Genomic DNA, 56,326 nt, shown 5'->3' with positions numbered 1-56,326 from the left:
TTTCCAGCCGTGAGGTTCCTGCATCGTAGAGGGCCTGGATGAGGGCTACGGGGATGCCGCACAGTCCGAAGCCTCCCACGGCGAGGGAAGCGCCGTCGTGGATGTCATGGACGGCCGCAGCCGGTGAGGCAACTACTTTGTTGATCATGGCGGGGTTCCTTTCGAGAAGGGTCACAAGCCCAGGTCGCGGGCAATGAGCATCAATTGCACTTCGGTGGTGCCTTCCCCTATCTCCAAGATCTTTGAATCCCTGTAGTGGCGGGCAACGGTGAACTCGTTGATGAACCCGTAACCGCCAAACACCTGTGTGGCGTCCCTGGCGTTGTCCATGGCTGCCTCACTTGCGACCATCTTAGCGATGGCCGCCTCCGTCTTGAAGGATTTGCCTGCGAGCATGCGCGAGGCGGCGTCGTAATAGGCCAGCCGGGCCAGGTGCGCACGGCTTTGCATGCGCGCAATTTTGAAGGAAATGCCTTGGTAGTGGCCAATGTTGTGGCCGAACGCGTGGCGTTCCTTGGCGTAGCGGACGGCTTCATCAACACAGCCCTGCGCGGCACCGGTGGCCAGCGCGGCGATGGCGATGCGGCCTTCATCCAGGATGGACAGGAAGTTCGCATACCCACGGCCGCGCTCACCGAGCAGGTTTTCCTCCGGCACCCGGGCGTTGGTGAACGTCAGCGGGTGGGTGTCTGAGGCGTTCCAGCCCACCTTGCCGTAGGGCTTTTCCACCGTGAAGCCTGGCGTTCCATTGGGAACGATGATGGTGGAAATCTCCTTCTTCACCGTCCCGTCGGCGCGTTCGGTGCTGCCGGTGACGGCTGTGACGGTTACGAATTTGGTGATGTCCGTCCCGGAGTTGGTGATGAACTGTTTGCTGCCGTCAATGACCCATTCGCCGTCCTGCAGTTTCGCCCGGGTGGAGGTGCGTCCGGCGTCCGATCCGGCGTCGGGCTCTGTCAGGCCGAAGCCCGCCAGTGCCGCACCGCTGGTCAGCTGTGGCAGCCATGCCTCCTTCTGCGCCTGGGTCCCGAAGCGGTGCACGGGCATGGCGCCCAGTGACACCCCTGCCTCGAGCGTGATGGCGACCGACTGGTCCACCCGCCCCAGCTGTTCCAAGGCCAGCGCCAGGGCGAAGTAGTCCCCGCCCATGCCGCCAAACTCTTCCGGGAACGGCAGTCCGAACAAGCCCAGCTCCCCCATGTGCGACACGATCTCATAGGGGAAGCTGTGCTCCGCGTCGTGCTGGGCTGAGACGGGGGCAACCACGTTGTCTGCGAAGTCGCGGACCATGTCGCTGAGCGCCTGGTACTCCTCGTTGAGTTCAAAATTGGGCACGTTGTTTCCCTTCAGGAATCCTTGGTTGATTTTTCATGGGAGGCATCGGGGAGCTCCGTGTCGGTGGACAGGTCCGGAACAATCGTGGCGACCACTTGATCGGCCTTGACCAGCGACCCCACAGCCACCCCCACGTGCACCGTCCCGGCGATGGCGGCCACCAGCTGATGCTCCATCTTCATGGCCTCCACGGCGAGCAGCACGGTGCCGGCCTGAACTTTGTCCCCGTTGCTGACATTGAGCATGGTCACGGTTCCCGGCATGGGGCTGCGCACCTGCGGATCAGCCGCCGCTTCATCACGTTCCAGCCCCTCCAGCATCCGCGCCGTCACGGCGTCGCGGCCCAGCAACTGCACCGACGCCGTCCACCCGCCACTTCCAAGCAGCACTTCAGACCCGTTGCGGGCAAACCGATACTGCCGCTTTTGCCCGTCCCATTCGAGTTCCACGCCGATCCCTGCATCTACCAGCCGGGCCGTATGTGCGCCACCATCGGGAAGCTCATCCCCACTGACATGCACGACGCCGGCCCCTTCCTCAGCTGACCCGTCCCGGCTGCCGCTGACCGTCACCACCGCCGTGCGTCCCACCCCGGCGAAGGCCAACCGCCACGGAGCAGCATCACCAAGCCGCCACCCGTCAGTGCGGCCCCACGGGCCGAGGCTCGCAAGCCGCTCCCCAAGCCCGACCTCCGGTGCCGATCCGCGTGTCAGGAGCGCGGCTGCTGCGTAATCGTCGGCGTCGAGGGTGCGGAAAGCCAGTTCGGGGAGTTTGCGTTCAATGAGGGTGGTGTCCAGACGCCCGGCTTGGACATCGGGGTCTGCGAGTAGAAGGCGCAGGTACTCGACGTTGGTGGGGACGCCGAGCACCACGTAGTCATGCAGGGCCGCGTCCAAGCGTTCCAGGGCCTGATCGCGGTCTGTTCCCCAGGCGATGACCTTGGCCAGCATGGGGTCGTAGTCGGCGGAGATTTCCAGCCCTTGCAGGAGGGAGCTATCCACGCGCACTCCCGGGCGCCCGGCAACTGACTCATCCAGCACTACGACGGTCCCGGCCGAGGGCAGGAACCCCTGGGCCGGGTTTTCGGCGTACACGCGGGCTTCGACGGCGTGGCCTTCGGCGCTGACCGCTTCCTGGCTGAACGTGATTGGTTCCCCGGCGGCGATGCGCAGCTGCCATTGCACTAAGTCCAGCGGCTCGCCATCAACCCTGGCCACCATTTCGGTGACGGGGTGCTCCACCTGCAGACGGGTGTTCATTTCCATGAAGAAGAACTCGTCTGGAGTGTCATTGGAGACGATGAACTCCACTGTCCCGGCCCCGGTGTAGTTCACACTGGCAGCGGCGGCACACGCTGCGGCGCCGATGCGCGCCCGGACAGCGGCACCGTCGGCCATGCCCGTCAGCAGCGGTGAGGGCGCCTCTTCGATGACTTTTTGGTGGCGGCGCTGCAGGGAGCATTCACGCTCACCCAGGTGGACCACGTTCCCGAAGTTGTCACCGAGGATCTGCACTTCAATATGCCGGGGATTGGCCACGAGGCGTTCAAGGAACAAGGTGTCGTCGCCAAAGGCGGCAGCAGCCACCCGGCGTGCGGTGGCCAGGGTTGCCGGCAGTTCTTGGATTGAATACACATTGTGCATGCCTTTTCCCCCGCCCCCGGCCGACGGCTTGATGAGCAACGGAAAGCCAATCCCCTGCGCAGCTGCGGTCAAGTCAGCGTCGCTCAGCCCGGCCTTGGAAATGCCGGGCACCAGCGGAACTCCTGCTGCGGCGACGTGGTTCTTGGAGCGGATCTTGTCCCCCATGACGTTCAACGCCTCGACCGAGGGGCCAATGAAGGTGATACCCGCATCCTTGAGTGCCTGCGCAAAGGCCTGGTTTTCCGACAGGAACCCATACCCTGGGTGCACTGCCTGGGCGCCGGATTCACGGCATGCGGCAACGATGGCTGCGATGTTCAGGTAGCTTTCGATTGCGGCTGCGGGGCCTATGCACAGCGCTTCGTCGGCCTCGCGCACGTGGCGGGCTCCGGCGTCGGGCTCGGAATACACGGCCACCGAGCGGATGCCCAGATCCTTCAGTGTGCGGATGATGCGGCAGGCTATTTCGCCGCGGTTGGCCACCAGAACGGTGTCGAAAAGAGGGCTCATGGGCTCACATCCTAAAGAGGCCGAAGGAGGTTTCCGGCAGCGGGGTTCTGGCGCACACATCCAGTGCCAGTCCGAGGACGGTGCGGGTGTCTGCGGGGTCGATGATGCCGTCATCCCAGAGGCGGGCGGTGGCGTAGTAGGGGCTGCCCTGCTTTTCAAACTGGGCGAGAACCGGTGCCTTGAAGGCGTCCTCCTCGGCTGCGGACCAGTCTTCGCCACGGCGTTCGTGCTGGTCGCGCTTGACCGTGGCCAGCACGGAGGAGGCCTGGCTGCCACCCATGACGGAGATGCGCGACGCCGGCCACGTCCACAGGAAGCGGGGACTGTAGGCGCGCCCGCACATGGAGTAGTTGCCGGCCCCGAAGGACCCGCCCACAATGACCGTCAGTTTCGGCACGCGCGCGGTGGCGACGGCCGTGACCATCTTGGCCCCGTGTTTGGCAATGCCGCCGTGCTCGTAGTCCTTGCCGACCATGAAGCCGTTGAGGTTCTGCAAAAAGATCAGCGGGATGCCGCGCTGGTCGCACAGTTCAATGAAGTGCGCACCCTTCAGTGCGGACTCGCTGAACAGCACGCCGTGGTTGGCCACAATGCCCACCGGGTGTCCGTGCAACGTGGCGAATCCGGTGACGAGCGTGGTGCCGTAGTTTTTCTTGAACTCATGGAATTTGCTGCCGTCAACGAGCCGGGCGATGATCTCGCGGCAGTCGTACGGGGTGTTCAGGTCCGTGGGCACGGCGCCGTAAAGCTCGTCGGGATCCACAGCGGGTGCCTCGCTGGCCCCCACGGCCCACGCGGGGGTTGGGTTGGGCGGGAGCGTGTCCACGATGTCCCGGATGATCGCCAGCGCGTGGTCGTCATTTTCCGCCAGATGATCCACCACACCCGAGATGCTGGCGTGGACGTCTCCACCGCCCAGCTCCTCCGCCGTGACAATCTCTCCGATGGCGGCCTTTACCAGCGGTGGCCCACCCAGGAAAATGGTGCCCTGGTTGCGCACGATTACTGTTTCATCACTCATGGCCGGCACATATGCCCCACCGGCCGTGCAGGAGCCCATGACAGCGGCGATCTGCGGAATCTTTGCCGCGGACATCTTGGCTTGGTTGAAGAAGATCCTGCCGAAGTGGTCCTTGCCGGGGAACACTTCGTCCTGCATGGGCAGGAACGCACCGCCGGAATCCACCAGATAGATGCAGGGCAAGTGGTTTTCCAACGCGATTTCCTGCGCCCGCAGGTGCTTTTTCACGGTCATCGGGTAGTACGTTCCGCCCTTGACGGTGGCATCGTTGCACAGCACCATCACGTGGCGGCCTTGGACAAGGCCAACGCCGGCAATGACACCGGCGCCGGGTGAGGCGCCGCTGTACATTTCATAGGCTGCCAGCGGCGCAATTTCAAGGAAGGGGCTGCCCTCATCGAGCAGCCGGTCGATGCGTTCGCGCGGGAGCACCTTGCCGCGCGCAACGTGGCGTTCACGGGACTTTTCCGGCCCGCCCAGTGCCGTGGTTCGCAACGTCTGGCGCAGTTGTGCAGCCAAGGCGCGCTGTTGGGCATCGTTGCGGGCAAAGGCCTCCCCGGCCGGTTCCACGTGGCTCTGCAAAGTCTCCATTGACCCCTCGTTGACGTCATCGCCGCTACACTGAACAATATTAACTAAGTTAATGCTCACTAACTGGTTTTCAGGTTAGTCCGTCCGCACTGTGATGTCCAGCAAATGAATTCAGGTCCCATGCTTCAAGAAACCCCCCGCACCCAGGCCAAGGCCAAGCGCCGCTCAGCGCTGCTCGCCTCCGCCGCAACACTGTTTGCCCGACGCGGCTTCAACGGTGTTTCCATTGAGGATCTGGGGGCTGCGGCGGGGGTCAGCGGGCCGGCCGTCTATAGGCATTTCAACGGCAAGCAAGCGCTGCTCGGAGCCTTGTTAGTGGGGGTCAGCGAGGATCTGCTGGCAGGCGGGCGAGCCGTTGTACAGGCCGCGCCCGACGCCGGTTCCTCCTTGCGCGCGCTGGTCGCCTTCCATGTTGACTTCGCCATGGCACAGCCGGACGTCATCCGTGTGCAGGACAGGGACTTTGACAGTTTGGGCGAGGAGGACAGTACTGCCGTCCGTTCCCTGCAGCGCGCCTATGTGGAACTTTGGGTGGAGGTACTAGGAGAGTTGCTTCCACAGCGTGAGGCCGCGCTGCGCCGGCTGCAGGCCCACGCCGTCTTTGGGCTGATCAACTCAACGCCGCACAGCGTGCCCATCCCCAGCCGGAAGGCTGCCGCGGCTAGGTCCATGCTGGAAGCGATGGCGTGGGCGGCACTGACGGAGGCCTGATCTCCTGATTGATAGCAAAAGGGAAGCGCCGGACTCCGGCGCTTCCCTTTCATGGGCGCTGTCCCCGGCCGGTGTCACGAAGGACGCGGTTACAGAGCGCTTCAATAAATTTCGCAAAGATGCCTCAGTGGGCTGTTGCACCTCCGTGATGGCTTGCCGCGTCCCGGTGCAAGGCCGGCTGCAGGGCAAGAACTCCGACGATCAAGGCCACAGCTCCGGCGATCCATGACGTCCAGGTCGCCCCGGTGTGCATGGTGTAGCCCGCAATCCACGGCGAGATGAACAAGAGTGCCCCAAAGAGCGGCAGAAGCCATTCGGCCACCGGCTGCCCGGGGGTCATCAGATTCCAAACACCTGAGAGGATCAGCAATACACCAACGCCGATCATCATGACCATGGAACTTGCCTGCTGCGTTGTCCAGATTGTTGCCAAGGCGACGTACAGACCTGCGAGCACGGCTACAGAGTCCTGCCAGCGATTCCACCTCTTCATTGTTACCAACCTCCTTACAAGTTGGCTCCCAAAGTGGGGGTCACTTAAAATATACGTCCGCGTCGGCGCCTTGAGCAGAATATTCAGGTTGCATTCAGGCCGCGTTTCAGCTCAGCACCAAGGCCATGGCCGGATCCGCCATGATGGCCCCCACGTCCGCCAGGAAGCGGGAGCCTTGGGCGCCGTCCACGAGTCTGTGGTCAAAGGACAAACTGAGCGTCATGACCTGCCGCAGCGCCACTTGCCCCTGATATTCCCATGGCGTCCTGCGAACGGCCCCGAGCGCAAGGATGCCCGCCTCACCGGTGTTCAGCAGGGGCGTGCCGGCGTCGATGCCGAACACTCCAATGTTGGTGATGGAAAACGTGCCTCCCGCCAAATCCGCAGGTGGGGTCTTCCCAGCCCGTGCCGTTTCCGCCAACTGCCCCAGCGCCTGCGCCAATCCGCGCAGTCCCAATGCCTGGGTGTCCTTGATGTTGGGCACCACGAGCCCACGCGGCGTGGCTGCGGCAATGCCCAGGTTCAAGTATTTGAACGTCACCACCTCCTGCGCCTTCTCGTCCCAGTGTGAGTTCAGCGCCGGGTACCGGGCGACCGCCAACGTGACGGCCTTGGCTGCCAGCGTCAAAGGCGTCACCTTGATACCGGCGAACTCTTTCTGCGAGCGCAGCTTCTGCAAAAAGTCCATGCCCGCTGTCACGTCGATGGTCAGGAATTCGCTGACATGCGGGGCCGTGAACGCACTTTCCACCATGGCCTTCGCCATGAACTTCTGCACACCCTTGATGGGGGTGCGCACTTCCCGTACCGTCTCCTGAGCTTCTGCCCTGCCCGACGCCGGGGCCGCCACAGTGCCCTCCCCGGAATCTGTATGTTCTCTGGCAACTGCATGGTCCCCGGCAAAGGTGAGGACGTCGGCCCGTGTGATCAGACCCCGTTCCCCTGTTCCGGCTACCTCTTCCAACCCAACACCCATGTCACGGGCGAGCTTGCGCACCGGCGGAGTGGACCGCGGCCGGTCCACCTGTACGTGAACGTCAGCCTTCTTGGGTTCCTGTGCAGGAGCGGACAGCGTCCGAGCCCGGCGCACGGGCCGGGCGGAAGTTTCCGGGTCGGCTCCGTAACCAACAAGTGTCGGCACGCGCTTCGGCTCCGCCTCGGACACCGGTTCTGCGCTGGCGGAGTCCGAGATGGGGGCCCGGGAGCGGCTTCGGGCGTCCGCGTAGCGGGCGGGGTCCCCATCTCGGACAGAGCCAGCGACTCCAGCCGAGTCCGAGTCTGGCTCCGCGGCGACGTCGAACTCGATGATGACTTCGCCGACTTCCACCACTGTGCCTGGTTCGTGCATGATGGCGCTGACGGTGCCGGTGTACGGGGAGGGAAGTTCCACCACGGCTTTGGCGGTTTCCACCTCTGCGATCACCTGGTTGAGTTTCACCGGGTCGCCCACGGCCACGTGCCAGCTGACAATCTCTGACTCTGTGAGGCCTTCGCCAAGATCCGGGAGCCGGAATTGAACCTGCATGGTCAGTCCTCCATTCCTGTCTGTGAGTTGGGCCTGCCCAGGGCGCGGTCAACACCGTCAAGAATCCTGTCGAGGTCCGGCAGGTGGTGTTTTTCGAGCTTTGACGGCGGGTAGGGCACGTCGAAGCCCGTGACGCGCACGGGAGCGGCCTCAAGATAGTTGAAGCAGCGTTCGGTGATGGTGGCAGCGATCTCGGCACCCAGCCCCAGGGTTTGGGAGGCTTCGTGGGCAATGACGAGACGGCCGGTGCGCCGCACGGACTCCATCAGTGGGCCATAGTCGATCGGTGAGAGCGAGCGCAGGTCGATGACATCGATCGAGGTGCCTTCCGCGGCTGCCGCGCTGGCGGCATCGAGGGCCGTTTTCAACATGGCCCCGTAGGCCACCAGCGTGACATCGGCGCCTGCGGCCGCCACCCGTGCCGAGTCCAGGGCCGGGGCTGCGGCCAGGTCCGCATCCAAGTCCACGTCCCCCTTGGCGTGGTAGCGCCGTTTGGGTTCAAAGTAGAGGACGGGGTCGTCGCACGCGATGGCCTGTCGCAGCATGGTGTAGGCATCCTGGGGGTTGGAGGGGCTGACAACGCGCAGTCCGGAGGTGTGGATGAAATACGCTTCCGGGGATTCCGAGTGGTGTTCCGGTGAGCCTATGCCTCCGCCAAACGGCACGCGGATGGTCAACGGCATGCGCACCTTGCCCTGGGTGCGGACATGCATTTTTGCCACCTGGGACACGATCTGGTCAAAGCCTGGATAGATGAACCCGTCGAATTGGATCTCGCACACGGGCCTGAAACCGCGGTAGGCCAGGCCCACGGCCGTGCCAATGATGCCTGATTCGGCCAACGGCGTGTCGATGACCCGGTGTGAGCCGAAGTCCTTCATGAGACCATCCGTCACCCGGAACACCCCGCCCAGGGTGCCGATGTCCTCCCCCAGCAGAAGAACCTTGGGGTCGTCCTCCAAGGCGCGGCGCAGTCCGGCGTTGATGGCCTGTGTCAGTGTCAACTTGCTCATGACCGACTCCCTTCCCTGGTGCCTGCATCCGTTGACCCGTTGCCTGCGCCCGGGCCTTGCCCCGCCGAGGAAAAGCCTGCCAGATACCGTTCGTAGTGGTCGCGCTGACGTTCAAGGACTGCATGACGATCCACATAGACATTGTCGAAAATGGTCATCGGTTCCGGATCTGGCAGGCTGATGCAGGATTGGCGTAACTCGGCGGCCACAGCGTCAGCTCCGGCCGCGATCTCAGCTTCAGCTCCGACGTCGAGCATTCCGCGGCTCTGCAGCAAAACCCTGAGCCGGGCGATGGGATCTTTGGCACCCCACTCCTCAAGTTCGGTGACGCCACGGTAGCGGGTGGGGTCATCAGCCGTGGTGTGGGCGCCCATGCGGTAGGTGACGGCTTCGATGAAGCTGGGCCCACCTCCGCTGCGTGCCCGTGCGGCCGCCCATCGGACAGCCGCAAGGACTGCCAGGACGTCGTTGCCGTCCACTTGCAGACTGGGGATTCCGTAGCCGGGGGCGCGTCCGGCCAAGGGCACAGCTGATTGCAGGCCAACCGGTTCTGAGATGGCCCAGTGGTTGTTCTGGCAAAAGAAGATGACGGGCGCTTGGAAGCTGGCGGCGAAGACCATGGACTCGTGGACGTCACCCTGACTGGTGGCGCCGTCGCCTAGGTAGCCGATGGCCACCGATTCCTTGCCATCCAGGCTCAGGCCCATGGCGTAGCCCGTTGCGTGCAGGGTCTGGGCGCCAATGATGATCTGTGGGGTGGCCACGTTGATCTCATAGGGATCCCAGCCGGTGTTGCTGTTGCCGCGCCAAACACCCATCACTTCCGACAGGTGCGCCCCGCGGCAATACGCCACCCCGTTTTCACGGTAGGTGGGAAAAATAAAATCGTCCGGTTCCAGAGCTCTGACGGAGCCCACCTGCGATGCTTCCTGGCCGAGCATCGGCGGCCACAGTGCCAACTGCCCCTGGCGCTGGAGTGCGGTGGCCTCCACATCGATGCGACGGACTTCCACCATGTCCCTAAAGAGACCCAGCAGAGTTTCATCGTCAACATCGGCAACGAATTCATCAAGTAATTCGTCCTGGACTCGCTGCCCGTCAGCAGTAATGAGTTGGTGCATGTGCATGGACCTTGGGTCCTCCGGCTCTTGGCGTGGATCACTCATTGAGCTCGCCTCCTTGTAAGTGGCGCGACATCATCGTCGATAAGGGTGACGATACTCACGTCACGCACCCGGCGCAATAACCGCCGACAATATTGAACATTCTGCCCTGTCGATGGTGTTCAGACCGTGCTAGTCTGCGCACTATGCCTACTTTGGACCGCACCGACGCACGCATTCTGCTGGCCATCTCCGAGGACCCCCGCCAGACGGTCGTTGCCATGGCCGCCCAGCTTGGCCTCTCCCGCAACACGGTCCAAGCCAGGCTGGCGTCGCTGGAAAAACGCGACGCCTTCTTGAACTTCGACCACCGCATCAGCACCGCAGCTCTCGGGTACCCGCTAACGGCCTTCATTTCCATCCATGTGCAGCAGCAAAAGCTGGGCGAACTGGCTGCTTCCCTTGCTGCCATCCCCGAGGTGGTGGAAGCCCACGGGCTCAGTGGGCGGGCCGATCTTCTGGTGCGTGTTGTGTCCACCGGCGCTGAGGATCTATTTCGCGTCAACGGCAAGATCCTGGCGTGCGACGGCGTCGAACGCACCGAAACCTCGCTGGCCATGAACGAGATCGTGCCGTTCCGCCTGGGACCGCTCCTCCAGCGTGTCATGGGCACCGAAGACGACTAGATTGATCTACCCCGCTCCAGGGCCCTCCCTTGAACAGGCACCCTCTATCAACTAGGCGGGCGGCGGCGTAGCGTTGAGGCACACGCCAGGCACCGAGCCCCAGGGGGAAGAATATGTTTGCCACTCATTCACACACGCACTGCAGCATTGCACCGCCGGACCTGCTGGCACAGCTGGCCCTCGACGGCACCTCCGACCAGCAACAGGCTGCCGTGCGGGCTCTCGCCACTTCGGCTGCCTTCCGCCAGCAGCGCGCCGTCATGGGCCGACTGACGCGCCAGTTTGGGCTCCCCATGGGACAGCTGGTGGGATTCAATATTTCTTCGACCCGCCGGCTGACCGTCTACGATAACCAGAAGAAGGGCCGGACGTTCCTGCCTGGGGTGCGGATGCGCGGATGGGGCGAACATAAGAGCACTGACCCTGCCGTCAATGAGGCGTATGACGGCAGTGCCCAAACTTATGACTTCTATCTGCGGGTCATGGGACGCAATTCACTCGACAACGCCGGCATGGAGCTGGTCTCCAGCGTCCATTACGGTGTTGCCTACGACAACGCATTCTGGGACGGCACCCAGATGGTGTACGGGGACGGCAGCGGACAAATCTTCCAAGTTGGCGGCCTGACGAGGGCGCTGGATGTCATTGGGCACGAGCTCACCCACGGGATCACCGAGTTCACAGCCGGGCTGGCCTACAGCAAACAGTCGGGAGCCCTGAACGAGTCCTTCTCGGATGTTTTTGGCACGCTCGTGAAACAGTACACACTCAAGCAGTATGCCGTGGAAGCAGACTGGTTGATTGGGGAGGGAATCCTGGTGCCGTCGCTGGGCAAGGCGCTGCGTTCCATGAAGGCGCCCGGAACCGCCTATTCCGGGGACCGGCAGCCAGCCACCATGGATGGTTATGTGGACCTTCCCGATGACAACGACCCCCGCAATGACAACGGTGGCGTGCATATCAATTCCGGCATCCCCAACCATGCTTTCTACCTCGCCGCGATGGCGCTCGGCGGCAACGCTTGGGAACGGGCGGGAAAGATCTGGTACCAGACGCTCACCACGATGCTTCATGCCAACACCCAGTTTGACGAAGCGGCAAGGGCCACAATAGAAGTGGCTGGGACACTTTTTGGCACGGCTGAGGCGCACGCTGTGGAAGGTGCCTGGCGTGAAGTGGGCGTGCTGCCATGAAACTAACAGTGCGGATCGGAGGTGGATTCGCCGGCATCGTGGCCGTCATAGCGGTGGACTCCAGCACCCTCCCTTCAGACCAGGCACAGGATCTGGCAGCGGAGGTGGACCGTGCAGGGCTGCGCTCCTTGGCCCCACCGGAACCCGCTCGGCAGCGGGCCGATGCGCAACTGTACGAGTTGTCACTGCGCGAGGGCGAAGATCATCTCGACCTGCACTTCACGGATGAATCCATGCCCCCGGATGTGGAGGAGCTGGTGCACTGGGTACGTCAATGCCCTGGGCGAATAGAGTCATTGGAACAATAGGCCCTTCGGCTTGCCATCGCTGGCATCCGTCAGGTGTCCTGTGGTGCTCCCATTTCCTTGACTGAGTCAATGAGCTCGTAGGCAACTGTAGAAGCTGCTTCGACGTTCTTGCCAATGATGGCGGCCGTAAGCCGGGCATGTGCATCCGCAATGGCGCTTTGTTCCGGCAACGTGGCAGTGTGTTCCACGGATTGGGCATTCACTCCGGCCACCGCGTCGTAGAGCCGGATGAGCACGGGGTTCCCACTGGCGAAGACCACAGCCCGGTGGAAGTCCGCGTCCGCCGCGACAAAAGCTGCCATGTCCCCTGTGTCATGCGCGGTGGTGCGGGCGAGAAGGGCCGCCGCGAGTTCGACCAGTGAGTGAGGACTTGCCTGCCATGCGGCAAGCCGGGCGCTGGCCGCCTCCAGTCCAGCACGGGCGTCGAGAACATGTTCGAGCAGCATGGATGTTTCTTCCCGCGCCAAAACCCCGGAAATCTCGTCGGTGGCCAGTACATATGTGCCATCGCCTACACGCGGCTCCAGCAGGCCCGCAATGCTCAACGCCCGCAGCGCCTCACGTACGGTGGCACGGCTGACGCCCAGCTTGAGCGCCAGTTCGTGTTCGCTGGGAATTTTCTGCCCTACAGGCCATGTGCGGGAGACGATGAGTTCACGAAAAGTGTCCGCCAACTGGGTGCCCAAGGGAACATTCCGTACCGGTTCCTGCATCGACTCTTCCCTTCCTGCCAAATGCAGCCGTGAAGGTACAACTTGTTGTACCGGCTGCTGCGTGGTGCCACGATGCTAATCTAATTGTCAGACATATGTACAACTGTGCCTGAATGGAGATGCAATGAGCGCTGGCCCCCGGGTGCGCAGCACCGCGTCCATGACACCTGTCATGGTCGCCCTCGTGTTTCTGGTGGCCTTGAACCTCCGACCAGCACTGACAGCGGTGGGGCCGTTGCTGCCCATGATTGGCGCGGAGGAGAACCTGGGCAAGGGACTCCAGGGATTGTTGGGGGCCCTGCCGCTGCTGGCCTTTGCCGCAGTGTCACCGCTTGTCCATCTGGTGTCCCGGCGTTTGGGCATGGAGCGAACCATCCTGGTTGCGCTCGGACTTCTGGCTGCCGGCACGGTGATTCGTTCCTACACTGGGTCCCCTGGCCTGTGGCTGGGAACAATAGTGGTGGGCAGTGCGATCGCCATCGGCAACGTCCTGGTGCCCACTCTCGTCAAACGCGACTACGTCACCCGCATCTCCCGAGCCACAAGCATCTATTCCGCGTGCATCACCATTTCCGCATCGATCGCATCAGCCATCGCCGTCCCGCTGGCCACAGGCACGGGATGGCGGGGCTCACTGGCCTTTTGGGCCGTACCGGCAGTGGTGACCGCCGTCATTTGGATGCCCCGCACACGCGGTGCAGCTCCGGGCAACGATCCAATGGTGACGACGGCGGTCCCGGTAGGAACCGTGTGGCGGCAGTCCACAGCCTGGTTTGTCACGGCCTACATGGGCCTGCAGTCCACCACGTTCTACATCATGGTCACTTGGCTGCCCACCATCGAAACGGCGAACGGGAATTCTCCCCAACAAGCCGGGCTGCACCTGTTCATGTACCAAATTGTGGGCATCGTCTCCGGGCTGACCATCCCCAGGATGATGCACAAGCCGCACAGCCAAGTTGCAGCTGCGGTCACCGCCAGCGTGCCGATGATTGTCGGCGCGCTGGGGTTGATGCTGTTTCCGGCGTGGGGTGTGGCATGGGCCATCATTGCCGGCCTTGGTTCCGGGGCTTCGTTGGTGGTTGCCCTGACGCTGATCAGCTTGCGCGGGCGTACCCATTCCGAGACGACGCAACTCTCTGGAATGGCCCAGTCCGTAGGCTATCTTTTTGCCGCCATGGGACCTGTGGCTGCCGGCTACTTCGCGCAGCTGACCGGCGGGTGGCAGGCTTCGTTGGCTTTGGTCGCGGCCCTCGCCGTCTTGCAGGGCGCCGCGGCATTCACAGCTGGCCGGGCTCGAAAGCCACATCCCGCTACCGCTTCCCGGTAGTGGCCTGTGGCGTCCAACCGGATGGCAGTGGACCGGAGAGGGAACTGCGTTCCGTGTCGACCTCGGCGGACCATCCTTGTACAGTGCCAGCATGGGTAAACCCACCGCGAGCAATGCGGAAACCAACGTCAGGATGGCTCATGCCAGGCGCTCCACCACGTCGTGTCGAGACGCGAACACTCCATTTTGGGTCAGCGTATCCGCCGCCGCGAAATACCCGGTAGTCGCCGTATCTGGCGGGATCCAACAGATCCCAGCACCATTCCCACACATTTCCGAGGGTGTCATGAAGCCCAAACTGATTCGCTATTTTTGAGGCCACTGCTTGGGGCGCTCCACCTCATCCAAGGCTGTCCACGCCACCAGTTCAAGTGCTCCATAGTGCGGGCCAGTGACACCGCGCGGCAGGCGTATTCCCACTCGGCTTCAGTCGGGAGCCGATAGCCGGCTGAAGGGGTGTGCCATGTCACTTCGCTCTAGTTGAGAATGTACGCGGGTGGGAGTTCCTCTCTTCGCGACGCCGCGTTGCAGAATTGGATCGCATCCAGCCAACTCATCTCCGTTGCTGGGAGCCGTTCTCCGAGAGCTTCAGTTTCTGTGGAACCCGCATATTGGGCCTCCGCGATAGGAACGGCACAAATCTCGAACAGTTCAATTTCCGCTGTCCTCCGACTCTGTCGACGTGCGTCGTGCAACTCGACACGGCCAGCCGGTAGAAGCTGCAGGTCAAAAATGGTCACCTGACTATTCTGCCATTTGGACCCATTGTGCACACCCCACTACGCAAGCCGGCGGCAGCTTCAACCCCTTGTTGGAGGTCCGACTCCCGGTGGCAGAATCTTGGGTTGGACTACTGTGATTCTTCTTTTCCCTGGCCAGCTCTTGCGTCGACACTTGCGCTGTCGTGCTCCTCGCGCAAAACGGAATAGAGCAGAGAGTCCCTGCGGGCTCCTCGCACTAATCTGTGAGAACGAAGCCGTCCTTCTAGAGTGAATCCACCATTTTCTAGAGCTCGATTTGAACCGATATTGCCAGGGTGACAGGTGGCACTGATTCGCTCCAATTTGAGCGTATCAAAACCAAATTTCAGTAGTTGACTTGTAGCTTCAGTCGCATAGCCGTTTTCCAAATAAGAGCGGTGGAAGGTGTATCCAAGCTCTCCGGTCCGGTCGTCGCGGTCGGTGGTCCAAATAGCCACCGAGCCAATGACCTTACCCTCCAAAACGGCAGCAAGTGAAAACGCCGATCGGCCTTCCTTCAGATGCTCACCGGCTGCATCCGCAACGAAGGAGGCCGCCTGCTCCCAAGTATTCGGTCCCCATGCTGACCAGCGAGTCAAGTCAGGGTCTGAGGCGAACTCGTGCACAGCGGAGATGTCCCCCGCCGTGAAGTCACGGAAACTCAACCTAGGGCCGCGTGGGTAGGATTCGGAAAGACTCATCGTTCACCTGTTCAGTCGATTGCTGAGCCTTAATCCTCATATCTTGATCGACTGTCATCCGTTGTTGGTGGTTGCGCGCAAACCTTGGTGAAACACGTGCCCTTGGTCTGCTTGTAGTGAGACTGGTCCACGGCAATGGCGATAGGAAAACGCGAAAGGCCCCGTCCGGCGTCGAAATTTCGACGCCGGACGGGGCCTTTCGCATTGTTGGAAGGGCGTGGGGACTAGTGGTCCACGGCCTTCTCGGCTCCAACACCAGTGAGCGAGCGTACTTCCATCTCGGCCTGGATGCGCGGATCCTCGGTGCCCTTGTCCAGCACGGTGCCCAACCAGCCGAGGAAGAACGCCAGCGGGATGGAGATGATGCCGGGGTTGGCCAGCGGGAACCAAGAGAAGTCCGCACCGGGGATCATAGACGTGGGTCCGCCGGACACCATCGGGGAGAAGGTGATGAGCACAATGGCTGCCCCCAAACCGCCGTACATGCTCCACAGTGCGCCCTGAGTGGTGAACTTCTTCCAGAACAGCGAGAACACAATGGTGGGAAGGTTCGCCGAGGCGGCGATGGCGAAGGCCAAGGCCACCAGGAACGCGATGTTTTGGCCGTTGGCCAAGATGCCGCCGCCAATGGCAACGACGCCGATGACGATCACCGTGCGGCGGGCCACCTTGACTTCCATCTCCGGCTTGGGATCACCCTTGACGATGACGTTGGAGTAGATGTCGTGGGCAAACGAGGCTGCCGCGGTAATGGTCAGCCCGGCCACCACAGCCAAGATCGTGGCGAACGCGACAGCGGAGATGAACCCCAACAGGACCGGACCGCCAATCACGAAGGCCAGGAGCGGGGCAGCTGCATTGACGCCGCCTGGGGCTGCAAGGATGGCTTCCTTGCCAATCAGGGCACCGGCACCGTAGCCAAGGACGAGAGTGAAGATGTAGAAGCCGCCGATGAGCCAGATGGCCCAGACCACGGACTTGCGTGCTTCCTTGGCTGTCGGGACGGTGTAGAAGCGCATCAGCACGTGCGGCAGTGCCGCGGTGCCCAGGACCAGTGCGAGGGCCAAGGACACGAAGTCCAGCGGGGCCTTGCCGTACGCGGCACCCGGGTTCAGCAGCGCTTCACCCGCTCCGCCTTCAAGGATGGACGTGTTCACTGCCGCGTCCATGAGAGTGGAAAGGTTGAAGCCGTGCATGGCCAGCACGATGATGGTCATGATCGCAGCACCGATGATGAGCAGGAACGCCTTGATGATTTGTACCCAGGTGGTGCCCTTCATGCCACCGATTAATACGTAGACAATCATGAGCACGCCAACAACGGCGATGACAATGTTCTGCCCCACCTTGTTGGTGTTGTCGAGGCCCAGGAGCAGAGAAACCAAGCCACCGGCGCCAGCCATCTGGGCCAGCAGGTAGAAGAAGCAGACCACGAGCGTGGTGGTTGCCGCGGCAATGCGCACGGGGCGCTGCTTGAGGCGGAAAGACAACACGTCCGCCATCGTGAACTTGCCTGTGTTGCGCAGCAATTCGGCAACGAGCAGCAGGGCCACAAGCCAGGCCACAAGGAAGCCGATGGAGTACAGAAAGCCGTCATAACCATTGACGGCGATGGCGCCGGTGATGCCCAGGAACGATGCGGCCGACAGGTAGTCGCCGGCGATGGCCGTTCCGTTCTGACCGCCAGAGAAGGACCGGCCTGCCGCATAGTAGTCGGCGGCGGTATTATTGTTGCGGCTTGCGCGGAACACCACAATCATGGTGACTGCAACGAACGCCAGGAAGATCGCGATGTTGATCCACGAGTTTTCCTTGGTCTGCTCACCCAGCGACTTCGCGAGGGGTGCAACGGTGAGGACGGCAGCGGATAGGCTCACGGGTTAAACCTCTTCCTTGGTCTTGTTTGCTGAATCGATCTGCTTTTCCAGACGTTCGCGAATCACGGCTGCCTGGGGATCGAGCTTGCGGTTGGCGTAGGTGACATACCAAGTGGTAATGCCAAAAGTGGTGACAAATTGCAACAGCCCCAGAATCAGGCCAACGTTGAAGTTGCCCCAGACCTTGATGGACATGAAGTCGTGTGCGTACGCCGCCAAGAGAACGTAGGCGAAGTACCAAACGAGAAAGCCGATGGCTACGGGAAAGACGAAGTTCCGGTGTGACTTGCGAAGCTTCTGAAACTCTTCCGAGTTTTGTTCGGCGACAAAATCGACGGGACCCGCTGCGCTTGCGTGGGTTGAATTACCCATCATTCCTCCTTGAGAGATGTGATCTCTTTCACTATGAAGTGTTGTGAGTCACGTTTTCGACCAATTCGGGCGGTGCCGCGGTGAACGGCATGGCTGCTGCGCCGAATGACCCCCTTCCCCGGCTATTCTTGACAGCATGCCCCCCTCAGTGCCGAGCGATTCCACACTCCTGTTGATCACGGCAGTGGCCGTTGTTATCGGCGCCATCGCCATTGTGGCCGTCGTCGGATTCCGGCTCTCACGGTCCTACCGGGAGCTGGGCACCGAAGCCGAGCACGCAACGTTTGCGGCGCTTCACTCAGCCGCGGCGGCAGGTCGCCAACTGCGCAACGGGCTGGAACCGGCCGGGGCGCTCAAAGCCAGCAAACAGCTCCGATCCCTGCTCAATTGTGCGGCGTTCGCCATGACCGACGACTCCCGTCTCTTGGCCTGGGATGGCTCAGGCGCCGCGGCCAAGCAACCCGAATCCGCCGTCGTCATGGGCCTTGTGGCGAAGGCACTCAGCAACGGACGGACCCAAGTTGCCACGCTTGAGCCCGCGCTGCGCGCATCACTGGGACTACCTCCGGACGGCGAGCTGAAGGCTGCCGTCATTTGTCCGCTGAAGGTGGATTCGCGGGCCGTGGGGTGTGTTGTCATTCTCTCGAAGACGCCCACCGCTGGCCTGGTTCGCGCCACCAACGAGGTAGCGGCGTGGGTGTCGGCGCAGTTGGAACTGGCCGAGCTGAGCTCCTCGCGCACACTGCTGGCGGAGGCCGAAGTGCGTGCCCTGCGCGCCCAAATCAGTCCGCATTTCATCTACAACTCGCTCAACGCGATTGCCTCCTTCATCAACACAGATCCGCAGCGGGCCAGGGATCTGGTGGTGGAGTTCGCCGACTTTACGCGCTATTCCTTCCGCCGCCACGGGGACTTCACCACCCTCGCCGAGGAATTGCGCTGCATCGACCGCTACCTGCTGCTGGAAAGTGCGCGCTTTGGCGACCGCCTCCAAGTCAGCTTGCAGATTGCCCCCGAGGTCCTGAGCACCGTCATCCCGTTCCTGAGCCTGCAGCCGCTGGTGGAAAACGCCGTCAGGCATGGAATTGAGGCGAAAGTGGGCAGCGGCCTCGTACAAATTTCTGCCAGAGACCTTGGCGCTCATACCGAGGTCACCATCGAGGACGACGGCGTGGGCATGGATCCGGAGCAACTGCGGCAGGTTTTGGCGGGCCGGCAGGACGGGACGCACGTTGGCCTGCGCAACGTCGATGCCCGTCTGCGCCAGGTCTATGGCGACGACCATGGGCTGACCATTGATACCGGAGTGGGGCACGGGATGCTGATCACCATGACAGTGCCGAAAAACCAGCCCGGCCACGACGCCTAGCGCCCGCCAGTTAGCGCCTCCCACCCTCCCCACGCCTCGCTTTTCCCCACCCGCTCCCACCGCTCGCAAGCTCGCGGCGGGCCCCTCGCGGGCGTGGGCCCCCGTTTGGGGCCCCTCGGCCGCTAGGCTTAGCCCATGATCAACGTCCTTGTCGCCGATGACGAGCTGCCTGCCGTGGAAGAACTCGCCTTCCTGCTCGGCCGCGACACGCGCATCGGCACCGTCCACCGGGCCATGAGCGGCGCCCAAGCCCTTGAGCTCCTGGCCGTACACACCGTTGAAGCAGTTTTTCTTGACATCCACATGCCCGGCTTGTCCGGTCTGGAATTGGCAGCAGTCATCGGCCAGGCCGCCAATCCGCCCGTGGTGGTGTTCGTCACGGCCGACGACGACCGCGCTCTGGAGGCGTTCGAACTGGCAGCCGTGGACTACCTACTCAAACCGTTGCGCACTGAACGGCTCACCCGCACAGTGGACAGGATAGTAGAGCTGGTGGCACACCCTGTCCCGGCCGAAGAAGTTGAAATGATCACTGTTGATCAAGGCGGCGTCAGCCGGATCATCCGCCTCGACGAGGTGAAGTTTGTGCAGGCCCAGGGCGACTACGCCAGGCTTCACACCGCTGAAGCCAGCTACCTGATCCGCATCCCCTTGGCTGAGCTGGAACAGCGCTGGGCCGATTCAGGCTTCCTGCGCATCCACCGTTCCTACCTCGTCTGCATGCATTTTGTCACGGCCTTGAAACTCAGCGCCGCCAAACCCACAGTGTCAGTGGGCAAGGCCGTGCTCCCTGTCAGCCGACGCCACGTCCCAGTGCTGCGCGAACATTTGCAGGCCACCCGGGTGCGTCCAAGCTCATGATGACAGGACACACCCCATGAACATTGGACGCAGATGAGCATTGGACCGAGCCGCCCGCCGGCTGAAGGCCGCGTCAGGGTTGCGGCACCGCGAGCCCAAGCCACGCACATTCCGTACCGCACCAGCGTCTCCCAGGAAGTTGCCGAGCAATCCGCCGTCGGGGAAGTGATGGTCCGCTCCCTCATCCGTTCACAGCTGCGCCTTGCTTTGGTGGTGACGGCAGGCTTTATTGCCGCACTGCTGCTCTGCTGGGCACTTGTGCACTTGGTTCCCACATTCGCTGACTGGCGGATTCTTGGCGTCCCCGCGCCGTGGCTGCTGCTGGGCGTGGGCATCTACCCCGTCATTGGAGCTTGTGCATGGCTTTATGTGCGCGCAGCAACGAAGAATGAGAATCAGTACCGCGATCTGGTGGATGAGAAGTGAACCCGGGAATCGGCTACACGGCGTTGATCCTGGTTTCAGCGATCACTACCATCATCGGCTTTTACGGGCTGCGGGTCTCCCGCACCACGAGCGACTTCTACGTGGCCTCACGCACTGTAAAACCGTGGTGGAATGCCTCTGCTATTGGAGGTGAGTACCTGTCAGCAGCAAGTTTTTTGGGCATCGCCGGACTCATCGCCATCTCCGGGCTCGATGCCCTCTGGTTCCCCATCGGCTACACGGCCGGCTACCTGATGCTGCTGTTCTTTGTCGCCGCCCCCCTGCGCCGATCGGGCGCATACACCATCCCCGACTTTGCCGAGGCCAGGCTCGAATCCGCCACGGCCCGCTACGTCACCAGCGTGCTGGTGGTGGTGGTTGGCTGGTTCTACATTGTGCCGCAATTGCACGGTGCCGCATTGACCATTCGCACCACCACGGGGCTGCCATCATGGGTGGGGGCAGGTTCCGTCGTCGTCGTGGTCTGCCTGACGGTGGTGACAGGCGGCATGCGCTCCATCACGTTCGTGCAGGCCTTCCAGTACTGGCTCAAGCTGACGGCCCTGGCCGTGCCCGCCATCTTCATCCTGCTCATGCTCTCCGGCACCACCGGTTCCGGTGCCGCCATTCCGGCTGGCACCGAGTTGTTCCCGCCTTCAATGCCGTTGTCCGGTGATTCCACCTACAGCACTCTGTCACTCATGGTGGCCCTGCTGTTTGGAACCTTGGGCCTGCCGCACGTTTTGGTGCGTTTCTATACCAACCCCGACGGCGCGGCCGCCCGCCGCACGACCCTGATCGTGCTGGGGCTACTGACCATCTTCTACCTATTCCCCACCATCTACGGCGTGTTGGGCAGGGTATTTCTGCCTGACCTAGCCGCCAACGGCTACCCGGATGCCACAGTATTGCTGCTGCCCGGAACGCTGATTGGCGGGCTGGGCGGGGAGATCCTCTCAGCCCTGGTGGTCGCGGGCGCTTTCGCCGCCTTCTTGTCCACAACGTCAGGACTTGTGGTTTCGCTGGCAGGTGTCATCAGCCAGGACGTGCTAGGTGGAAGTGTGCGCGGGTTTAGAATCGCGGCCGTCTTCGCCGCCGTTGTTCCTTTCGGCGTGGCCATGGTGACGGATTCACTGGCGCTGGCTGGCAGTGTGGGCCTCGTCTTTGCCTTCACGGCCTCCACCATCTGCCCCCTACTGCTGCTGGGGATCTGGTGGCGAGGGCTCACCGACGCCGGAGCCGTAGCCGGCATGTTGGCCGGTGGCATTCTGTGCGGGTCAGCCATCATGCTCGGCGCCCAAACGGCAGCCGATTCCGTGTGGCGCGATCTACTGACGCAGCCCGCGGCATGGACCGTACCCGCAGCGTTCTTTGTCACGATCCTGGTGTCCAAGGCAACTGCACAGCGGCGCAGTTCTTCCGTGTCACGTTTCATGACCAAGTTGCACGTACCGGAAAGACCTTTGGCCGTGGATAACCCGCGAACCCAGCCCAACTGACGTTGCTTGGCCTGCTGGCTGCATGGTCTGCTAACTGATCGTCCGGCTGGAAAGTAGACGTTAGTCAGCGGGGTGTCATCGAGTCGTTGGTCGCCATCAGTTCCACAACACTGTCCAAGAATGCGTCCACTTGGCTTTCTTCGTAGCCGTCGGCGCCCTTTTCACGAGCAAACACCGCCCGACGCACTACGTCGACGCTGAGTTCACCGTTGGCTTCGATGTAGGTCAGCAGTTCGCGGCAAAGCACGTCAACGTCGTTGAAGTTATAGCTTGCGGCATTCCTCCTCCTGGGGCGCCGGAAGCGATCCCCGTCGGGACGGTGGAGACGAGCGCGCAGCACAGTGACTGACTTACCGATCTTCATCATCCACGCCTGTTCACCCTTTGTCGCGATGAGCAGTTCTTTTTCACGAAGCACGTACTCGTCTTCGATCCGGTCCATGGCGGCGTCAACCGCCTGCGGACTGTAACCTCCGCGTGCGGGGTCAAAGGCGGCCGTGCGCACGTCTCGGCTGGTGACGGCAGTTCCGAGCGTGTCAGTGTTCTGGAAATAGGCTCGGGCACGCTCCAAAAACACGTCCACTTGCTTGACGTTGTAGCCAACATCGTTCGGGCCCACCAGCTTCAACTTGGAGTTGATCTGGGTTGTCTTTTCCGCTGTCACTGTCATTCCTTGAACTATTATCTTGTGAAACGCAACAATGGGGGGCCGGCCCTATGGCCTTGGCACCGTGGCCTCGGCCCCTAGAACTGGCCCAATACGGTAAAGATGGCGTAAGCCACAGGAGCTGCAAATAGGATCGAATCCAGCCTGTCCATGACGCCGCCATGGCCGGGAAGGATGTTGCTCATGTCCTTTACGCCTAGTTCACGCTTGATCATTGACTCGGCAAAGTCACCACTGGTGCCGGCACACACCATGCCCACGGCCAGGACCAAACCGACCCACCACTGCTGGTCGAGCAGGAATACCGTGGCCGGAATGGCCACCAGCGTCGCTCCACCCAAGGAACCGGCAAAGCCTTCCCAGGACTTCTTGGGGCTGATCTTCGGGGCCATGGGGTGCTTTCCAAAAAGAACGCCCACAAGGTAGCCGAACGTGTCGTTCGCAACCACCAGCAGCAGCATGATGATCACTTGTACGATGCCCGCGTTGATGTCACCCAGGTTCATGGTCAACTCAGTGGTGGGTCCGCTTTCGGCGCGCAGCATCAAGAATACGAAGCTGAGAAGGAAGGGTATCCACAGCAGCGAGAAAACACCTGCGGAGATGCTCTTCAAAGCCCCAGGTGCGGAGTCCAGCGAACGCCACAAAAGTGTTGCACCCGCGCTGGCGGCGAGGGCGAAGAGCAGCCCCTCCGCACCGGCGAAATATGCCGAAGCCGGCATGGCCAGGGCACCTACCATAACGGGGGTCAGCGGAGCTTTGATGCCCCTGCCGGCGATGGCCCGGGTGACTTCCCAAACACCAACACAGGAAAATGCTGTTGCAAGTACAACGAACCCGACCGGGTAGAACAGGAGGGAACCGACCACAAGGGCCAGAAGAATGACGCCCACGGTGATGGCTGCAGGCAGATCGCGCCCGGCTTTGGGGGTCCGCGGTGGTTTCACCTTGGTGGCGGCCTCGGGCAGCACGCCGAAGGGTCCTTGGGACACGGGGATCATCGGAATGCCGTTTGCCTGAGCTGCGGAGACCGGTAGCGGTGCAGCTTGTTCAGCACTGTCGACGCCGGCCGGTGCAGATTCCACCGCAGCCGGCTCTTTCGCCGCCGCATCCCCTGCCACAGTGCCGGTGGGGGTAGCGGCGGAAGCGGGTTCGCCGTCGTACTTATCCTTGGAAGGTGCCTCCTGCGCGGAAGTTTTTTTGGGCACGATCATGGGAATCATTCCCGTCATCTCCGCATGACGGCGGTCCTTCCGTGAAGAAAATTGGTAGTTAGCCGGAGCTGGCACCAACCCGGCTTCTGAATTTGGCGCGGCAGGCTCCCCAGCGGAACCTGCCGGCACACTCTTGGGGTCCGTCATTAGACCTCTAGAAGCTCGACTTCCTTGCGCTTCAGCAGCTCATCGATATTCTCCGTGTGGGCCTTGGTCAGCCCATCGAGTTCCTTTTCAGCACGGGCGCCGTCATCTTCACCGGCGTCGCCGTCCTTGACCAGCTTGTCCAGCTGCTCCTTGGCCTTGCGGCGGATGTTGCGCACCGAAATCTTGGCGTCTTCACCCTTTGTCCGCACAATCTTGACGTACTCCTTGCGGCGTTCCTGGGTCAGCTCGGGCATCATGATGCGGATGATGTTGCCGTCGTTGGACGGGTTGGCACCCACTTCCGAGGAGCTCAGGGCACGCTCAATGTCATGCAACGCCGTCTTGTCGAACGGTGTGATGAGCAGCGTGCGGGCTTCGGGGACGGCGAAGGAGGCAAGCTGCTGCAACGGGGTGGGTGAGCCGTAATACTCAACCATGACCTTGTGGAACATGGCCGGGTTGGCGCGCCCTGTCCGAACCGCGGAGAATTCCTCTTTGGCAACCTCAACGGCCTTGTCCATCTTCTCTTCGGCCTCGAGCAAAGTATCTTCGATCACGCGTCTCTCCCTCAATAAGTGACTACACAACTTTTCCGCGGCATGTGCCCACGGCAATTCTGAAACCATCCTACCGTGAGCTGCACCGATGCCGGGGCCAGCCACGCGTTCAAACAGCCGTTCGGCACGGCTAGGGGGTGACCAACGTTCCCAGTTCCTCGCCGAGGATGGCGCGGGCCACGTTGCCCTCACCTTCCATTCCGAACACCAACATGGTGACGTTGTTGTCCTTGCACAGGCTGAACGCCGTTTGGTCCATGACGCGGATGTCCCGGGCCATGGCTTCGTCGTAGCTGAGGTGGTCCAATTTGACGGCGGTGGGGTCCTTCTTCGGATCTGCCGTGTAGACCCCGTCAACGCCATTCTTGGCCATGAGGACGATGTCGGCATGAACCTCCAGCGCGCGCTGGGCTGCGACCGTGTCGGTGGAGAAGTAGGGCAGACCGGCACCGGCACCGAAGATGACCACGCGGCTCTTTTCCAGGTGGCGGATGGCGCGGCGCGGAATGTACGCTTCGGCGACCTGTCCCATGGTGATGGCGCTCTGCACGCGGGTATCCACACCAGCCTGTTCCAGGAAGTCCTGCAGGGCCAGGCAGTTCATGACGGTGCCCAGCATGCCCATGTAGTCGGCGCGGGAACGGTCCATGCCCTCAGCGGAGAGTTCGGCTCCGCGGAAGAAGTTGCCGCCGCCCACCACAATGGCGACCTCCACAGTGTCAACCGTGCTGGCGATCTGCTGTGCGATGCCGCGAATGGTGTCCGGATCAACGCCCAACTTGCCGTTGCCAAAGACTTCCCCTGAGAGCTTCAACAACACACGACGGCGTTTGCCAGCCTTGGGTGCCGGGGTGCTGGGCGCGGTCTGCGAAATATTCGTGGTCATGGTGCCTTCCGTGGGTGCCGGTTTTGTTGCTTCTTTTGTTGCTTCACTGTGCGCCAGCGAGCTGCTGTGCTGGGGCGATGGGGTGTTGCACTGGATCTCTCGCCGTGTGCGGAGAAAGGGTGCCTTCGAAAATCTTAGCCGACGTTGGATGCAAAGAAGGGGCAACCGCTGTGTGCGGCCACCCCTTCTTCGTCACATCAAGCTACTTAGCTGGCGTGAATTATGCTCCAACGCGGAAGCGTGCAAAAGCGACAGGCTTGACGCTTGCTTCGCTCAGTACGGTGCCGACGCTCTTCTTGGCGTCCTTGGCGAAGGACTGGTCAACCAAGACGGACTCCTTGAAGAATCCGGTCAGGCGGCCTTCAACGATCTTCGTCATGGCTGCTTCGGGCTTGCCTTCGGCCTGTGCGGTTTCGGCAGCGATGCGGCGTTCGTTTTCAACGACCTCAGCGGAGATTTCGTCGCGTGTCATAACGGACGGGGACATGGCAGCAATGTGCACGGCCACGTCGTGGGCAACTTCCTGGTTCTCGCCGTCGATGGCGAACAGCACGCCAACCTGGGCCGGGAGGTCCTTGGAGGTCTTGTGCAGGTAGGCATCAACCGTGGCGCCTTCAACGCGGGCCATGCGGCGGACGGCCACCTTTTCGCCCAGCAGTGCGCCAGCTTCGATGACGACCTCGGACATGGGCTTGCCGTCCACGTCAACGGCCAGCAGGCCTTCAACATCAGAAACGCCGGAGGAGATGGCCGTGGCCAGAACCTTGTTGGCGAATTCGATGAAGGGAGCAGCCTTGGCGACGAAGTCGGTTTCACAATTGACCTCAACCATGACGCCGACGCCACCCTCGACGGCAGCGGCAACGAGGCCCTCTGCAGTGGAGCGGCCTTCGCGCTTGGTGGCGCCCTTGAGGCCCTTGATACGGATGAGCTCCATGGCCTTGTCAGCGTTGCCGTCTGCTTCGTCGAGAGCCTTCTTGACGTCCATCATGCCGGCGCCCGTGCGCTCGCGCAGAGCCTTGATATCTGCTGCGGTGTAATTCGCCATATTGAAACTCCTGTTTCTAGTTGTCTTGGTTGCCACTTGCTTCATTTCCCGCACTAGGCGGGCACAGCACTGCCGGAACGCCAATTGGCATCCCGGCAGGCTACGAGAGTTACTTGTCTTCGGTCTTCTCTTCGGAGAGGACTGAAGCGGCTTCCTTGGCCGGTGAGTCTGCAATCAGTGTCGCAGCAGCATTCTCGGCTTCGGTGCCGGAGAGCACTTCGGCTGCTTCTTCGGCGGAGATTGCCTTTGCTTCGCCCTCGGCAGCGTCGTGTCCAACAAGGAGTTCGCGCTCCCACTCGGCGAGGGGCTCGGCCGGTGCTTCTGCGTTGCCGGTTGCCTTGGCGTTGCGGGCGATGAGGCCTTCAGCAACGGCGTCGGCGATCACACGGGTCAACAGTGCAACGGAGCGGATGGCGTCGTCGTTGCCCGGGATCGGGAAGTCAACTTCGTCAGGGTTGCAGTTGGAGTCCAGGATGGCAACAACCGGGATGTTCAGCTTGTGTGCCTCGTCGATGGCGAGGTGTTCCTTCGGGGTGTCAACAACCCAGAGCACTGAAGGTGCCTTGGTCAGGTTGCGGATACCACCGAGGTTGGTCTGCAGCTTGGTCAGTTCACGCTTGAGGAGCAAGAGCTCCTTCTTGGTGTGGCCCGAGCCGGCGACGTCGTCGAAGTCGATCTCTTCGAGTTCCTTCATGCGCGAGATGCGCTTGGAAACCGTCTGGAAGTTGGTGAGCATTCCACCCAACCAGCGCTGGTTCACGTAGGGCTGGCCCACGCGGGTAGCCTGGTCGGCAATTGCTTCCTGAGCCTGCTTCTTGGTACCGACGAAGAGTACGGTGCCGCCGTGTGCAACGGTGGCCTTCACGAACTCGTAGGCGCGGTCAATGAAAGACAGTGACTGCTGCAGATCGATGATGTAGATGCCGTTGCGCTCCGTGAGGATGAATCGCTTCATCTTCGGGTTCCAACGACGGGTCTGGTGTCCAAAGTGGACGCCGCTGTCAAGCAGCTGGCGCATTGTTACGACGGGCATGCCGACGCTCCTTCTTATAATTTTACGGTTGTTTAGCGTTTGGTTCTGCCCGGAAATCCGGTAAGTTCCTGCGCTCCTGGCACCCATCGTGCATTCCATCAACCACCGCAAGGCGGACCGTATGGGCACAATCCATCAGCAGGATCCGAAAAACTTTCCGGTACCTCATCAGGGTGGGGTGCGCGTAGTCAATGCACAATCAGCGCACTGCTGCATCAATACTACTACAACACAGCAACCGCGGCGGACAACATTCACTCCCCCACAGCCCCTATTTCCCGTTGTTTTGCCCACACATTGGCTCACCAGCCACCCAGGCTTGGCGGGGCGAGTGCACGATGGATGAATGATCATGCCTATTGGTTCCTGGCGCCTGGTCCAGAGGACACGACTGCCGGGTTCCCTTCTGACCATCGCGCTGATGTTGCTTGCCACCTCTGCTTCCACGCCAGCGTCTGTTGCAGCGGATGTCGGTGGGGCTGCAATGTCGCGTTCCGCTGCGCTTGCCGGACCACGTCCGACGTCGGCCGCTCCCCTGCCAGCCTCCCTCGCCTGGGGATGGCCGCTGGCAGGAAAGCCGCAGGTGGTACACACCTTCGATCCGCCAGCCAAGCCGTGGCTGTCCGGGCACCGCGGCGTCGATCTGGCCGCCATTCAAGGGTCGCCGGTACTTGCACCGACTGACGGGGTCGTGTCGTTTGTCGGGAAGGTGGTGGACCGTTTCGTGCTGACCATTGCCACCCAGGACGGGTTGCGGCTGAGTTTTGAGCCTGTTACCTCTACGTTGAAGTCTGGCGACGCCGTCAAGCGCAGCCAGGTTCTGGGTACTGTTGAAGGAATCACGCATTGCAACGGCGGTGCCTCAGGGGTTTCCAGCTGCCTGCATTGGGGTGTGCGGCGTGGAGATGAATATTTGGATCCCCTGCAATTCGTTCTGGACCTGCGCCCCTCGGTGCTGCTCCCCCTGCGTGAGTGAGCCGGGGGAACAGGCTGGGGAAGTTGCGCAGGGCGCCTAGACGATGGCTGAAATGCCGGTGATGGCGCGGCCTGTCACGAGGGTGTTGATCTCGTAGGTGCCTTCGTAGGAGTAGATGGCCTCCGCATCGGCGAAGATTTTGGCCATTTCATAGTCGGTGACAATGCCGTTGCCGCCGAAGAGGCTCCGGCCCATGGCGACCGTTTCACGCATGCGTGCGGTGGTGAAGGCCTTGGCCAGTGCCGATTGCTCGTCCTTTGCCTGGCCTAGGTCTTCGAGTTGGGACAGCCGGACCATCATGGAAGTCGAGGCGACGGTGTTGCCCAGCATCTTTACCAACTGGTCCTGCACCATTTGGAAGGAGGCGATGGGACGGCCAAATTGCTGGCGCTCCACGGCGTAGCGGCGGGCAACGTCGAAGGCGGCCATTTGCTGGCCCACGGCCTGCCACGCGACGGCCAGACGAGTGACCTTGAGAACCTTGTTGACGTCGCGGAAGCTGTTGCCGCCCGCAAGCTTGAACTCATGCGGAACCACGACGTTCTCCAACGTGATGTCGGCGTTTTGCACTGTGCGCAGGGCCGTCTTGTTTTCAATCTTGCTGGCGCTGTAGCCGGGCAGTGCGGTGTCAACGAGGAAGGCCTTGACCTGGTTGTCGACCACGTCGCGGGCGTAGATGACCACCCAGTCGGAGAACGTGGCGTTGCCGATCCAGCGCTTGGCACCGTTCAGGATCCAGTTGTCGCCATCACGCACTGCCGTGGTGCGCGTGCCCCCGGCAACATCGGATCCACCCAGCGGTTCCGTCAGGCCAAAGGCGCCGATTTTCTTCATGGCGTAAATGTCGGGAAGCCATGCAGCCTTCTGTTCTTCCGAGGCCAAGGCTTCGATGGAGCCGGTGAACAGGCCGTCGTGCACTCCCATGAACGTGGCAAGTGAGGCGTCTGCCCTGGTGAATTCAGCATGGCTCAATCCGGCATACAAGCTGGAGTAGCCCTGCCGGTGGACAGGGCTCATGATGTCCAGTTCGGCCAGCTTGGGGATGATCTCCATGGGGAATTCCGCGCGGTTCCAGCAGTTGGTGGCAATGGGCTTTACTTCCTTGCCCAGGAAGTCCCGAAGTTCTTGCAAGCGTTCCCGCTCTTCACTGGAGAGCATCTGCTCAAATCCGTAGAAGTCGCCATCGGCGTAGGGAAGGTTGTTTAGATCTACTGCTGCCTTGGACACGGCATTCCTTTGCTCGAACTCTTTGTTGGTCAGTCAACAGCTCAGCCCAGCGCCAAACATGTTACCCATGAGTAACATACCGTCTTCGCGTGATCCACGCAACAGGCGGGTGGTCCTCGGATCTCGATGGTCGCCACTTGCAGGGTATGCAGCACTCTCGGGGGCTGTTGTGGTGATCGGACGCCGCTATAGCAGCCTCCGATCACCACAACAGCCCCCGCAGGTCATTTCTGCCTCGGCAGATCCGACCCACGCCGGGCACGGCCGTTAAAACAGGAATCCCCCGGAACCGTGATGGTTCCGGGGGATTTGCACGTAGGGCCACTCGGACTTGAACCGAGGACCTTAGGATTATGAGTCCCGCGCTCTAACCAGCTGAGCTATGGCCCCATGCAAACGTGCCCTGCCCTGAAATGCTGCTCAAGGAAAAGCACTCCTATAATCCTAAGGGGTGAAGGCCTAAACTGCGTGATCCTCGTAGCTGCCGCCACGATAAATGTCCTCAAAGGTGTCAAGAGTTGCCTGCAGCCCGTGCCTAGCCACCATGGAGTGGCTTGCAGCACCCATGGCAGCACGATCCTCCGGTGACAGGCGCATGATCGTGGCGATCTTCTGCGCCAGGTCGTCGCTGTCGTTCGGCTTGAATAGGTAACCGTTGACGCCGTCGTTAACCAGGTGGGGCAAAGCCATGGCGTCGGCCAGCACCACGGGGGTGGAGGCACTCATGGCTTCCAAGGTGACCAGTGACTGCAACTCGGCGGTGCCCGGCATGACGAACAGGTCCGTCTTCAGGTAGACCTCACGCAGTTCGGCGTCGCTGATCAGGCCAGTGAACGTCACCCGGTCAGCCAAGCCAAGCTTCTCCGCCTGTGCCTTGAGCGCCGCCTTGACCTCGCCACCGCCCACCACGATGAGGTGGAGGTTAAGGTCCGCCGGGGTCTTGGCAATGGCGTCAACGAGGACATCAATGTGCTTTTCCTCGGCCAGTCGGCCCACGAAGGCAACGATCGGGTAGTCGTGGCGTGGGACCGTTTCACCCTCGGCCAGTTCGTAGTTGCCAGCCTCAATGCCGTTGGACAGCGGCAGGACCTTCCGCAGGAACGCGTGCTGGTGCATGGCTTCAGCCGCCAGCGGGGTAGGTGTTGTGACAACATCGGCCTGGCTCATGACCTTGCCCATGTCGCGCCAAGAGACGCGGCCAACAATGTTCTTGAACCACTGCGGGAACGGCAGGAACGGGTTCAGGTTTTCGGGCATGAAGTGGTTCGTTGCCACCACGCGGATCCCGCGGCGGACAGCCTCATACACTACGTGCTCGCCAATCATATAGTGGCTCTGTACGTGCACCACATCAGGCTGAATCTCATCGAAGAGGGTGGCAATGTCCTTCTTGATCTCCCATGGCAGGCAGATTCTGAAGTACTCGTGGGTGGGCACGGGCCGTGACCGCAAGCGATGCACCGTTGCTTCGGGGCGTTGTTCGGTGAACATGGGGCCGCCGTCCGGCCGGCAGGCCATCACGTGAACATTGTGTCCCCTGGCCGTCATCCCCGTTGCCAGACGGAAGCAGAACTGTGCTGCCCCGTTAATGTGGGGAGGGTAGGTGTCTGCGGCAATCAAGATGGTGAGCGGCTTGTCGACGCGGTCACTCGGGGTGGATGTCACGGATAAAACTCCTGGTGGCTATTCGTTTGGTCCGCGGGACGGCCCGTTACTGTCGCTGCTGTTTCTTGGCGGCTTTGCGCCGCTTCAACACGTCCGGGTGGTGTCTTGAGAGCGCAATAACCCCAACGATAGCAAGGATCGCGGCACCTCCCATGGCAATAGCCACGACGGGTGGAACGTTGTCGCGCAGCTCACTCAAAATGACGATGCCGATGCTGATGCCCACGATCGGATCGATGACCGTCAGCCCGGCAATCACCAGATCCGGGGGTCCGCTGGCATAAGCACTTTGCACAAACCAGCTGCCGAGCCCGCCGGCTACAGCTATCGCAATGACCGAATACCATTGGACATTCAAGAAAAAGAGCCCATTGGGGTCAAATATCTGCTTGGAAATAATGCGTGCCAACACGGCAACGAAGCCAAACAACACACCCGAACCCAGAATGAAAAAGAACGCTTTGAGTCGTTTTTTGAAAATGACCAAGGCCCCACCAAAGACGATCACCACCGAGGCCAACAACAGCACAACCGTCAACTCCTGTGTGGAGGTGACGGTTGTGTTTTCGCGCACGACATTGACCGCCATCAACACGAACAGCGCACTGCCCGCAACACAAGCAGATATGGAAACCACAGTTGCCCTGTTAAGCCGAATTCCCTGGTCGCGGGAATTCACGATGGTGGTGATCACCAGCGCAATGGCGCCGATGGGCTGCACCACCGTCAGCGTCCCCAGCGTCAAGGCCACGACGTTCAACACCATGCCAATACCCAACAGTATGAGCCCCAGCACCCACCGGGGGTTGCGCAGCAGCCGTAAGAAACCCGAGCCACCCAGAGCCAGCCCGCCCGTGTTGTTTTGCACGGCACTACCTTGACGCTGCGCACCGAAGGCCAGGAAGAATGCTCCAGCCACCGCACACGCTACGGCAAGCCACATCACGGGCGGCCCTGCACAGTGCCAGCTGGCAGATGCAGCTCTCGGTGTTTGTGCAGGAGAGCAACGAAGTACTGATAAAACGCAATGACGTGCATGATCATGGCCGAACCCAAAAATACCCAACTGAGTACGAAGGTGAAATCCGACTCCAACGCCTTTGCCAGGAGCAGCATGGGTGTACCGATCATCAACGCAGCTGTCCGCGTCTTGCCCAGCAAGGTGACCTTTAGATCCGCGTCCCCCCGGAAGAAGTACAGCGTGGCGCTCAGAAGGACGACGTCGGGAATCAACAGCAGCAGGAGCAGCCACAGTGGCAGGAACCCGGCAATCACCATGGTGATCATGACGGCTACCAGCGCTACTCTGTCAGTCACTGGATCCATGATCCGACCCAGTTTGGAGGTCTGGTTCAGCTTCCGCGCAACAAATCCGTCGATCCAGTCAGTGCTGCCCATGAGGGCCAGCACAAACACCCCCCATCCATATTCCTGGCGAGCCAGGACCAGCCACACGAAGACGGGCGTGCCGAGAAACCTGACGACGGTGATGAGGTTGGGAACCGTCAGGATGGCATCAGAGCCCACCGCGGAAGCGCTGGAATTGCCGGAGATTTCATTCACCCCTTTGGATGTGTGGTTCGGGCTGCGCCCGTGACGGCGGCTTTGTGGTGGCATCGACCGGCTAGGTTATGGCGGTGAATGGCAGAGCAGACTACTTCTTCATCAACTTCCGCAGGAAGACCACACAGGCGGTGGCTGCTATGGCGAAAACGGCCAAGGGCTTCCAGCGCTCCTTGACGGTGTCCACGCTCTGCTGCACGGCGCCGGCAGCGGCTTGATTCACTGTTTCCTTGGCCTTGCTCTTCGCTGAGGCCACCAGATAAGACGCCTGCTTCTTCACATCGGCTTCGACCAAGAGATCCTCGCGCAGTCTGAGCAGGTGTTCGCGGCGCGCTTTGGTGCGTGCAAGAAGCTCGGTGGTGTTGGCTGTGGGGCCGTTTTCGGCGTCCTTGGCAGCACGCTCTGCCGCAGCCTTCGCCTTGGCTTCCTCCTCCTCGGCCTTCTTCGCCTTCTTCTGTTCGCGCGTCATGGGTTCGGGGTCAAGACTTGTCGGGTCGAAGTCGCGGCCGTGCTGTGCGACGCCCAAGTCGTAGCGAATGCCGCGCCACGCGAGTTCGGGCAGCAGCGGAAGCAGGGATTTGAACTTCTTCACCGCAATCAGAGCGCAGATGCCCAACACCACCAAGAGCGCGGCGGTGACAATCAACGCTGAGAGCCACAACGGAAGGACCGTTCCCAGCCCCGCAATGGCGGCCACCACGAGGGCGATGACCAGGAGGAAGACGAAAACTAAAGCAAGGGCGGCAAAGACTGCTACGCCGGTGACCCGGGATTTCTTGTCTCCAAGTTCCAGCTTGGCCAACGCAATTTCGTCGTTCAGCTGGCGCGGCACAAGGCGGAAGGCAGTCTTTGCCGTCTCCACCAGCGCTGAGCCCCGCTCCTTCAAGCTTTCATCTGCCTCGATATGCATGTCCTTTTGCACTATCGTCACTGAGTCCGCCTCCGTAGTCTATGGACTGCGTCGTACTACATTGCACGCGCACAGGCCCAAAATCGTTGCGGCTCCTTCTGGTCAAGGCACCGCCGTAGAGTCAAAATTACCATCCATCATGCTTGGCGTGGGCGCTGCCGTTCCCGGGCGTGGTTGCGAAATGACAACACCTCTCCTGAAGTTGCGTATTTGTGCTCATGCTCACCTCTTTTCATTTCGTCGCATCAGCGGCCCAAAATGCACATACCATGAACCGTTGGGCACTTCATTTTTACGCTGCCCCAGCACTTCTGAACACCATGATTTTTGAGGATTCTCGTTTTGACCACCACCATTCACCCAGGTGATTCCCTATCCCGTCGGCAAAAGCTGATCTATGTTTTGGTGCTGGGCCTGTTGACCGCGCTGGGCCCCTTCACCATCGATTTGTACCTGCCGGCATTTCCCATCATTGGCAAGGAGCTAGGTGTCAGCGCCACCGCCGTCCAGCTGACACTGACAGCCACCACCATCGGTTTCGCCGCCGGGCAGCTGATTGTGGGCCCATTCAGCGACAAATTTGGCCGACGCATGCCGCTGATCCTTGCCACTGCCGTGCACGTAGCCGCCTCCATTGGGGCCGCCATGTCCACGGACATCACCATGCTGGGCATGTTCCGCGTGCTGCAGGGCATAGGTGCCGCTGGCGGTGCCGTGGTGGCCATGGCCATGATCCGGGACCTCTTTGGCGGTTACCAGCTGGTGAAAATGCTCTCTCGCATGGCACTGGTGAATGGCATGGCCCCGATTCTTGCCCCCGTGATCGGTTCACAGTTGCTGAGCATCATGCACTGGCCCGGAATCTTCTGGTTCCTAGCCATTTACGGTGCGATGGTAGTTGTGGCCACGTTCATGTTCATCGTTGAGACCCTGCCTGCTGAGAAGCGGAAGTCCGACGGCGTTCGCGCCGCCGACAGGTACAGGGCCGTATTCAGCGACAGGATCTTCGTAGGTACCATCCTGGTGGGCGGACTGAACTTTGCCGCCCTGTTCACCTATCTCTCAGCTTCCACGTTCTTGTTCCAAAACACATTTGGCTTCACTCCGCAGCAATATGGCTATTTGTTTGCGGTGAATTCCCTTGGCGTGGTGTCCGGTGTGCAAGCCGCCTCGCGCCTCATGCGCCGCATAGGTCCACAGTGGGTCATCGCGTGTGCAACGGTCGCCCAGGTAACCGCCGCCGTGGCTATGGTGGTGTTCGACAAGTTGGGCTTTGGCCTGTGGGGAGTCATCATCCCGCTGTGGTTCTTCATCTGCGCTACAGGCTTCATGTTCCCTTCAGTACAGGTTCAAGCACTGACCCGCCACGGGAAGCAGGCCGGCACCGCAGCCTCACTCATGGGTGCCACAAACTTTGGTTTTGCCGGATTGATCACCCCGGTTGTGGGCATTGTGGGCGTGGCCACGGCTGCTCCCATGGCATTGATCATGGGCACGTGCTCGCTGCTGGCCATGGCTATGCTGTGGTTCGTGGTCCGACCCAGAACGGTGCCCAGCATCTAGCACCACCGCACTGCCACCGAAGCAAGCATCCGAAGTGACGTCTTGCCATGGCGCGGCCTCAACAAAAACGGGCGTGCTGTGGAAAGCTGGAACTATGATGCTGCTGACACCGAACAAAGCCCGACGGCGGCTGGCCACCGCGTCCATGGCTGGTGTCGCCGGTTATGTCCTCGTGGACGTGGCGCTCCAGTTCCTCCCACCGCATTACAGCGTCATCAGCGATGCTGAAAGCAACCTCGCCGTTGGCCCGTTCGGATGGATCATGAACGTGAATTTTCTGGGCCGGACCGTCACTACCTGCTGCGCTGTTGCCGCCATCAATCGGGTCGGTTTACCCTCCAGCCTGCGACGAACCGGGACGGTTCTAATGTCTGTAGGGGGACTTAGCTCGGCAGTCCTGGCCTTTTTCCCGACTGACGTTGGTCCGGGACCGGCGACGACGGTTGGCACCGTCCATCTCTACGTGGCCGGTTCGGGATTCCTCAGTGCACTGGCCGGCATTCTTGTGCTGACCCGGTGGATACACCGCAGTACGGAACTGGAGAAGGCCTACCCAGCAGCACGCACCCTCGCGGTAATTTCGGCCTTCGGGCTCGCATCCCTGGGGTTGACCACCGTCCTGACGCCGAAACTGTTGGGTCTGGCCGAGCGGGTTTGCCTCGCCGGCGTTCTTGGCTGGGCAATGGCGGTGTGCACTGCCATCAGGGGATTGGACCGGCGGCGGTAACCAGGCCCCCCACTCAGGCTGCCAGCCGTGCGCCCTCAGGCCTCGCTGAGACGTGCCCCGACCAATAACGAGAGCCACCTACGACGCCCCAAAAACACCGTAGTTGGGTGATAGGGCGCAACGATATTCGTCTGTAAACTCGTCGCTTGTCACTCACTTTGCTTTGTAATGGCTGTCTCAGGTAGCAGTTAGCAGTCATTTTGTGGGTACTGAACGGCGATTTTGAACTGTCTAGAAGCGGGTTGTACGTTCGGCTGCGACGTGTTTGACAGTGCATCTCAGTCTGCCGGCCGCACGCCGTCGAGCCTGGCCAAAAGCGCCTAACGCAAAAGTACGGCGTCACCGATGGGGCGTGCCTCCACCAGCTGGGCGGGCCGATCCGCACTCCAGGGGAACACGCCGTCGTGCACCAACCTGGGAGCACGGGCGGCGTCCAGACCCACCGTACTGGAGGCCCAGGCCGCTGCGCCTTCCCACGGGCCCCACCCGGTAATACTGGCAGGCACCGATCTGGCCAACAGCACGAACACTGCCAGCGGCAGGAGCTCGAGTGTGGTGGCCTCCGTGCCCGACGCGCGAGCTGCAATGAGGAAGAGCCCCGTGTATCCGGAAACCGCGCCTGTGGATGCCAGAAGCACTCCGGGAGCGGTGCGGCGGTTGAGCAACCCGCAGCGGATGTCGGTTGCGGACGCACGCAGCGCACGTGCCCACCACCGCGACCCCGCCACGGAACGCAGCTGCACCAAACCCAAAGCCGCGGCACCGACCACGAGCAGGACGACGGCAAGGACTCCACTGACCCGGTGAATGGGAGACGGGAGCAACGCCAGCACGGCCACCGCAAGCGCCAGCTGCACTGCCTGCCCGGCGCCCAGCTCAACAGCTCCGACCACAGCACTTGCTATAGCGGCGACGAGCGAGGATATCTCGACTACCCGACGCTCGACTTCGCAACCGTGGAAAGAGCAGCAGTGCAGGCGGAACTGTGGCAACCCAGCCCGCCCATAGCCCGTAGCCCAAGGGAGGCTCACCCGTCTTGGACGGTTTAGGTCGAGGTGCGGGGGATGGTTTCCTCCCACTGCTTCCGTGTCACCAATTCCTCGTCGCCATCGCCAACTGTGGCCCAGGCACTGATGCTGTTTGTCAGCACGTAGTCCTCGGCCGTGGAGCCGAGCACCGACTCGGTTTCCAGGCGTGCGCACCATCCGGCGTTGGAAAGCTCGATGAACCAGGCAGAACGCGCCTGTCCGCTGAGCGGGTCCCCCTCACGGATCGTATAGGTCTCGCGGCTAAACTCGGTGAAGACCAAACCATCTGGGTACTTCCGCGAACCCCCGTAACCCGGATCAACATCCAGCGTCCACACACCGGTCTCGATGTCATTGTGCACGCTTCGTTGGGAGGTTGCAATGTATTTTTCGTCGACCTGAACGCCCTCGTTGCTGAGGTAATCCACCGGTAGCCGCGGGGGCTGCTGGGGCTCTCCAAGCCCTGTCCCCACCACCAGGCCGTCGGTGGTACGGGCCTTCTCGATGGCCTCCCGCAGTCCGCCACCGGGCTCCTCCTGGTCCCCAAAGAGCGGAAGCTCCAGGGAGCTGGCGGCCAGGTCGATGGTCAGGGTCGCCTCGACCGCCGAGGGCCAGATCCACGGCCAGTAGTTGGATGAAAGTGCAAGACGAAGCGTGTGCCCGGCGGGCACAACATAGCCCACAGCCACCAAGGCGAAGTCCACCTCAACGAATTCGCCCACGGGCAGAGGGACAGTTTTTTCCCGGCCTTCGCGCTTGTTCAGGTTCAGCACCCCGCGGGTCACCAGCGTCGATGCACCATCGGGGGCGACGTCGCACAGCCTGGCAATGATGTTGGCCTCAAGTGCATCGGATGACAAGCGCAACCGCACCTTGGCGTTGCCCAGGATCCCGGTGTCTTCGGCCAAGGCCCTGAAATCTATGCAGGTGGAGCGCCCGTCCTCGCTGCGCTGGTCCGGAGGCAGGTCGGTGGCGTTGCCGAAGGGGAAGAAGCGCCCTGCGTCGGCCCCGGTCTGCTGGGGGCTACGCACCGTTGCCAACCCTTTGGACGCCGGCGTCGAGCAGCGGCCCTGCGACAATGACTGCTGCTGTCCGGTGACTTGATGGGCGGGCCAGCCGTCGAGGCCTAGCCATGCGCCCCTGCGCTCTTCGTAGTACGTTGCCGGCCGGTCGCCCTCAGGCAGGTAGGCAAGGAGCCCAGGGCCCTGATCGGCACCGTTGTTCCTGCCCTTGAGCCATTTGTCCCACCAAGCCAGGGTCTGCCCCAAAAAATCGATCCCCGGACCCGGCGCATATCCGCGGTCCGGGTATTGGTGCGACCAGGGGCCGATGATCCCGCGCACCGGGCCATCAAGATTTTCCAGCAGTCGCAGCACCGTGTCACGGTAGGGATCGTGCCAGCCGCCCACTGCCAGCACCGCTGCCTTAATAGAGGAATAGTCCTCGCAGACGCTCCCCTGGCGCCAGTAGTCGTCGCGCTCCTGGTGCCGCAGCCATTGGCCGGTCATCGCCTGGGTTTTTTCCAGCCGTTCACGCCATTGGCCGATCCAATCCTCCCCCACGATCTCTGGCCGTGGCGGGCGGGCGTTGAACGCGAACATTGTCCCGCCCCAGGAGGCCATGTCGATGCCCAGCATGGCTCCGCCCATGTAGTGCACGTCGTTGTCATACCGGTCGTCGGTGGAGCATACGGTCACGATGGCCTTCAGCGCCTCAGGGGCGTGCCCGGCCATCTGCAGTGAATTGAATCCGCCCCAGGATATCCCGAACATCCCCAGGCTTCCGGTGCACCACGGCTGGGCGGCGATCCAAGCGATGACCTCCAGCCCGTCAGCCTGCTCCTGCTCGGAGTATTCGTCGACGAACAGACCACCCGAGCTTCCAGTGCCGCGGATGTCCACACGCACCGATGCGTAGCCGTGGGCGGCGTAGTACGGGTGGCGCTCGTTGTCCCGTGGAGCAGTCCAGTCGTCGAGTCGGTACGGCAGGTATTCAAGCAGCCCCGGAACCGGCGTGGACTCCGAGTCCACAGGACGCCAGATCCTGGCGTGCAGCCGGGTCCCGTCCGACAGCTCGATCCAGGCGTCCTCGGTCAAGATTTCTTGCGGTGATTCGACGTACTTCATCCAGTTCAGGCGTCCTTCCATTTGCGGATGCGGTGCCCGTTGCCGGGCTCTTCCCACCCGCCTTCAGGGTCATCTTTCCAAGTCTGTTCCTCTGCCGGGGCCGACGGCAAGTCAAGGTCGCCAGGTTCAATCACCGAGGCGAGCAGGGAGGCCGAGTAGGGGTGGTTGGGCCCGGCAAGGACCGCATCTACGGGCCCGACTTCCACCATCCGCCCGTTCTTCATGACCACCACCCGGTCTGCGACATCGGCAACCACCGCGAGATCGTGGCTGATGAACAGCGTGCTCAGCCCGTGGGTGCGCTGCAGCCCGGACAGCAGTTCCAGGATGTCGGCCTGCACCGAGACATCCAATGCCGTGGTGATCTCATCGGCAATGATCAAATCCGGGCCCGCAGCCAGGGCCCGGGCGATGCCCACGCGTTGACGCTGCCCTCCGGAGAGCTGTGACGGAAGCCGCTTACCGAAGCTGGCCGGCAGGCCCACCTCGGTCAAGAGTTCCTCCACGCGTGCCTTCTCCTGCGAACGCGGGACGGTGCCAAAAAGGCGCAGCGGGCGCTTGATCGCCGCGGCCACCGTGCGTCGCGGGTTCAGCGATGTATCGGCGTTCTGGAAGATCAGTTGAACCATCCTGCGCAGTTCCAAGCTGCGTTTGGACACCGGTTCCCCAAGGTCGCCGCCGGTACGTCCGGAACCGCCGCCCTCGACGCGCAAGCTTCCGGAGGTTGCGCCTCTGAGCCCGGCCAAGGTCCAGGCAAGGGTGGACTTGCCGCTCCCAGACTCCCCGACCACTGCCAGGGTTTCCCCCCGGTGGATCTGTAGGTTTACGGAATCGACTGCAGGGGGCCCGCTTGGGTTGTAGGAAATGGTCACGTCCTTGCAATCGACAAGGACTTCGTTCAGCGACGGGTCCCCAGACTCCGGGACGGGCCTGCCAGCCCCGGCGCCCCGCGTCTTGAGTTTGGGCACGTCGCGCAGGAGCTCACGGGTGTACTCGGCCTGCGGACTGCCAAACAACGCGGCGGTTGGCTGGTTTTCCAGGATCCTTCCGTTGCGCATGACCGCCACGTCATCGGCCATGCCGGACACCACTCCGAGGTCGTGGCTGACGATCAGCGTTGCCGTCTGCAGTTCGTGGCACAGGTCCTTGATCAGCCGCAGCACGGCCGCCTGTGTCACCACATCCAGGGCGGTGGTTGGTTCGTCAAGCACCAGAACGTCGGGTCTTGCAGCGATGGCCATGGCGATGCTGACGCGCTGCTGCTGGCCGCCTGAGAGCTCATGGGGGTATCGCCTGGCCATGTCCTTGACGTTGGGCAGGCGCACCTGGTCGAGGGCCAGCAGCACCTGGGAGCGGCTGGCGGACATGCCGTGGCTGGTCAGGGCCTCGTGCACCTGGGCGCCGATCCTCATGGACGGGGTCAGTGCCTGCCCGGCGTTCTGAGCCACCAGCGCGACGGTTCCCCCGCGCAGGGCGCGCAATTCGGCAGGGGGAAGAGCAAAGACTTCTTGGGTGCCCACCCGCACCGTACCGCCGATGACTTTGGACCCGGCCCGCAGCTGCGCCAACAAGGTTCGTGCCACGGTGGATTTTCCGCTGCCGGACTCCCCCACCAGTCCGAAGGTACGGCCTGCGGCAATGCTGAAGGAGACGTCCCGAACCACCGGCACCAGAGCATTGCCGGCGGCATAGGAAATCGACAGGTTCTCCACGGACACGGCCGCGCCGGCGGGGGCCGGCGCCTGGACCGGACCGCTTACACTTGCATCGATGCTCATTGCACTCCTGTCATGGCACGGTCAACGCCGAGCTTCTTGCCCAGTCCGTCGGCTGTCAGGTGCAGCCCAATCACGAAGGTCGCCAGCGCCACGATGGGCCCCAGGGTGGCCAACGGCACCACTGTCAGGGCCGTGCGGTTCTCAGCGACCATCAGCCCCCAGTCCGGGGCCGGCGGGTTGGCCCCAAAGCCCAGGAAGGACAGCGAGGAAATCAGCAGAACCACCCAGCTGGCGCGCATGGCATATTCAACCAGGACGACGTCGAGCACGTTGGGAAGGATCTCGCGCACAACGATGGGACCGGCGTGCTCGCCGCGGGCCTTGGCCGCGGTGACGTAGTCCAAGGAGCTGACCGAACGGGCCGCGCCACGCACCACGCGGGTGACTGCCGGGGTGTAGACAACCACCACGGCCAGCACGATCACCCACATTCCGCTGCCGAAGACGGCAACCACAACCAACAGCGCCAGAATCGTCGGAACCGAGAGGATTGCATCGACAACGCGCATCACGACGTCGTCGATCCAGTTGTTCAGGAATGCGACCAGGCAGCCGAGAAGCGCACCAGCAGCCACGGCGATGGTCGTTGCCAGGAAGGTGACAAGCAGTGCGTAGCGGCCTCCGTTCAGGGTTCGGGAGAGCACGTCGCGTCCGTACATGTCCGTCCCCAGCCAGTGTGCCGCGGTGGGGCCCTGCAGGGCGGCGTCGGAATTGCTCGCGATGGGGTCATAGGCAGAAATCCACGGGGCCAGGAATGCCAGGAGCAGGTTGATGGCGATCAGTGCGATGCCGATGATGAACACCGGTCCGGCGGCACGGAGCACGGATTTCATAGTTGGATCCCTTCTCCGGCGGCTGCGGCTTGGGAACCGGCGGCCTTTGCCTTTGCCTTGTGACTGGAACCCTTGGCCAGGCGCTGACGCGGATCAAGGAGCATCGCTGTGAGGTCGGCAAGCAGGTTGCAGGCGACATAGACGGTGGCCGAGACCACTGCCACAGCTTCGATGATGGGCAGATCGCGGTTGAAGACGGCCTCAAGCATCAGATTGCCCATGCCGGGGTAGTTGAAAATGTTCTCCACCACGACCACGCCGCCGAGCATCCAGGCGATGTTGATGGCCACGACGTTCAATGTCGGCAGCAGTGCCGTGGGCAGGGCGTGGCGCAGGACCACCCGTGATTCCCGAAGTCCCTTGAGCTGGGCGGTGGTGATGAAGTCGGAAGTCATCACGTCGATGGTCGAGGTGCGGGTCATCCGGATCACGTACGCGGCCATCGCCAGGGACAGCACTATCACCGGTAGCCAGATACTGGGGAGCAGTTCAGCCACGGTGGCGTTGGGCCCGTCGAGCACCACGGCCGGAAACAGTGGGATTCCGATCGCGAAGGCGAGCACAAGCAGCGCACCCATCATGAATTCGGGAATGCTCATGGCAACGAGCGAGAGCAGGGAGATGGAGTTGTCCTGCCACTTGTTCCGGCGCAGCCCGGCAAACACGCCGAGCAGGATGGAGAGCGTGACGGAGATCAGCACGGTCGGTATTGCGATCAGCAGTGTGTTGCGAAAGTGCAGCAGCAAGGTCGGGCCCACCGGGTCGCCGGAAACCAGCGAGGTGCCGAAATCCCCTTGGACAGCGCCGAAGAGCCATTGGATGTACCGGATCACCACCGGGGTGTCCAAGCCCAGTTCGGAACGCATCTGGTCAATTGACTCCTGGGTCGCGCCGCGCCCCAGGATCTGCTGGGCCACGTCGCCGGGAAGTGCCTGGATGGCCAGGAAGACCAGCAGCGAGGCAAGGATGATGGTCAGAACAGCGCTGCCCAACCGGCGGATTATTAGCCTCGTCATGATTTCAGTCCGATCTTCATATAGTCGAACTCGAAGCCGAACTCCGAGTAGTTCACGACCTCCTTGGACAGCCCGACCAGCCGGTCCCCAAACATGGGGGTCATGTCCGCGCCGTCGTCGATGATTACGCGTTGGGCATCCTGGTAGATGCCGCGCCGCTTGGCGTCGTTCATTTCACCGCGTGCCGAGACCAGCAACTGGTCGAATGTCTTGTTCGACCAGGCAGACTCATTGTAGGAAGATCCTGAGCGGAAGACTTGGTTGAGCAGCTGGTCAACGGGCCGGCCGGTGAACCAGTAGCTGACCGAGAGCGGCTTCTTCATCCAGATCTCGGTGTAATAGGAGTCCGACGACGCGCTGGTGACGGTGAGCTTGATACCTGCCGCCTTCACCGCGTCGGCATAGGCAACGGCCATCGGAGTGAACACCGAGTCGTAGGAGGAGGTGTAGATGGGCATCGTCAGCCCCTCGGCGCCGGCCTTCTTAAGCAGCGACCTCGCCTTGTCCGGATCGTATTCTCGGGTGAAGTCCAAGTGGTCCGCGTAACCCGGCGGCACCGGGTTGTCCCATCCGGTGCTGCCGTTGCCCTGCAGCGCGGTGGCGACGATGTCTTTCGGGTTGTAGGCGAGTTTCATGGCTTGGCGAACCAGCGGGTCCGAGAACTCCTTGGAGGTTGCAAGCATCGGGATCGTGTACCACTGGGCGTCTTTGGCCCGGGCGATCGTCGCGTTGGGCGAGGATGCCACGACGCGTGCGGTGGCGAAGTCCAGGTTGGTTTGGCTGATGAGATCGATCTGGCCGGCCAGCAGGGCGTTGACGCGGGCACTAGTGTCCTGCACAGAGTAGAAATCAATGCCCACAAGGGCCGGCGCCCCGGCGAAGTGGTCTGCAAAGGCCTCCACCGCGCCGCGGCCAGCCGGTGTGAATTCACTGAGTTTGAAGGGCCCGGTGCCGATCCCGGATGTGCCGATCGTTGCGGCCGAATCTTCGGGGATGATGTAGCACTGGTAGGCGGTGAGCAAGGAAGGGAATTCGGCGTTCGGCGAGGTCAGCTTGAAGACCACTGTCTGCCGGTCGCGGGCGGTGACCCCGGAGGCCTCGAGTATTGGGGACAGCACCCCGGCCTGGGGGGGAACCCACCTCGGGATCCAGGATGTGGCCGAGCGTGTAGACGACGTCGGCGGCGGTGAAGTCCCGCCCGTCGTGGAAGAGCACCCCACTGCGAAGGTTGAACGTCCAGGTCTTGCCATCGGGTGTGGAAGACCATTCCGCGGCCAGGTCCGGCACCGTGACGCCCTTGTCGTCCAGCTTGACCAGCCGGTTGTAAATGGCGCCAAGGTATTCATAGGCTGACAGAGAGCTGGCGGGATCAAGAGTTTCGGCGGCGGAAGCGGCGGGGCGGGCTATGCGCAGCCTGCGTCCCGGCGCCGGCACTCCCGTGGCGGCCGCCATTGGTATTTCGGCCACCTGCGAGGCGCTGCCGCAGCCCGTCAAGCCTGCCAATAGCGTGCCGGCCCCGAGCAAAAGCCCGCTGGTAAGAATGGATCGACGGCCGATTGAGTGTATGTCTGACATGTCTGCTCCTCATCCGGGTGATCCTCGAACACTAGTGCTCTGCTTCCTGAAGGGCGAGAATGTTAAGCGGCCCTCGACGGCCTGGCAGGCGTGCCATCGGCGTTGAGCGTATACTCCCGTTCCCGGGGAGGCACCCGGCACGGCCTGACAAGGATCCCCGTATTGTCATGTTGGTTTTCGGCCAATTGCTGCTCAACCTGCTGGCCGCACGCCGTCGAACCTGGCCGAAAGCGCATAACGCAACAGGACGGCGTCACCAATGGGGCGCGCCTCCACCAGCTGGGCGGGCCGGTCCGCACTCCAGGGGAACACGCCGTCGTGCACCAACCGGGGAGCACGGGCATCGCCGATAAAGATGGGCGCCACCACCAGCTGGAGCTCGTCCGCCAAGCCTTCGGACAGGAACTGCGTGTGGATCTTCTCCCCGCCCTCGACCATGAGCCGCCGCACCCCCCTGGCGTAGAGGTCCTCGCTCAGCTGGGCCATCCCAACCTGCGGGCCGCCGTCCACCACGGTCGCCACGGCGCCAAACCGTGCTCGGGCCTGCTCCACGCAGTGACTGGGGCAGTACAGCAGCTTGGCCGCCGCGCCCGTGGTGAAGAATTCCGCGGAGGGGTCCAGCCGTGCTCCGTTGGTCACCGTGACTTTTATGGGCGACGGCGGCTGCCCCCGGTCGGTGCGTGCCTCACGTCTGGTTTCGCTGCGTACCAGTAGCCGCGGGTTGTCCCCGCGGACGGTGCCGGCGCCGATGAGGATCGCGTCGCTGGAGGCCCGCACGGCGTCGACCCGGTCAAAGTCGGCAGCGTTGGAGAGCAGCAGGCGCTCGGTGGTGGCGTCGTCAATGTAACCGTCGATCGACATGCAGCAACTCAACAACGTATACGGACGTTCAGGCATGAGTACCCCCTTCGTTGCCGTGCTGCGCCGGTTCGGGTGCCGGTACTGTTGCCGTGCCTCGGCGACGGGCTCGGTCCACTAGCAAAACTGCGGCGCCCGGGAGGCATGCGGCGAAGGACAGCACTCCATAGACGACGGCGACGCTCACCCCCTGCGCAGCGCCCAGTCCCGCCGCACTGAACGCCCAGGCCGCTGCACCCTCCCGCGGTCCCCAACCGGCAATGCTGGCAGGCACCGACATGGCCAACAGCACGAACACGGCCAGCGGCAGCAGCTCGAGTGCGGTGGCGTCCGTGCCCGACGCGTGGGCCGCAATGAGGAAGAGCGCCGAGTATCCGGCAACCGCGCCAGTGGATGCCAGAAGCACTCCGGGAGCGGTGCGGCGGTTGAGCAGTCCGCGGCGGATGTCGGCTGCGGACGCACGCAGCACACGCACCCACCACTGCGACCCTGCGACGGAACGCAGCTGCACTAAAACCAGAACTGCTGCACCGACCACAATCAGGACGATGGCAAGGACTCCGCTGACCCGGCGAATGGGAGAAGGGAATAGCGCCACGACGCCCACCGCAAACGCCAGTTGCACTATCTGCCCGGCGGCGCGTTCCCAGACGACAGCGCGCAGCCCATGCCCCACTCCCCCAGCCTTGTGCCCCTGCACCACGCCCCGATCCACGTCACCCAGCACACCGCCGGGCAGCACGGAGTTCAGGAATTGCGAGCGGTAATAGGATGCAACAGCGCCCCGGAATGGAATCTTTTGGCCCAAAGCGCCGGACACCAGTCGCCAGCGCCACGCGCTGCAAAGGGTGGTCATGAAGATGATGGCGGCAGCCACCGCAAGGGTCCGGCCGTCCACTGCCCTGATGCCGTCAAGGAACGGGCCGGTGCCCAGTGTCCAGAACAGCGCGGCCAGCACCGCGACGCCGCTCAACGGCTGCAGCCACCTCCATGCAGTCCTCCACCTGTCCATGTCAGTCCGCCGCCTGCTGGATCACGGCCTGCTCGAACCCGGCCTGTAGCGGCAGTAGAACCTTGGACACTCGATCGGCGGCAGCGTCCCAGTTCTCCAGTTTTTCCCGCCGTTCCATGGCTGCCCAGCGCAGCGAACTGCGGAGTTTCACGTCCCCGAACCACCGGCGCAGGGCGGCTGCGAGCGCGCCCGGGTCATCGGGTGGAACGAGCAGCCCGGGAACCACCCCGGAGGCGCCCCGACCCATAGCTTCCGGTATGCCGCCCACATCCGTGGCTATTACTGGAATCCCGCGGGCGAGTGCCTCGGTGACCACCATGCCGTAGGTTTCGCTGCGGGAGGCGAGCGCTAAAACGTCTGCCGCTGCATAGCGGGCGGACAGCTCCGCTGCCTCCAGCGCGCCGGTGAAATGCACACGGTCCGCAATCTCGCTCTGCTTCAGCTGTTCGCGCAGCTCACGAGTGAAGGCGGGGTCGAGATCCAAGGCCCCCGCACAGGTGCACTGCCATTGACGGTCGGCAACTTGCAGCAACGCGCTCAGCAGGGTTTCGTGGCCCTTGGCTGCGCTGATCGACGCAACACACAGCAGCTCTCCGCCATGGGCTGTCCCTCGGGCTGGCGGGGCCGCATCAGTTCCGGGTTCGACGACGGCGATCCTCCCCGGAGCCACGCCATGCCTATCGACGATCAAACGTTTCGTCCAGAAGCTCGTGGCGACTACGGCTGCCGCGCACCGCAGGACTGAGCGTTCCAGCGTAAGCCCGGTGCCGGCGTCGTGCGTGGCGGCGAAGAGCATGTGGACGAGGACCACCACCCGCAGGCGGCCTGCGTGGAGTGGGACGCTGGGGCTGGTCAGGGCAATGAGTCCGTCGATGAGCACCAGTGCGTCCTCGGGCAGGCCGGTGAGCAGGGCTGCGAGCGCGTTACCATCGCCGTGGCCGGGGTGGGGCCACCTGCCGGCAACCGGGTACTCCACCACGTGCCAGCCGAGGGCGGTCAGTCCGGTGGACAGGCGGCGGTCGTACACGTTGCCGCCGCTGGGCCGGGCAGGGTTGTCAATGCCGGACGGGACAAGAAAGTGCACCGTGGGTTTGCCAGCTGTGGGCCTGTCAGCGGTAGGCCCGCCAGCTGTGGCAATCGGGTCTGCGGTCACAATGCACGCTCGTAACCCGCCCACGCGATGTGCGATTCGTGCAGCGTCACCATGATCCCGGCCAGCCCCAGCCCAGCCGGTCCGAATGCACCGGCGTGGATGCGCTCAGCCAGCCTGTCCGCGATGGACTTGGCGAGCACCTCGGTGGTGGTGTTGATGCCGACAAAGTCGGGCTCGTCGTCCAAGTTGTGGTAGCTCAACGTCTCGACGATGGCGCGCAGTTCCGTTGCCGCCAGCCCGATGTCCACCACGGTACTGTTCGCATCGAGTGTTTCGCGCTTGAACGTGGCGTCGATGACGTACGTGGCCCCGTGCAGGCGTTGGGCTGGACCGAAAGCCTCGCCGTGGAAACTGTGGGCGATCATCATGTGGTCGCGGACGTTCACGCTGAACATGATCTCAACCTGCTTTCCTGGATTCGGCGGGGCGGTATTCGGCGGGGCGGGACTCACCATCGGCGGAAACCTCCGCGTAGGTGATCGTGTGGCACAGTGCTGGCAGTTGTCTGTCCGCCAGTTGCTGCATGACCTGCGGCAACTGCGCAAATGGTGAGGCGCCGGTGAGGAGCGCGTCGAAGGCGGGGTCACGAAGCAGTTCCAGGGCCAATTCGAGTCGCTGTCCGGTGGTGCGGTTGCGGCGGCGGGCCGGGGCCACGGCACCCACCTGGCTGGAGCGGATGGCCAACCTGGCCGAGTGGAAGTTCCCGCCCAGGGCCAGCGTGACCGGAGCGTTCCCGTACCAGCTCAAGTCGATCACCTCCCCTTCCGGCGCCAGCAGCTCGAGCGCCAGCTGCAGTCCAGCGGACGTGCCGCTGGTGTGAAATACCAGATCGCAGGCGGCGCCGATGTCGTTCCCGTCTCCCACCCCTGCTGCAGGGCCCGCATCGACTGCATCGCCAGCCATGGCAAAGCCAACGCCCAGGGCAGCCGCGACGGCCGCCTTGGTGGGATCGACGTCGAACATGGTCACTTCCACCCCAGGGATCTGGCCCAGCAGCCGGGCCGTGCAGCAGCCCACCATGCCAGCGCCAACCACCGCGATGCGGTCCCCCACCAGCGGCGCCGCATCCCATAGTGCATTGACGGCCGTCTCCACAGTTCCGGCGAGGACGGCGCGGCGGGCGGGCACGCCGTCGGGCACCACATGGACGGCGGCGGCCGGTACCACATAGGCGCTCTGGTGCGGGAACAGGCAGAACACGGTTTGGCCGAGCAGTGCGGCGGGGCCCTGCTCCACCACGCCGACGTTGAGGTAGCCGTACTTCAGTGGCCCGGGGAAATCGCCGTCCTGGAACGGGGCACGCATCGCGGCATACTGGCTGGCCGGGACGCCACCTCGGAACACGAGCGACTCGCTGGCGCGGCTGACCCCCGTGTGCAGCGTGCGGACGAGGACGTCATCCGGACCCGGCGCAGGGAGCCTTTCGGCACGAATCTCACCGCTGCCGGGACCGCGCAGCCAGTAGGCGAATGCGTCAGCGTCCACAGAATTCACATCCCCGGCTCGGATTCCGGAGCCACCCCCGGTTTTGCCCCTATCCTAATACTGTTGCGTCCATCACCTAGGAGGCTCCGTGCGATCGGCTCAACGCGGCCCCGCGGCCGGACTGCTTTCCCAGCTCGCGCTGTTGGCTGCGCTGGCGCTGTCCGTTGGCCTCGATGCGCCGGGTTGGGGTGTTGGCGCCGCGTACGCCGTCACGGTGTGCGTGTTGCTTTCAGCCGGAGTCCGCCGCCAAGGCCGCGGCTTTGGCCCGGGCGACTGGGTCACCCAACTGCGCGCCGTCCTGGTTGGAGGCGCCGCCGCCCTGGTCGCAGACTCCTTCACCGGTTTCGTGCCGCTCACCCTGCTGGTGGTGTTCGCTTCCCTCACCATTCTTTTGGATGCCGCCGACGGCTGGCTTGCCCGCACAACACGCACGACGTCGGAGCTGGGCGCGCGCTTTGACATGGAAGTTGACGCTTTCCTCATCTTGGCGATGAGTGTGTACGTGGCTCCACGGATGGGTTGGTGGGTGCTGTTGCTGGGGTTGGCTCGGTATCTGTTCCTCGCGGCCAACTGGTTCCTACCCTGGTTGCGGGCCTTCTCTCCGCCGCGTTACTGGTCAAAGGTGGTGGCGGTGGTCCAGGGAGTGGTACTGACCGTGGCTGCCGAGGACGTGCTCCCCCGCCCCGTCGTCCTTGGTGCTCTACTGGTGGCATTAGTGTTGCTGGCCGAATCATTTGGTCGCCAAACGTGGTGGCTGTGGCGGCACCGGAAGGAGTACCCGGGCACTGTGCATGTGCCTGCCGTGGTGCCGACGGTGATGGCCGCCGCTGCTGTCTGGGGTGTGTTGGCTCTGCCGAGCAGTGTTTCCGAGGTCACTGCTGCTGTTTTCCTCAGCATTCCTCTGGGGGCGCTGCTGTTGGTGGTGGCCGCACTGTTGCTGCCGCGGCGTTGGCACCGCGCGGCGGCCATTATCGTGGGCGGTCTCCTTGGCCTCTTGTTGGTCCTGAAGGGCTTGAACATGGGCTTTCTGAGGGTTTTTGCACGTTCCTTTGACCCTGTGAACGACTGGTATTATCTGGGTCCGGGTGCTGGGGTTTTGGGTGACTCGATCGGCGCTGCCGGGGCGCTCGCCGTCGTTCTTCTGCTGGCTATTCTTGTTGCTGGCGCCCTAGTGCTGCTGCCGCTGGCCGTCCTGCGACTGTTTCGGGTGACGGCCACCAACCGCCATGTCTCCGCCCGCACAGTTGGAGCGTTCGGCCTTGCCTGGGTGCTGTTCACCGTTGTGGGAGTGCAATGGGCTCCCGGGCAGCCCCTGGCTTCGTCCGGTTCAGCAGTGTTTTTGTCGGGCCAGTTGGGGCAGTTGCACCACAATCTCAACGACAACGGCACCTTCGCCACCGAGATTGCGCCCGACCCGTTTCAGGACCTGCCCGGAGACAAGCTGCTAGCCGGTTTGCAGGGCAGGGATGTGATGCTGGTGTTCGTTGAGAGCTACGGCCGTTCAGCTGTTGAGGGGTCTTCGTATTCCCCTGGAGTGGAGAAGATGCTTGCTGAGGGGACCCATGAGTTGGAAGCGGCGGGGTTTTCTTCACGGAGCGGATTTTTGACCTCGTCGACGTTTGGCGGAGCGAGCTGGTTGGCCCATGCCACGTTGCAGTCTGGCCTGTGGGTGGACAGCCAGCAGCGCTACAACCAGCTGCTGACAAGCAACCGGCTGACGCTGAGCCGCGCCTTCTCGCAGGCGGGCTGGAGGACTGTTTCGGTGGTTCCCTCGGACACCGTGGATTGGCCGCAGGGGAAAGCCTTTTATGGCTTTGATGCACTCTACGACTCTAGAAATGTGGGGTACAAGGGGCCTAAGTTCAGCTACGCCACCATGCCGGATCAGTACGTCCTCTCCGCGTTTCAACGCTTGGAACTTACGGCTCATCCGCGTCCACCGATCATGGCCGAGATTGATATGGTGTCCAGCCATACGCCGTGGACCCCGCTGCCGCAGCTGGTGCCGTGGGAGCAGGTGGGCGACGGGACACTCTTTTCCGCCATGCCAGCGCAGGGTGATTCCCCTGAGTCCATCGCCGGGGATCCTGAAAGGGTTAAGGAACTTTATGGGGAGTCCATTCAGTATTCGCTCAACACCTTGTTCTCCTTCATCACGGCCCATGCGGATCCAAACTTGGTGCTGATCGTGTTGGGTGACCACCAGCCGCACGCGGAAGTCTCCGGCGACGGCGCGGGGCATGACGTGCCCATTTCGATCATCGCCGCCGATCCGGCGGTGCTGGGCAAGATTTCTTCGTGGGGATGGCAAGAGGGCATGCTGCCGAATGCGGATGCACCCGTGTGGCCCATGAGCGCTTTTCGGGACCACTTTTTAAAGGCCTACAGCCCGGGTGTCACGCCGGTGCCGAACCTGTCCGCGGAGCCGGGTGCCGACGTTGTTCATTCCACAGACCCACCAAGCCCAGGATGATCGCGGCAATTTCCACAGCGGCTGCGGTGAAAATGATCCAGCCAGTCCAGTGCTCGTGGACGCCGAAGAGGCCGACGGTGACGGAGACGAGGAAGGCCCCGAGCGTGGAGGCGCCAAAGAGCACGGTCAGTGCAAGCGGTATCCAGTGGCGCCATAAGAGCAGCAATACGGTGATTACCACGCCGCCGGCAAAGTTCACCAGCATGGCCGGGCCAACGATGGCCGTGTGCTGGAACACCACAATCCACTGCTCGAGGTGGATCAGGGCCGAGGCAAACACCGCAACCGCCGCCAGAATACGAATCCACATGACCTGCATCCCTTCGAAGGGGAACAGCACCGCTGAACAGGCGGGACCGGCCCGCGCCTGAGCCAAGTTTATCCGCCACCGCTGTCCCGGGTCCATGGCTGCACGGGCCGCTGTCGACACCCCTGCTGGTTAAAGCAAAAATCCCCGCCTTCACAAGGAAGACGAGGATCCGGCATACAAGCTCCCCCACCTGGACTTGAACCAGGAACCTTTCGATTAACAGTCGAACGCTCTGCCAATTGAGCTATAGGGGAATGCGGCGTTTGAGTCTTAGCAGCAACTCTCAGTTCAATTCAAAACCGATCATTTCTGCACACGAACACAATAATCGTCTCCGGTCCCGCAACGAGACCGGAGACAATTTTTGCTTTGGCTCCCCCACCTGGACTTGAACCAGGAACCTTTCGATTAACAGTCGAACGCTCTGCCAATTGAGCTATAGGGGATCGTGCAGGAACAACAATAACAAAGCCTTGCCCCGTTGTGAAATCGAGGCCCGCCTGCCCCGCTATCCGTCCCCGCGCAACTGCCTGCGGGCCGTTTCCAGCTCCATCAACTCGCGCTGCAATAGCTGGTAGCTCTCCGGATCCACCGCCGGATCCATGCGCTGTAACGCCCCCAGCCGCTCTTCCTTCAACCGGGTGATCTGCAGTTCAAAAAGCCGGCGCAAAATGTCCCGGCAGTACCGCGTGAGCGTGTCCTCCCGCGTAGCCGGCAGCGGGCTGAGCGCCAACTCCGCCACGAGCGACTCCATCTCCTCGGGCACACCGGCCCGCACCGCCTCCAGCCACTGGGATGAGGCCACCAGAGACTCCCCCGCCAACGTAATGGCCATCTGGATCGCCTTGTATGCCGGAACCACAAACTCCGTCGCCGCAAAGTGCTGCCAGTTTCCCGCCGTCAATAGCCCCGGATGCTGCAAAACCACTTCCAGCGCCTCCCGCTCCATGCGACCCTGCGGATCACGCGGATCCGGGCGCACAAAAACTGGCCGCGCCGATTCCGTCTCCGCTGCCAGGTTAGCGCCCTGCTGAGTCCCTTGTTGCTGCCCCCCGCGCTGCCCCCCGGCGGCAAAGTTCACGCGTTGATGCCCGACGTCGGAGCGCGCCCCCGCATGTCCTGGACCCTTTGCCCCAGGCTGGGTGTGGGCACGGCGTTCGGCACCTTTCACGGCCCGCAGCACCTCGTTGGGATCGGCCATGCCGAGCCAGCCGGCCAGTTCCTGGCTGTAGCCCATCCGGGTGGAGCCGTCACGGATGTCAGCCACCACGGGAGCCGCGGCACGCAGCCCGCTCACCCGACCCTCAACCGTACTCAAGTCGAACCTGGCCAGCGTGGAGCGAATGGCAAATTCAAACAGCGGACGGCGGGAGCGGATCAGCCCATGGACTGCTTCATCGCCCTTGCGCTGGCGCAGCTCGCAGGGGTCGGCGCCGGAAGGCTCCACCGCCACAAACGTCTGCGCCACAAAGCGTTGGTCCTCATCAAAGGCCTTCAGCGCCGCCTTCTGGCCTGCCGCGTCGCCGTCGAACGTGAACACTACTTCCCCGCCGGTGCCGTCGTCGGAGAGCAGCCGCCTGGCCACCTTGATATGATCGGCACCAAATGCGGTCCCGCACGTGGCCACGGCCGTGTCCACCCCGGCCAGGTGACACGCCATGACGTCGGTGTAGCCCTCCACCACCACCAGTTGGCGCTTGGAGGCAATGTTGCGTTTGGCCAAGTCGATGCCGTAGAGCACCTGGGACTTTTTGTAGAGCGTGGTTTCCGGGGTGTTCAGGTATTTGGGGCCCTGGTCGTCCTCGAAGAGCTTGCGGGCGCCGAAGCCCACCGTGTCGCCGGCAATGTCGCGAATGGGCCACATGAGGCGGCCACGGAAACGGTCGTAAATGCCGCGCTGGCCTTCGGAAAACATGCCTGTGAGCTTCAGCTCTTCAGTGCTGAAGCCCTTCCCGGTGAGGTGTTTGAGCAGGGCGTCCCAGCCCTGCGGCGCAAAACCCACGCCGAACCGTTCGGCAGCCTCGCGGTCAAAGCCGCGCTCGTTCAGAAATTGGCGGCCGGTGGCTGCAGGCGGGGTCAGCAGCTGCGCCCGGTAAAACTCCCCAGCGATCTTGTGCGCGTCAAGCAGCCGCTGCCGGCGGCCAATCTCCTCACGGCGCGGGCCCGTGCCACCGTCCTCATAGTGCAGTTCATAGCCGAGCCGGCCCGCCAGCTTCTCCACCGCCTCGGAAAACGAAATGTGGTCCATCTTTTGAATGAAGGAGATGACATCGCCGCTCTCCTGACAGCCAAAGCAATGGAAATAGCCCATTTGCGGGCGCACGTGGAATGAGGGGCTGCGCTCGTCGTGGAAGGGACACAGCCCCTTGTACGAGCCGATTCCGGCTGATTTCAGGGTGACGTAGGCGTCAACAATTTCCTTGAGGTCGGTGCGCGTTCGCACCTCGTCAATATCTTCACGTTTTATCAGGCCAGCCACACGGCCAGTTTACGTGAGATCTTGTGCTCCACGAGCACTGCGGCACCGGCCTGTGGGGAACCCATGGTGGCGAAAATCACCGTCGAAGTCCATGAAGCCACAGGCCATGTCAACCAAATAATAGATAGGATTTAGACGCCCCCAATGGAGTGGACAGGCCAGCATGAGTACCATGCCAGCGAACCTAAATCATCTCATCACACGAATTTCTGGAGGCTTCTATGTCAATCACCCACCGCAGTTCCATGGGCACCGAAATCCTGCTGGCCCGCGGCGCCCATACCAACGGGGACATGCGGCTGATCGCCTTTGTCTGCGCCGCCACACTGGTCCTCGGCGCAGTATTGACGGCCGCGCTCATGACCGTCTATTCCGTCACCGGTCCCGAACAGCTGCAAACGCTCACGGCCATGCTGCAGGGTCACGGCGCGGCCAGGTAGCATCCGCCGCCGACCGTTCCCGGTGCCAACCCAGCCTTGTTCCAGCACCCGGCTTTAGTCCGGGCGGTTACATCAGCGTCCGCTCCGCACCCACCAGTCGTTCGTGCAGCGCAAGTGCCGATACATCGGTCAGTGAGGCAATCTGGTCGATGACCACCCGAAGCCGGGCGTCGTCGTCGTCCGCGTCACGCCAGTCAGCGGCGAACATGGTCTCCAAGTGGGCGTCACCGGTGGCGTTGAGCACGGCCACCAGCTCGCTGAGCACGTCCTGCTGGCGCTGGTAGATGGGCTGGCGGTGGTCGGTGGTCATGACAAACGTGGTGGCCAGGCCCTTCATGACGGCGATTTCCAGCATGGTTTCCCGGGGCACAACGACGCCTGCCGCGTACCGCGTGAGCCGTCCGGTCCCATAGATGGCTTGGGTGGCGGCGACGGCGCTCTGGCAGAATCGCCCGATCAGCTGGCTCGTCATATCCTTCAGTGCAGCCATGGAGGCGCGGCTGCCGTCCGCATGGCGGACCCACACACGGGTAGCCTCCAGGCGCTGCAGCGCGGCGTCGATTTCGGCGGTGTCCACCTGCGGCAGGTACCACTGCTGTGTGTATCCCAAGACGCGGTTGCGCTGGTCATGGTTGGCCAGCCATTTCAGCTGCACGTGGCCGGCCACAATGGCGTCCTCCACGTCGTGGACGGAGTAGGAGATGTCGTCGGCCAAGTCCATGACCTGCGCCTCGATGCACGTCTTCCCGGCCGGGGCGAGCCGGCGCAGCCACTCAAACACGGGCAGGTCATCTGCGTAGGCACCGAACTTGCTGGTCCGGCGTCCGTCGATCAAGGGGGCGTCCGCGGCCAGCCACGGGTACTTGCCGGAGGCGTCAAGGGAGGCGCGGGTCAGGTTCAGCCCGGCTGAACCGCCTGACGGGGTCAGCACCTTGGACTCGAGACGGGTGAGCAGGCGCAGCGTCTGGGCGTTGCCCTCGAAGCCGCCGATGGTGTGCGATAGGTCATTGAGCACCGATTCGCCATTGTGGCCAAAGGGCGGGTGGCCGAGGTCATGGGACAGGCAGGCGGTGTCGACCACGTCTGGGTCGCAGCCGAGCGTGCGCCCGAGTTCGCGACCAATCTGGGCCACTTCAAGGCTGTGTGTGAGCCGAGTGCGCACAAAGTCGTCGGTGTCCGGGGCAACAACCTGCGTTTTCGCGCCCAGGCGTCGCAGCGCCGAGGAGTGCAGAACCCGCGCCCGGTCGCGTTCAAACACGGTGCGGAAACTGGTCTTCGGCTCTTCCTGCACCCACCGCTCTTGGTCATGGGGCAGGTACACGGACTGCAATTCACTCGACATGTCTCCAGCTTAGGGCCAACCCCGCACCGCCCGGGGATATTGCGCACAGGGTTGGACGCTGCTGGCCCGGCGCAGCAGCGGAGCGGATTCGAAAATTGTCAAGCTGTGTTGAGTCACTTGGCTAGTTTTTGTGGTGTTTGTGGTTTGGGTAGGTTGATGCCGACGTGTTTGGCGGGGGCTGGTGTGGTGGGTGGCCGGCGGAATCTTTCGGGGTG

General features: G+C 62.6%; 53 protein-coding genes, 3 tRNA genes and 1 pseudogene (1 of these 57 cut by a window edge). 14 read left to right on the top strand and 43 right to left on the bottom strand.

Annotation, left to right across the window (positions count from 1 at the left end; genetic code table 11):
- The 4 genes in view from JMA46_RS06565 to JMA46_RS06550 are tightly spaced (at most 23 nt apart) and all read right to left on the bottom strand, a layout consistent with a single transcriptional unit that may run on beyond the window.
- Positions 1-148, bottom strand: the 5' end (the start) of a protein-coding gene (locus JMA46_RS06565; protein WP_207344533.1) for a CoA transferase subunit A. 626 nt of this gene lie to the left of the window's left edge; 148 of the gene's 774 nt are visible here — the first part of the coding sequence; the start codon lies at positions 146-148; the stop codon falls past the left edge of the window.
- A 23-nt stretch (positions 149-171) separates the two neighbouring features.
- Entirely contained in the window at positions 172-1,335 is a 1,164-nt protein-coding gene (locus JMA46_RS06560) for an acyl-CoA dehydrogenase family protein (protein ID WP_207344532.1), read from the bottom strand.
- 11 nt (positions 1,336-1,346) lie between these two features.
- On the bottom strand, positions 1,347-3,488 hold the full coding sequence (locus tag JMA46_RS06555; protein ID WP_247647105.1) for a biotin carboxylase N-terminal domain-containing protein: 2,142 nt from the start codon (positions 3,486-3,488) through the stop codon (positions 1,347-1,349).
- Positions 3,489-3,492: 4 nt separating this feature from the next.
- Positions 3,493-5,100, bottom strand: coding sequence for a carboxyl transferase domain-containing protein (locus tag JMA46_RS06550; RefSeq protein WP_207344530.1), 1,608 nt, complete (start codon positions 5,098-5,100; stop codon positions 3,493-3,495).
- Between the two features lie 120 nt (positions 5,101-5,220).
- On the opposite strand from JMA46_RS06550, the gene JMA46_RS06545 reads away from it, so the two are divergent.
- Positions 5,221-5,811: a TetR/AcrR family transcriptional regulator gene (locus JMA46_RS06545; RefSeq protein WP_207344529.1), complete on the top strand. Its 591-nt coding sequence runs from the start codon at positions 5,221-5,223 to the stop codon at positions 5,809-5,811.
- A 124-nt stretch (positions 5,812-5,935) separates the two neighbouring features.
- On the opposite strand, the gene JMA46_RS06540 is transcribed toward JMA46_RS06545, so the two are convergent.
- The 4 genes from JMA46_RS06540 to pdhA form a co-directional block, all read right to left on the bottom strand.
- A complete protein-coding gene (locus tag JMA46_RS06540; protein ID WP_207344528.1) occupies positions 5,936-6,304 on the bottom strand; it encodes an SPW repeat protein in 369 nt (122 codons plus the stop codon).
- Between the two features lie 106 nt (positions 6,305-6,410).
- Positions 6,411-7,829: a dihydrolipoamide acetyltransferase family protein gene (locus JMA46_RS06535; protein ID WP_207344527.1), complete on the bottom strand. Its 1,419-nt coding sequence runs from the start codon at positions 7,827-7,829 to the stop codon at positions 6,411-6,413.
- A 2-nt stretch (positions 7,830-7,831) separates the two neighbouring features.
- Entirely contained in the window at positions 7,832-8,842 is a 1,011-nt protein-coding gene (locus tag JMA46_RS06530) for an alpha-ketoacid dehydrogenase subunit beta (protein ID WP_207344526.1), read from the bottom strand.
- Positions 8,839-10,008, bottom strand: a complete 1,170-nt coding sequence (gene pdhA, locus JMA46_RS06525; RefSeq protein ID WP_207344525.1) for a pyruvate dehydrogenase (acetyl-transferring) E1 component subunit alpha — start codon at positions 10,006-10,008, stop codon at positions 8,839-8,841. The genes JMA46_RS06530 and pdhA overlap by 4 nt, the downstream gene beginning before the upstream one ends.
- A 143-nt stretch (positions 10,009-10,151) precedes the next feature.
- Between pdhA and JMA46_RS06520 the strand changes: the two genes are divergently transcribed.
- The 3 genes from JMA46_RS06520 to JMA46_RS06510 all read left to right on the top strand — a co-directional run bounded on the left by JMA46_RS06520 (position 10,152) and on the right by JMA46_RS06510 (position 12,132).
- Entirely contained in the window at positions 10,152-10,631 is a 480-nt protein-coding gene (locus tag JMA46_RS06520; protein ID WP_207344524.1) for an Lrp/AsnC family transcriptional regulator, read from the top strand.
- 113 nt (positions 10,632-10,744) lie between these two features.
- Positions 10,745-11,824: a M4 family metallopeptidase gene (locus JMA46_RS06515; protein WP_207344523.1), complete on the top strand. Its 1,080-nt coding sequence runs from the start codon at positions 10,745-10,747 to the stop codon at positions 11,822-11,824.
- Positions 11,821-12,132 carry a protealysin inhibitor emfourin gene (locus JMA46_RS06510; protein ID WP_207344521.1) on the top strand — a complete coding sequence of 104 codons (312 nt, stop codon included), beginning with the start codon at positions 11,821-11,823 and terminating at the stop codon, positions 12,130-12,132. Before JMA46_RS06515 ends, JMA46_RS06510 begins: the two co-directional genes overlap by 4 nt.
- 29 nt (positions 12,133-12,161) lie before the next feature.
- Here JMA46_RS06510 and JMA46_RS06505 read toward each other — a convergent pair whose 3' ends face one another.
- The gene (locus tag JMA46_RS06505; protein WP_207344520.1) at positions 12,162-12,845 is read right to left on the bottom strand and encodes an FCD domain-containing protein; all 684 of its coding nucleotides are present in this window, start codon (positions 12,843-12,845) and stop codon (positions 12,162-12,164) included.
- A gap of 124 nt (positions 12,846-12,969) precedes the next feature.
- Between JMA46_RS06505 and JMA46_RS06500 the strand changes: the two genes are divergently transcribed.
- The gene (locus JMA46_RS06500; protein ID WP_207344519.1) at positions 12,970-14,175 is read left to right on the top strand and encodes an MFS transporter; all 1,206 of its coding nucleotides are present in this window, start codon (positions 12,970-12,972) and stop codon (positions 14,173-14,175) included.
- Here JMA46_RS06500 and JMA46_RS17615 read toward each other — a convergent pair.
- The 5 genes from JMA46_RS17615 to JMA46_RS06480 all read right to left on the bottom strand — a co-directional run bounded on the left by JMA46_RS17615 (position 14,159) and on the right by JMA46_RS06480 (position 17,865).
- A complete protein-coding gene (locus JMA46_RS17615) occupies positions 14,159-14,497 on the bottom strand; it encodes an SUMF1/EgtB/PvdO family nonheme iron enzyme (protein ID WP_348770081.1) in 339 nt (112 codons plus the stop codon). The two genes, JMA46_RS06500 and JMA46_RS17615, sit on opposite strands and share 17 nt — an antisense overlap.
- Complete coding sequence (locus JMA46_RS17610) at positions 14,460-14,645, bottom strand: SUMF1/EgtB/PvdO family nonheme iron enzyme (RefSeq protein ID WP_348770080.1); 186 nt, start codon at positions 14,643-14,645, stop codon at positions 14,460-14,462. The genes JMA46_RS17615 and JMA46_RS17610 overlap by 38 nt, the downstream gene beginning before the upstream one ends.
- 380 nt (positions 14,646-15,025) lie before the next feature.
- On the bottom strand, positions 15,026-15,616 hold the full coding sequence (locus JMA46_RS06490; RefSeq protein ID WP_207344517.1) for a GNAT family protein: 591 nt from the start codon (positions 15,614-15,616) through the stop codon (positions 15,026-15,028).
- Between the two features lie 224 nt (positions 15,617-15,840).
- Positions 15,841-17,445 carry a cation acetate symporter gene (locus JMA46_RS06485; RefSeq protein WP_247647113.1) on the bottom strand — a complete coding sequence of 535 codons (1,605 nt, stop codon included), beginning with the start codon at positions 17,443-17,445 and terminating at the stop codon, positions 15,841-15,843.
- 51 nt (positions 17,446-17,496) lie between these two features.
- Positions 17,497-17,865 (bottom strand): DUF485 domain-containing protein, encoded by a 369-nt coding sequence (locus JMA46_RS06480; protein ID WP_207344572.1) that lies wholly within the window; start codon positions 17,863-17,865, stop codon positions 17,497-17,499.
- A 136-nt stretch (positions 17,866-18,001) separates the two neighbouring features.
- Between JMA46_RS06480 and JMA46_RS06475 the strand changes: the two genes are divergently transcribed.
- The 4 genes from JMA46_RS06475 (at position 18,002) to JMA46_RS06460 (ending at position 22,020) form a co-directional block, all read left to right on the top strand.
- Complete coding sequence (locus JMA46_RS06475) at positions 18,002-19,234, top strand: histidine kinase (RefSeq protein ID WP_207344516.1); 1,233 nt, start codon at positions 18,002-18,004, stop codon at positions 19,232-19,234.
- Positions 19,235-19,369: 135 nt separating this feature from the next.
- Entirely contained in the window at positions 19,370-20,095 is a 726-nt protein-coding gene (locus tag JMA46_RS06470; RefSeq protein WP_207344515.1) for a LytTR family DNA-binding domain-containing protein, read from the top strand.
- 33 nt (positions 20,096-20,128) lie between these two features.
- The gene (locus JMA46_RS06465) at positions 20,129-20,521 is read left to right on the top strand and encodes a hypothetical protein (RefSeq protein ID WP_210768604.1); all 393 of its coding nucleotides are present in this window, start codon (positions 20,129-20,131) and stop codon (positions 20,519-20,521) included.
- Positions 20,518-22,020 (top strand): cation acetate symporter, encoded by a 1,503-nt coding sequence (locus tag JMA46_RS06460; RefSeq protein WP_207344513.1) that lies wholly within the window; start codon positions 20,518-20,520, stop codon positions 22,018-22,020. The genes JMA46_RS06465 and JMA46_RS06460 overlap by 4 nt, the downstream gene beginning before the upstream one ends.
- 64 nt (positions 22,021-22,084) lie before the next feature.
- Here the strand turns inward: JMA46_RS06460 and JMA46_RS06455 are convergent, their stop codons facing one another.
- From JMA46_RS06455 to rpsB, 6 genes are all read right to left on the bottom strand, one after another.
- Positions 22,085-22,690: a DivIVA domain-containing protein gene (locus JMA46_RS06455; RefSeq protein WP_207344512.1), complete on the bottom strand. Its 606-nt coding sequence runs from the start codon at positions 22,688-22,690 to the stop codon at positions 22,085-22,087.
- A gap of 74 nt (positions 22,691-22,764) precedes the next feature.
- Positions 22,765-23,688 (bottom strand): phosphatidate cytidylyltransferase, encoded by a 924-nt coding sequence (locus JMA46_RS06450; RefSeq protein WP_207344570.1) that lies wholly within the window; start codon positions 23,686-23,688, stop codon positions 22,765-22,767.
- 359 nt (positions 23,689-24,047) lie between these two features.
- A complete protein-coding gene (gene frr / locus JMA46_RS06445) occupies positions 24,048-24,605 on the bottom strand; it encodes a ribosome recycling factor (RefSeq protein WP_207344511.1) in 558 nt (185 codons plus the stop codon).
- 130 nt (positions 24,606-24,735) lie between these two features.
- Positions 24,736-25,491 (bottom strand): UMP kinase, encoded by a 756-nt coding sequence (gene pyrH / locus JMA46_RS06440; RefSeq protein WP_207344509.1) that lies wholly within the window; start codon positions 25,489-25,491, stop codon positions 24,736-24,738.
- A 220-nt stretch (positions 25,492-25,711) separates the two neighbouring features.
- Positions 25,712-26,539 carry a translation elongation factor Ts gene (tsf, locus tag JMA46_RS06435; RefSeq protein WP_207344508.1) on the bottom strand — a complete coding sequence of 276 codons (828 nt, stop codon included), beginning with the start codon at positions 26,537-26,539 and terminating at the stop codon, positions 25,712-25,714.
- A 109-nt stretch (positions 26,540-26,648) separates the two neighbouring features.
- Positions 26,649-27,572, bottom strand: a complete 924-nt coding sequence (gene rpsB, locus JMA46_RS06430) for a 30S ribosomal protein S2 (RefSeq protein WP_207344506.1) — start codon at positions 27,570-27,572, stop codon at positions 26,649-26,651.
- A gap of 352 nt (positions 27,573-27,924) precedes the next feature.
- On the opposite strand from rpsB, the gene JMA46_RS06425 reads away from it, so the two are divergent.
- The gene (locus tag JMA46_RS06425; RefSeq protein ID WP_247647104.1) at positions 27,925-28,548 is read left to right on the top strand and encodes a M23 family metallopeptidase; all 624 of its coding nucleotides are present in this window, start codon (positions 27,925-27,927) and stop codon (positions 28,546-28,548) included.
- 36 nt (positions 28,549-28,584) lie between these two features.
- On the opposite strand, the gene JMA46_RS06420 is transcribed toward JMA46_RS06425, so the two are convergent.
- The 6 genes from JMA46_RS06420 to JMA46_RS06395 all read right to left on the bottom strand — a co-directional run bounded on the left by JMA46_RS06420 (position 28,585) and on the right by JMA46_RS06395 (position 33,934).
- Positions 28,585-29,775, bottom strand: a complete 1,191-nt coding sequence (locus JMA46_RS06420; protein ID WP_207344504.1) for an acyl-CoA dehydrogenase family protein — start codon at positions 29,773-29,775, stop codon at positions 28,585-28,587.
- 316 nt (positions 29,776-30,091) lie between these two features.
- Positions 30,092-30,165 (bottom strand) — tRNA-Ile (locus tag JMA46_RS06415).
- A 69-nt stretch (positions 30,166-30,234) separates the two neighbouring features.
- Positions 30,235-31,440 (bottom strand): glycosyltransferase, encoded by a 1,206-nt coding sequence (locus tag JMA46_RS06410; RefSeq protein ID WP_207344503.1) that lies wholly within the window; start codon positions 31,438-31,440, stop codon positions 30,235-30,237.
- Between the two features lie 46 nt (positions 31,441-31,486).
- Positions 31,487-32,386: a DMT family transporter gene (locus JMA46_RS06405; RefSeq protein ID WP_207344502.1), complete on the bottom strand. Its 900-nt coding sequence runs from the start codon at positions 32,384-32,386 to the stop codon at positions 31,487-31,489.
- Positions 32,383-33,003, bottom strand: a complete 621-nt coding sequence (locus JMA46_RS06400) for a CDP-alcohol phosphatidyltransferase family protein (protein WP_348770079.1) — start codon at positions 33,001-33,003, stop codon at positions 32,383-32,385. The genes JMA46_RS06405 and JMA46_RS06400 overlap by 4 nt, the downstream gene beginning before the upstream one ends.
- 91 nt (positions 33,004-33,094) lie before the next feature.
- The gene (locus JMA46_RS06395; RefSeq protein ID WP_348770078.1) at positions 33,095-33,934 is read right to left on the bottom strand and encodes a phage holin family protein; all 840 of its coding nucleotides are present in this window, start codon (positions 33,932-33,934) and stop codon (positions 33,095-33,097) included.
- Between the two features lie 321 nt (positions 33,935-34,255).
- Here JMA46_RS06395 and JMA46_RS06390 point away from each other — a divergent pair, with 321 nt between their 5' ends.
- Entirely contained in the window at positions 34,256-35,476 is a 1,221-nt protein-coding gene (locus JMA46_RS06390) for a multidrug effflux MFS transporter (protein WP_207344500.1), read from the top strand.
- Between the two features lie 94 nt (positions 35,477-35,570).
- A complete protein-coding gene (locus tag JMA46_RS06385) occupies positions 35,571-36,203 on the top strand; it encodes a DUF998 domain-containing protein (protein WP_207344499.1) in 633 nt (210 codons plus the stop codon).
- 320 nt (positions 36,204-36,523) lie between these two features.
- Here JMA46_RS06385 and JMA46_RS06380 read toward each other — a convergent pair whose 3' ends face one another.
- From JMA46_RS06380 to JMA46_RS06330, 12 genes and pseudogenes are all read right to left on the bottom strand, one after another.
- The gene (locus tag JMA46_RS06380; protein WP_207344498.1) at positions 36,524-37,096 is read right to left on the bottom strand and encodes a hypothetical protein; all 573 of its coding nucleotides are present in this window, start codon (positions 37,094-37,096) and stop codon (positions 36,524-36,526) included.
- A gap of 152 nt (positions 37,097-37,248) precedes the next feature.
- Positions 37,249-39,357, bottom strand: a complete 2,109-nt coding sequence (locus JMA46_RS06375; protein ID WP_207344497.1) for a CocE/NonD family hydrolase — start codon at positions 39,355-39,357, stop codon at positions 37,249-37,251.
- A gap of 5 nt (positions 39,358-39,362) precedes the next feature.
- Positions 39,363-41,135 carry an ABC transporter ATP-binding protein gene (locus tag JMA46_RS06370; RefSeq protein ID WP_207344496.1) on the bottom strand — a complete coding sequence of 591 codons (1,773 nt, stop codon included), beginning with the start codon at positions 41,133-41,135 and terminating at the stop codon, positions 39,363-39,365.
- Entirely contained in the window at positions 41,132-41,968 is an 837-nt protein-coding gene (locus JMA46_RS06365; protein WP_207344495.1) for an ABC transporter permease, read from the bottom strand. Before JMA46_RS06365 ends, JMA46_RS06370 begins: the two co-directional genes overlap by 4 nt.
- A complete protein-coding gene (locus JMA46_RS06360; protein WP_207344494.1) occupies positions 41,965-42,984 on the bottom strand; it encodes an ABC transporter permease in 1,020 nt (339 codons plus the stop codon). The genes JMA46_RS06365 and JMA46_RS06360 overlap by 4 nt, the downstream gene beginning before the upstream one ends.
- Positions 42,981-44,234: an ABC transporter substrate-binding protein gene (locus tag JMA46_RS06355; RefSeq protein ID WP_282099548.1), complete on the bottom strand. Its 1,254-nt coding sequence runs from the start codon at positions 44,232-44,234 to the stop codon at positions 42,981-42,983. Before JMA46_RS06355 ends, JMA46_RS06360 begins: the two co-directional genes overlap by 4 nt.
- Positions 44,161-44,436 (bottom strand): annotated as a pseudogene (locus JMA46_RS17440) (ABC transporter substrate-binding protein); the annotation flags it as partial. The gene JMA46_RS06355 and the pseudogene JMA46_RS17440, both read right to left, overlap by 74 nt.
- 315 nt (positions 44,437-44,751) lie before the next feature.
- Positions 44,752-45,456 carry a dihydrofolate reductase family protein gene (locus tag JMA46_RS06350; protein WP_207344493.1) on the bottom strand — a complete coding sequence of 235 codons (705 nt, stop codon included), beginning with the start codon at positions 45,454-45,456 and terminating at the stop codon, positions 44,752-44,754.
- Positions 45,449-46,429, bottom strand: a complete 981-nt coding sequence (locus JMA46_RS06345; RefSeq protein WP_207344492.1) for a lysylphosphatidylglycerol synthase transmembrane domain-containing protein — start codon at positions 46,427-46,429, stop codon at positions 45,449-45,451. Before JMA46_RS06345 ends, JMA46_RS06350 begins: the two co-directional genes overlap by 8 nt.
- Before the next feature lies 1 nt (position 46,430).
- A complete protein-coding gene (locus JMA46_RS06340) occupies positions 46,431-47,582 on the bottom strand; it encodes a glycosyltransferase family 4 protein (RefSeq protein ID WP_348770077.1) in 1,152 nt (383 codons plus the stop codon).
- Positions 47,579-47,977 carry a 6-carboxytetrahydropterin synthase gene (locus JMA46_RS06335; protein ID WP_207344491.1) on the bottom strand — a complete coding sequence of 133 codons (399 nt, stop codon included), beginning with the start codon at positions 47,975-47,977 and terminating at the stop codon, positions 47,579-47,581. The genes JMA46_RS06340 and JMA46_RS06335 overlap by 4 nt, the downstream gene beginning before the upstream one ends.
- A 4-nt stretch (positions 47,978-47,981) precedes the next feature.
- Positions 47,982-49,067, bottom strand: a complete 1,086-nt coding sequence (locus tag JMA46_RS06330) for a zinc-binding alcohol dehydrogenase (RefSeq protein ID WP_207344490.1) — start codon at positions 49,065-49,067, stop codon at positions 47,982-47,984.
- Between the two features lie 88 nt (positions 49,068-49,155).
- On the opposite strand from JMA46_RS06330, the gene JMA46_RS06325 reads away from it, so the two are divergent.
- Positions 49,156-51,540, top strand: coding sequence for a CDP-alcohol phosphatidyltransferase family protein (locus JMA46_RS06325; protein WP_207344489.1), 2,385 nt, complete (start codon positions 49,156-49,158; stop codon positions 51,538-51,540).
- Here JMA46_RS06325 and JMA46_RS06320 read toward each other — a convergent pair.
- The 4 genes from JMA46_RS06320 to dnaG all read right to left on the bottom strand — a co-directional run bounded on the left by JMA46_RS06320 (position 51,464) and on the right by dnaG (position 54,329).
- Positions 51,464-51,850 carry a hypothetical protein gene (locus JMA46_RS06320; RefSeq protein WP_207344488.1) on the bottom strand — a complete coding sequence of 129 codons (387 nt, stop codon included), beginning with the start codon at positions 51,848-51,850 and terminating at the stop codon, positions 51,464-51,466. The two genes, JMA46_RS06325 and JMA46_RS06320, sit on opposite strands and share 77 nt — an antisense overlap.
- Positions 51,851-52,031: 181 nt before the next feature.
- A tRNA-Asn gene (locus JMA46_RS06315) sits at positions 52,032-52,104 on the bottom strand.
- A gap of 116 nt (positions 52,105-52,220) precedes the next feature.
- Positions 52,221-52,296 (bottom strand) — tRNA-Asn (locus JMA46_RS06310).
- A 62-nt stretch (positions 52,297-52,358) separates the two neighbouring features.
- Entirely contained in the window at positions 52,359-54,329 is a 1,971-nt protein-coding gene (gene dnaG, locus JMA46_RS06305; RefSeq protein WP_207344487.1) for a DNA primase, read from the bottom strand.
- A 221-nt stretch (positions 54,330-54,550) separates the two neighbouring features.
- Here dnaG and JMA46_RS06300 point away from each other — a divergent pair, with 221 nt between their 5' ends.
- Complete coding sequence (locus tag JMA46_RS06300; protein WP_207344486.1) at positions 54,551-54,769, top strand: hypothetical protein; 219 nt, start codon at positions 54,551-54,553, stop codon at positions 54,767-54,769.
- Between the two features lie 67 nt (positions 54,770-54,836).
- On the opposite strand, the gene JMA46_RS06295 is transcribed toward JMA46_RS06300, so the two are convergent.
- Positions 54,837-56,111, bottom strand: coding sequence for a deoxyguanosinetriphosphate triphosphohydrolase (locus JMA46_RS06295; RefSeq protein ID WP_207344485.1), 1,275 nt, complete (start codon positions 56,109-56,111; stop codon positions 54,837-54,839).
- Positions 56,112-56,326: the final 215 nt, after the last annotated feature.

It is taken from the genome of Arthrobacter sp. E3 (genome assembly GCF_017353415.1).
GTDB lineage: Bacteria > Actinomycetota > Actinomycetes > Actinomycetales > Micrococcaceae > Specibacter.
Note: the sequence above shows the minus strand (reverse complement) of the source record. Positions and strands in the feature narration are given on the sequence as shown.

Excerpts from the sequence above, each read along its gene's own strand:
- JMA46_RS06385 (WP_207344499.1), top strand. The coding sequence starts at position 35,571 with ATGATGCTGCTGACACCGAACAAAGCCCGACGGCGGCTGGCCACCGCG.
- JMA46_RS06500 (WP_207344519.1), top strand. The coding sequence starts at position 12,970 with ATGAGCGCTGGCCCCCGGGTGCGCAGCACCGCGTCCATGACACCTGTC.
- JMA46_RS06515 (WP_207344523.1), top strand. The coding sequence starts at position 10,745 with ATGTTTGCCACTCATTCACACACGCACTGCAGCATTGCACCGCCGGAC.
- JMA46_RS06295 (WP_207344485.1), bottom strand. The coding sequence starts at position 56,111 with ATGTCGAGTGAATTGCAGTCCGTGTACCTGCCCCATGACCAAGAGCGG.
- rpsB (WP_207344506.1), bottom strand. The coding sequence starts at position 27,572 with ATGCCCGTCGTAACAATGCGCCAGCTGCTTGACAGCGGCGTCCACTTT.
- JMA46_RS06540 (WP_207344528.1), bottom strand. The coding sequence starts at position 6,304 with ATGAAGAGGTGGAATCGCTGGCAGGACTCTGTAGCCGTGCTCGCAGGT.
- JMA46_RS06530 (WP_207344526.1), bottom strand. The coding sequence starts at position 8,842 with ATGAGCAAGTTGACACTGACACAGGCCATCAACGCCGGACTGCGCCGC.
- JMA46_RS06505 (WP_207344520.1), bottom strand. The coding sequence starts at position 12,845 with ATGCAGGAACCGGTACGGAATGTTCCCTTGGGCACCCAGTTGGCGGAC.
- pdhA (WP_207344525.1), bottom strand. The coding sequence starts at position 10,008 with ATGAGTGATCCACGCCAAGAGCCGGAGGACCCAAGGTCCATGCACATG.
- JMA46_RS06345 (WP_207344492.1), bottom strand. The coding sequence starts at position 46,429 with ATGGACAGGTGGAGGACTGCATGGAGGTGGCTGCAGCCGTTGAGCGGC.
- JMA46_RS06550 (WP_207344530.1), bottom strand. The coding sequence starts at position 5,100 with ATGGAGACTTTGCAGAGCCACGTGGAACCGGCCGGGGAGGCCTTTGCC.
- JMA46_RS06450 (WP_207344570.1), bottom strand. The coding sequence starts at position 23,688 with ATGATCCCCGTGTCCCAAGGACCCTTCGGCGTGCTGCCCGAGGCCGCC.
- JMA46_RS06465 (WP_210768604.1), top strand. The coding sequence starts at position 20,129 with ATGAGCATTGGACCGAGCCGCCCGCCGGCTGAAGGCCGCGTCAGGGTT.
- JMA46_RS06510 (WP_207344521.1), top strand. The coding sequence starts at position 11,821 with ATGAAACTAACAGTGCGGATCGGAGGTGGATTCGCCGGCATCGTGGCC.
- JMA46_RS06490 (WP_207344517.1), bottom strand. The coding sequence starts at position 15,616 with ATGAGTCTTTCCGAATCCTACCCACGCGGCCCTAGGTTGAGTTTCCGT.
- JMA46_RS06370 (WP_207344496.1), bottom strand. The coding sequence starts at position 41,135 with ATGAGCATCGATGCAAGTGTAAGCGGTCCGGTCCAGGCGCCGGCCCCC.
- JMA46_RS06455 (WP_207344512.1), bottom strand. The coding sequence starts at position 22,690 with ATGACAGTGACAGCGGAAAAGACAACCCAGATCAACTCCAAGTTGAAG.
- JMA46_RS06360 (WP_207344494.1), bottom strand. The coding sequence starts at position 42,984 with ATGACGAGGCTAATAATCCGCCGGTTGGGCAGCGCTGTTCTGACCATC.
- JMA46_RS06475 (WP_207344516.1), top strand. The coding sequence starts at position 18,002 with ATGCCCCCCTCAGTGCCGAGCGATTCCACACTCCTGTTGATCACGGCA.
- JMA46_RS06335 (WP_207344491.1), bottom strand. The coding sequence starts at position 47,977 with ATGTTCAGCGTGAACGTCCGCGACCACATGATGATCGCCCACAGTTTC.
- pyrH (WP_207344509.1), bottom strand. The coding sequence starts at position 25,491 with ATGACCACGAATATTTCGCAGACCGCGCCCAGCACCCCGGCACCCAAG.
- JMA46_RS06480 (WP_207344572.1), bottom strand. The coding sequence starts at position 17,865 with ATGGGTAATTCAACCCACGCAAGCGCAGCGGGTCCCGTCGATTTTGTC.
- JMA46_RS06350 (WP_207344493.1), bottom strand. The coding sequence starts at position 45,456 with ATGCCTGAACGTCCGTATACGTTGTTGAGTTGCTGCATGTCGATCGAC.
- tsf (WP_207344508.1), bottom strand. The coding sequence starts at position 26,539 with ATGGCGAATTACACCGCAGCAGATATCAAGGCTCTGCGCGAGCGCACG.
- JMA46_RS06545 (WP_207344529.1), top strand. The coding sequence starts at position 5,221 with ATGCTTCAAGAAACCCCCCGCACCCAGGCCAAGGCCAAGCGCCGCTCA.
- JMA46_RS06355 (WP_282099548.1), bottom strand. The coding sequence starts at position 44,234 with ATGGCAAGACCTGGACGTTCAACCTTCGCAGTGGGGTGCTCTTCCACG.
- JMA46_RS06535 (WP_207344527.1), bottom strand. The coding sequence starts at position 7,829 with ATGCAGGTTCAATTCCGGCTCCCGGATCTTGGCGAAGGCCTCACAGAG.
- JMA46_RS06300 (WP_207344486.1), top strand. The coding sequence starts at position 54,551 with ATGTCAATCACCCACCGCAGTTCCATGGGCACCGAAATCCTGCTGGCC.
- JMA46_RS06520 (WP_207344524.1), top strand. The coding sequence starts at position 10,152 with ATGCCTACTTTGGACCGCACCGACGCACGCATTCTGCTGGCCATCTCC.
- JMA46_RS06555 (WP_247647105.1), bottom strand. The coding sequence starts at position 3,488 with ATGAGCCCTCTTTTCGACACCGTTCTGGTGGCCAACCGCGGCGAAATA.
- JMA46_RS06425 (WP_247647104.1), top strand. The coding sequence starts at position 27,925 with ATGCCTATTGGTTCCTGGCGCCTGGTCCAGAGGACACGACTGCCGGGT.
- JMA46_RS06375 (WP_207344497.1), bottom strand. The coding sequence starts at position 39,357 with ATGAAGTACGTCGAATCACCGCAAGAAATCTTGACCGAGGACGCCTGG.
- JMA46_RS06320 (WP_207344488.1), bottom strand. The coding sequence starts at position 51,850 with ATGTGGATTCGTATTCTGGCGGCGGTTGCGGTGTTTGCCTCGGCCCTG.
- JMA46_RS06365 (WP_207344495.1), bottom strand. The coding sequence starts at position 41,968 with ATGAAATCCGTGCTCCGTGCCGCCGGACCGGTGTTCATCATCGGCATC.
- JMA46_RS06470 (WP_207344515.1), top strand. The coding sequence starts at position 19,370 with ATGATCAACGTCCTTGTCGCCGATGACGAGCTGCCTGCCGTGGAAGAA.